A 57671-nucleotide genomic window follows, 5' to 3' on the forward strand; every position below is an offset into this window, starting at 1 on the left:
AATTGGGATGGCAGCTCTTTTACCTTTTCCTCACATTCCACCGTTGCCGGATTATCCCCGTCCAAAATCTTATCCAGCATTTCGTCCAATTCTTCTTGCTTTGCCAGTACGGGCACTTGATAGCAACGGCAATTCGGGTGCCACCCTTTCCAACGGAATGTTTTAGGGTACACACCTTTCAAATCATCGCAAATGTCAGATACGGGATGATTGTTGGATAGCTTGATTTCAATGCCTACCACAAAGTCGAGTTGCGCCCAACGCTCAAAATCGGCTGTACGATACGCAATGTTGGTTTCAGTCCGTGCAAGCCTTTGGGCGTTACGTGCGGATGAACGGTACACGCCACGCCCGGGATGAAAATGTTTCGGGTTATCATCCACCCATTTGTAGGAGTTGGCTTCTTTGTCCCAAACCCTGCGTTTCCACTTTCTACCATAGATAGGTTGCCCGTTCTCATCTTCCCCTACCTTGATACGGAAACGCCTGTAAAACTTATCGGGGTCTTGTAGATACTTCTTTATCTGAGCCGCCAAACGATTAGCCGGAACACCCTCACCAATCGCCAAATCTAAAGTATTTTCCAGCTCATCACGGAACATACCCGTATATCGCCAAACCTTTTGAGAGAGATTCAAACCACCGTCACCACTCTTACGGGCAAAGAAAGCATCCATAGCCTCTTTGTTGCGCTTGAAGAAACGTGCAAAGTGATTATCTTTTATTGATTGTTCACCGAACACACTTTTAACCAAAGCATCGTTATTCTCGTTAGATGCAAGCCATTCCTTTTCTACACCGCCCCGGATAACTTGGTAAACACGGCTGTACATATCCCTAAGAATGGGCGTAACTTCCTCACTATACCCATAGTCGGCAAAAGAGAAAGGCTTCCCATCCTCCAACTCCGTACCCTTTACCAAGTTAATTATTCGCTCAAATGCTTGTTGGTAGATGATACGGACATTGGCAGCGTAACCCTCCGTTCTATTGAAAAGCTCCGCTTGCATCTTCTTATAGTCTATGTACTTCTTCTTTGCCATGCCACTACTTTAGTTTGAAGTTGGTGCAATAGTCCTTATCTAAAAACTTGCTGTATTTATGGAAAGGGCATTTGCATAAGAACGGTTCGCCTTTCCAGTTCAATTCGTGGAAGTCGAAAGCGTGTTTGCAGTCCCTACAATGGTAGTTCTGCGTTGATGCTTGTTTTTTCTTTGCCATAGTCGCTATCATCTAAGAAACTGTATAACAAATCTTTTTTAGTATTGAAGCAATTACATTCATTATGCTTACAAATTGGGTCTTTATCACCAAAACTTCTATACTCACTTCTTTGCACCTCTACATATATAATTTTGGTATAATACTCCCCCGAAAGGGAACAAGTACCTACAGGTACATCACCTATTACCTCCACTTCAATATTGCTAATTTGGATTTTCTCCGGCTTATTATTGCGCATAATCCAAACCTTATCGCCAACATTGTATTTTGTCTTTATTTCCATTATTCAGCCCCTCCGAAAACGTCCATTTTGTTTAACTCCATTTGTTGCTCCATCCGTTCCGCTTCTTCTTGTTTTAGCCGCTCTATTTCTTGTTTCGCATCTTTTACAAGGTAGGACAATTCTACATAGGTTTCACGGCTCAATGCCCCATCATTGTATTGCTTAGATAAGTCGGCAAGCAATTCGCTCACATCTTCCCCGAAAGGCTCTTGGAACTCATGCCTTAACAGCAAGGCATCATATTCAGCCTTATGCCGATAGTCAAGCACATTACCTAAAATAGCTATCATAAGGTTAGCGTGGCGTTTCATATAATCATCGTGCTTTTCCTTGTGGCGTTCAGCCTTAATAACGGCAAGCAACATCACTTTGCGTATAGCCTTTGCCGAAAGGTTGCCTAATGATTTCATATTGTCAAAATCAATGTTGGGCGTGAAAGACTTTGAAAGAATGTGTTTATCCAATCTTTCAAACTCATTCTTTTTGCTTTCGCTCGCCTCATTCCATGTAAGGTAGCGTACATCACCGCCATTTTTGAGAATAAACAGTTTGGCTTCTTCTTCCGACTTTGGCAAGCTATTGAGGATTTCAGAAGTAGCCACCATTGCCGGGTTAGAAAAGCGGTCATTAGTATCTGCATCGGTGCTTTCCATTATTTCAGAGCGTTCAATCATGGGTTGCACCTCCTTATGTTCGGGCGTTTGCTCAAATATCAGCACGGGAATTTTCCCTATTGGATTATCCTTTATCTCAACCTCCCAACCCATTTTGCCACGTTTGGCACGATATACAGTCTCTTTAGTGTATATATCCACATGGTAAACGGTATTGTTGCCTGCCTCTGTCAGATAGTAACCCCATGCAAAAGCGGTAATCCGTTTGTATTGGTCACGAATGGTATAAATATCATCGTTGTTTTCCCGGCTCAACACATTCAGCAAAAGGGATGGTTTATTATCACTATCCCGGTACACATGGTAAAGAATGGCAGAAATGCCCTCCGCACCAGCCAAACGTTTAGCCTCTCTAACTTTGGCATTGAAATGTATTTCATTCAGCCAATCTTTGTAGTTCTGAAAAGCATAATCCGTACCCGTTGAAAGCTGTTGCCATTTTACGGGTCTGCCATAGAGAAACACCAAAGAAATTTCATTGATGAATTGAGGGTAAGGAATAGGGATTTTCCACCGTTTACTCCAACGTAGAAAGTTGCCTTTCTTATCGTAAACGGCTCTATCCTTACGCTCCATCACTTTGTGAGTGTCAATCTTATACTCACGTAAATTATTGGCGGCTTCTTCCGCATGGGCTTTCATCATGGAAAGAGCACGGGTCACATCCTTAGCCGTCAAAAGGTCGGCAAAGTTTTGTTGGTAGCCAATAGCCGCCTTTACCTCGTTAGAAATAATGTTTAATAATCCCATTTTGCTTTATTGTTTTTAAGCGGTTATACCTAATCTGCGTTCTATATCATCGGGTATATCATACTCGTTATAGTCAAACCATGCTCGCATCAGAAACATATCCCTCCAGTCCGGGGAACAACCAATATCCATCTTGATTTCTTCTTTGGGTTTCAATTTTAGTTTCCCGTCCGAATCAGCTTTCCATGTTTGCAGTTGTTCCAGTTCCCTTATGATTTCTTCCTTATCGGCAGTGCTTATCAAATCCTCATCTATCCCCACTTCCGTAGCGTTTATGTGGTCTGCCAGCTTGTAGCCGCATTGGGTCTGTAGGTTTTGGTAGTTTTCACCATTGAAAGGGGTAGAGTTGTTCACGAATCCCTGAATGTCGCAATTATCCACCACTCCACCGCCTACACCGTCCTCATCAACGATACATTTATGGTTGGGTATTCTATACTTCTTTTGCTTGTTGATTATCCACGTCTGAATGTCGGTAGTCTTAGACACGGGAAAACATTGTAGCTCTATGATATGCCAACCGTCCCAAACGGCAAGACGGGCATAGTCAGCTCCGAAGCGTGCAATATCGCCTGTAATATAGTTTGTACCTGTCTTGATTGAAATCTTATTCCCGAATATCTCACAGATTGCATCATGTGAACAAAGGGCGTTGGGGTTATCGTCATATTCCCAATTACCTTTCAAAAGACGTTCACGCTTTACTTTATCCTTTGTGGTTTTCAAGCCCTCTATATAATCGGGGTCTATGAATGGATTTTCTTGTACAAGGCAAGCAAGGTAGTACATATATTCGGGCAATTCCCCTTTCTTATCCGGCTTGTAGAATGTATCATACATCCAATTCTTTTTAGGGTTGCACGTAATGAATAACTTTCGCCTCAACCCCAGTTCATTGTTAAGGTGTCGCCCGATACGTGTTTTCAATGTATCATAAGCTCCAAAATTCACCTCGCCACCCTCTTCAATCCAGCCGCCTGTATATTCGATTGAGCCGTAACGCTCATACAGAGGGTCGCCCGGCTTATATTGCAAGTCCAGCAAGTCAATGCGTGAACCGTTGAAAAATTCGATATAATTGTATTGCCCGTTATACTTGTACAAGGTATCATCAACCCCATATTGATTGCAAACCTTGTAAAATGTGATAAGTGTAGATTGTGTGATACGCTTTAACTCGGCACGTCCGATAAACCACTTTGAACCGGGATAACAGAGGCACATAAACAGAAGCCACACCGCACCCGTCCATGATTTTGCACCCCCGGCAGCACCTCCGTACAAAAGTTCAACGTGTTCATTGTCGGTAAGTATCTTCAAAGCGTGTTCTTGCTTCTCATGCTTCAAACCATCCTTTACGGTGATGAAGTCGAAACAACCACGCTTGAAAAGCTCAATCTTCACTGCAAGTGCCATCGGCACGTCTGTAACCTTACTTCGTGCCATTGCCTGCCTTTATTTTTTCCAGCAAGGAATTGTATTGTAGCAACTCATCCGTAGTAAGAGCCGACAAATCCATGCTGTTGTTGGTTACTTGTGCGTTTACTTCGCTCTCTATCTGTTGGGTGGGTTTACCGAAAACCCTATCAAACAGACTATCTACCGTATAAGTCCTACCATAGCGAATATCTGCGTTAATGGCAGACACCACATTTAGCACCCACACGGGCGTTTTCTTGTTGGGCGTTCCGTCTTTGTTCTTAACCAACCCCTCCAAAGTTTCGGGCGTACTTTCCATCAAGAAACGGATAACCTTATAGTAGTCCTCTTTGCTCATTTCCGGAGCTACCTTTTTGCCCGTAATATCTTTGATGTATTTATACACGGACGGCTTCCTACCCGAATTTTGGGGTTGGTTATCAGATGAAAATCTATTCCCTATTTTATTTCCTTTCTCAAAAAGTGCCATCCGTTGATTTATCGTTGGTTTATGTGTTCTGCAAACACATTTATGAAGTAAAGAAAATCGGATAGCGTGATACCGTCCGATTCCCTTTACCCGGTTAATTATTCTATGATACTCTCTTGTGCCTTGTACTTATCCCAAAACCAAAGGATGGTATCACCGCCCTTTTCGTCTATCATTTCATCGTAGGCATCCAATTCCTCCAAAAGGGCGTTCGCCTTGTCAATTACCGAAGTGAGATGCTTTTGCTGATAATCATCAGCATTCCAAACCTCGATTTCACCATTTAATTGCTGCTTGATTACCTTAATCTCATCAGCGGTTAATTCTATCTTCTCCATGTTGCATTGAATTAATTTAAGCAAAAATACCTCTATAGTTTGTATTTCTTGCAGATTTCCTTTACTTTCTTGGTATATTTATCACTTTTACCATGTATCGCTTTAGTAACGGTTTCAGCCCAGAACTCCGACACATTGGTTTCCGCATACTTTCCATACCCGGATTTCTTATTGTCTTTCTTCCAAGACTTAAATAATTTATTCACTTCCTTTCCAGCCGCTTTTTGGTTTGCCCCTGTCATATTTGCATTCCATGTAGCGTGTGCCAACTCATGTGTTACGGTATGGGCTACCGCTTTGTTGGTTTTCGTACTCCACCCACTCGCATAGCCTCTCTTGTGTGAAGCTTCCACAGCTTTTTTCGTTTGCATGAAATGCTTTTTATTAAGGTAAACACCCTCCGACTTCCCATTAGCCGTAACGTGTACGCCATAAGTGCCAGCCGATAGTTCTGCCAACTTTACATTCTTTTGCCTTACACCAAGTACGGAATGATAGCGTGAAATAGCTTCTTTGGTTGCCTTATACAGAGCCGGGTCTTTCATGTTTACCAAAGGCTCAGGCTTACCAACAGAGCCTTTATATGTTGCATCACCCGGTTGCAGTCCTCCACGTGTTCCGCTTGAATTTCGTCCCATAATACTTTACTTCTTTTTTGCGTTAATAAAATCTGTGACGTACAACAGCCCATGTTTACGGCAGAACTTCTGAATTTCCGTACCCCCACCGTAAACGATAAGGTTTGGTTTTTCAAGCCCGCTTATTTCTTGGGCTACTTGCAAATCAGATTTAAGGCTTTCCATCCAACCGTCCAGCCCACGGGTAAAGAAAGCATTATATCCTTTGGGAATACCCATTTTGTTGTACTCAATAAACTTGTGAGAAACATTCAAGTCAGCATAAACCTTGATTCCGCATTCTTGGAAGTAACGGGAAAGCCAGCGTTTCTTGTAGATAAGCTGAATGCCCCACGCTACAGGTGTTTGGTCGTGGCAGCTACAATTCGGCTCTACCACTGCCTTGCATCCGCTTGTGAGCAAATTTATCGGGTCTTTGAAAAGAGCCTCAAAGCGATAATCATCCACATAGAAATGATACGTTGCCACATCTTTACGCAAACGGCTGTTAGCACCCCACGGGGACAAAGGCAATTCTACTTTCCCGGCTTGCATATCCAGTAAGAGGTTTGGAATCTCAAAGACGTTATCGCTTTCATAAAGAACGTCCTTAAACATGGAACGGTAGAAAGATTCCTTTTCGGCTTCTTCCTCGCTTTGTTCCTCATCGTCCGTTTCTTCCTCTGCGTTTTGGTCGGCTTCCGTTTCCTCTATCTCTTTAGCCGCTTTCTTCTTACCCTTTCCGGGCTTCTCATCATCGGATGGAAAATCAAGCCCAATAAAGCCGAAATCTACATCTTTCCAAAACTCATCCATTTGTAAGGCATTGCAATCCCAATCGCCATTGTTGATATTATCCCTCAGAATAATATCCTTTTCCTCATCCGGGGTCAGTTCCGAATAAAGAATAACGGGCACATCGGCAAGTTTCAGCTTTCTTGCAGCCTTCAAGCGTTGGTTTCCTGCCAATACCACCAGTTTACCGTCACGCTCCATAACCGCCAAAGGTCGGTGTTTCCAAAAGCCGTTTATCTTTATGGAATCCACCAGCCTTTCAAAGTCATTCTTCGTAATGGTACGTGGATTTTCAGGCAACAAAACCAGCTCCGAAACTTTCTTGTATGTAATCTCACTACATTTCATTCTCAACCTCCGTTTCGTCTTTGGTTTCGTCATTCTCCGAAGAATGGGAATCCGGCATTAATTGTTCCTCATCATCTTCTACACAGAAGCCCTTTCTAAAAAGTTCACAGAGCTTCACAAAGCGGTAACGCCTGCGGTACTTCACATATACCAGCTTTGCACCTACGGAATCTTTGCCAATGGCATAGAAAGAACCCCGGTAATCAACGGGCAATGACACCGCACCATAGATACTAACCGAATCATCGGACACGCTCGTAATGGTTGCGTGCCTATCGTATTTGCCATTGATATAAACGTGTATCTTTTCCCCTTGCTTCAAATGCTCTTTTGGGGCAAACCTCCAAAAGTTCCTACCTATATACTCGGTCATGAGCAACAAGGCTAAAAAAAACAGCGTTAATCCGATAAGAATATACATACCCATAGCTTATTTGTTTACTTGGTGAATCATATTGCAAATATACTAAATATGCGTTTACCAAACACATATTTGACCGTAAAAAGAATACTAAAAGCCATAAACCAACATTGCACCATCACGTCCATGCTCATTTGTCTGTTTTTGCCATCCAGTCAAAGCCTTAAACCGTTCTTGTGTCAGCTTGGTTACATTGCGTTTCGGGGCAACCATTTCATATTCCACGCCCAACTCTTTTAGATAATCCTCCCATATAGAGGCATCCCGTTTCACAGAGCCTACGCCTTGCAACTTCTTACGTTCCATTTCACGGCTCATACGCTCCGTTCCGAACCACGTTCTTTGCCGGGGGTCTTCCACCCTTACAATCACTTTGTCACCTATACCAGCCTTATACTCATCATACAAGGAACGTACACGCTCCATCGCTTTATGTATAGGCAAAGAGCATACTTGAAGTAGGGAACGCTGCTTGCTATCCCAAACAGCGAACCCGGTATTTACACCCGTATCAATCCCCACATAAATCATTATTCAGCCTCCATTTCTCCATTGGGAATCTGATACAGAATAACGCCCTTAATCTCGTTTGCTTCGGCTCTATCTCCGAAAATCTGAGCCATCATAAGGTTATTAGGCAGATACTTGTACCTCACCTCTTTAATGAGCGGCAAACCTATCGGGGCTTCACTTATCACGTGCAACGTCCATAGCCCATCCTCTTTAGATATGGTTACAAAGGCATTCTTATAGAGGAAAGAACCAACTTTATACACTCCGTAATCATCCACATCGGTAAAATCCGCTTTTGCAGTTTCTTCCAGCTTCTTTATGAAGTCGGGGCGCATACGCTTCTTTTTCTTCTTGAAGTATTCAGGGTAAACCACCATACCTTTGTTCTCTGCGTTGGCTTTCGCCAATTTTGCTTGCAATTCTTCTTTGCTCATAGGTCAAATAAATTTTTATAAAACTCAAAATTTTTGTTTTCTATCTTTATATCTTCCGGGTAATGAGTGGCGCATCCGTACCATTCATTGTAGCATTTAGGACAAAACCAGCAATTTAGCACGGCTACATAATAGCCAGTATTAGAAGTACCGTTACATCTATCGCAAATACCAATACCGCCAATTTTAGCCAACTCGTTTCGGCTCAACTCAATCACCTTAAACCTTTTGGGGTTATCTACTATTTTAGCCATATCAGTATATTGTTTCTTGGTAACTTGAAGTAGGAACTTTCCCGGATAGGATAGCGTTTCCACACGTGATAAGCCCGTTATCTTCATCATAAGAGGGGACAAACACAATAACATCGAATCCGTTGCCTTTCAAATCTTCCTCCACTATCAGATAGCCGACACATGGCACATCATGGCAAGCAGGAAAAGGAAGTATCTTAAAATTACCCATCTTATAGCCTTTGCCCTCTTTAACCACCAAAGAACGGGAATCCCAAACGCCCTTTGCAGTCCATACCTCCCGTAATGCCAACGTGTGAAATCCACTATCCACCATTGCCTTAATATATTTGGCGTGGTCGTTGTGGGCGTGTGTTACCACACACCCTACAACTTTTCTCAGATTGAAATCCAACGCTTTCTTGACTTCTTGGAAACGGATGCCTGCCTCTATAATCAAAGCCTCCTTACCGTTATCCAAAATGTAACAGTTTCCGCTACTACTTGAACCAAGAACAATCAGCTTCATACGCTATCAATATCCGGGGTCAATAGTTTCCATTTGTTGCTCGCTTGACACGCTTTCAAAGCTCACATCTTCCGCATCAATCAACTGTTTGTTTGCGTAATTGTCGGTCAATATTTCACGCTGTGAAGTTTCGTCACCCTCGTAGTCATTGGTGATGGCATTTTGCATTTCTACGGACAAATAGCCATATTTACTCAGTAAATTACGGATAACGGTTTTTTGTGCCATTCCGTGAAAGTTACCCATCCAACCAACCTTGTTGCTATCGAGAGAAACGGGCAAATTAGCCAAATTCAGCAACTTTTCAACCGTTACATCCTTATCGCTTGTGATGGCTTTACTGTATCGCTTTGCATGGTTTGCCATTTGCTCCACTGTCATGTACAAAGTCTTGCTAAAGCCGTTCATAAGTTCAAAGTAACAGAAATAGCCTATCACCTTATCGCTTTTCCTTTCACCGTCAAAGGCTATTTCCCCGGTCAGTTTGTTTACCTTGCGCAACTCACCATCATACACCACATCCGCATTGATGGTACGGTATTGTCCCGTGCGCATGGCAAGCTGAATATAACCCTTATAGCCCATTTGAAAAGTCGGCTCATACACTTTAATCCAGTTGCCCTTTTCATCCTTTTTGGAGTTTTTGAACGGGATAATGAAAGCATAGCCCAAAGCCTTGTTTATTGGCAAATGTAACGTGGCAGCTTTGAATGCTTCCATTACCACCTGTTTAGGATTACATAGTTGCAGATTGCTATCTCCGTTGTATAGGTCAATTACAGAGGCTACGAATGTTTCCGAATTTTTACCAAGCGCATTTTTGAATTGTTCTTGTACGCTTTCGGCATTCATTATGCTTTTAAGAATATCTACAGGCTTTCTTTGAGTAGCTACCTGCCCACCATTTGCAGCCTGTTGTATGGCTGTAGTCGCTTGCTGTGTCATAATCGCATTTATTTAATGGTTAGTTCTTTGTCCGTAGTTACCACCAGCCGGATAATCTGACTGAGTGATGGGATTATTTGATTCACGCTTTCCGCATTATCAACGAAAATCGGTGCAGATACCCCCTTTGCCGTGCAAATGGCATTGATTATATCTATTCCGGCATTGATTTGTCCGGCATTGTTCACGTCAAGGAAAGGTGTACCGTTCACGGTGCATACACACGTAAGTTTTTCGCCTCCGTTCAGTTGTTCGTTCACAAAGGAGAATGATACATATCTGAACATTCCGTTAATGCGTTTCAACAGCTCCGCATCCTTATCCTTTTGGAATTGGAGTGCCGTAAACTCCCATTTTTCAAGGTCTGCCAACTTTTGATTGTTGGCAATGCGCTTTTCTTCCAAAGAAGCGATTTCCTTTTCAGCCCTGCCGATTTGTTCACGGTTTGCCAAACGCTTGTATAAACCTTGCACGGCTTCATTCAAAGTTCTTTTCTCCGATTGCAGTTCCGACACGTCCACAATCTTTGCATCCACTTTGAGCTGATTTTCAAGTTCTACAATCTCGTTCTTGATGTCAATGTAAATTTGGTCGGATGCTATCATTGCTTCCACGTTTTGCGCCTCGGGGATAGAAGCCTTTGCTTGTTGAATATCGGCATTGATACGCTCTATCTTTTGTTCCAGCTCCTCGATTTCGGCATTGGTACGGTCTTTAAGCCCTTGCATTTCTTCAAGCCGTTGCTTTTTAGCCATGCCAGCCTCTTTATTCGCTTTCAGACGTGCCGCCTTATTAGCGTTGAAATTGGCTTGCATTTCACGCTGCTTGGCTTCTATATCCTCAATTTCCAAAGGACGTTTGCAAGTGGGGCAAATAAATTCACCCTCATTATAGGTAAGTTCCTCCTTGCTGATAAATGAAAATTCACCACGCAATGCGGACAATTTGGTATTAAGCTTTTCTATCTCAATATCCATATCCGCAACCGATTGCCTTTTTCTGTCTAAAGAGGCTTTTTCAGTACGCAACGAATATTCCAATTCGTTCAGCTTCAAAGATGCCTCATTGCGACCTTTGTTAGCTTCTGTAGCGATTTCATTCATTCTACTATTGAGTTGTAGGCGTTTTTCACCTATTTGCTTTTGGATAAAAGCCTTACGTTGATATTCCTGCTCATTCAGCTTTGATTTGTCGGCAATTTGTTCCTCTATCTGCTGAATACGGGCATTTTTATCCTCAATCTCACTATCAATGGCTACCCAATCCTCTTCCTCCGGCATAAGTTTACGAGCCGTTTCTATCTGAGAGGGAATAACTGACAATTCATCTTTGCAAGCCTTTTTCTTGGCGGCTACCTCTTTGGCGTATTGGGCGATGCTCCTGCCGGACAACTGAGCCAGCAACTCCAAATATTCGGGCTTGGTCTGCGCTACGTCTTGGTCGGTAAGCGTTCCTACCATATCCAAAAGGATTTCTTTTTGCGCTTCCGGCTTCATTGATGTAAAGTAGAAAGGGTTGGTTATCATTCGGAAAACATCTTCCGGGATGATGGCAGCTACTTCACTATCATACTCCTTTTTGGTAGCCAACTTAACACCGTTCAAATAGAACTCTGTTGCATGATTCTTTAGGCTTTCTTCCGTAGTTCCACGTGGCTTGACCCAGTTTTCCACATAGCAGCGTTGCAGTGTTACCGTCTTGCCATCCACTGATAGTACACCAGTAACGGAGTGTTCAAGGTGCAAAATAGGCTTGCCGTCCGAATCCAACGTTTTAATGTTGAAATTACTATCCGACCGTCCCGTACTGTCTTTTCCAAAAAGAAGCCAAAGGAATGAATCGAACACAGTTGTTTTGCCCGTACCATTTTCTCCAGCAACCAGCGTTTCCGCATCGGAGAAACCGATATTTAGGCTTCTGATTCCCTTAAAATTCACAAGGGATAATGATTTTAATTTGATTGTTCGCATATCACTTATTAATTATAGAGTTGATTTTCTCTGATTTATCTACTGCCATAAGTTCGGCACGTGAATACAATACTTTGGAATGTATAGAGCTACCGCCACGGATAGTAGAAACTCTGCCGTCTTTTTGCCAGCGTTTCACCCGGCACTCTTGAAACAATCTGTATGCTTCACGTTGTGAAATGAGGTCTTTTGCCGGGATAGTCTGTTTTACATAGTTGGCAGCACCCAAAGAAGCCATTTCCATACAGAGATTCTTTAACTCGTATAGTTCCATCTGAATTGCCATAAGTCAGTCCTTTTTGTAGCGGTTCTTAAAATATTCTCTAACACTTACTATCCCATACTCATTGTCGGTATAGAAAACCCATGCCAGCCAAAAACAAGCCATAGCGGTAAAGAAGTGAAATGAGGCATTACAGAACAATGCCCCAGCAAGGGCAATAATGCCAAGAAGTAGCGTAACGCCACATTGGATAAGGTTTGCTAAAGTTTCTCCTTTCATCGGTGTTGCATTTGTTATTTGAAAAGATTGTTAGTCATAGCATACCGCATAAATTCAGCCATTGAATGTACTCCAACCTTTCGGAAACTGTTTTTTCTATGGTTGTTCACGGTATTTAAAGAGATAAACAGCTTTTCGGCTATTTCTGAATCGTTTTTCCCATCATAGAGCATTCGCATAACTTCTATTTGCCTATCGGACAACTTAGAGTTGAATTTAGGAGCGCAAATAACTTTATCATGTTTGCATTCTCCACGTAATGGACAACCTACAAACTCAAAATTAAAGTTCCAATTCTCATCTACATCAATCATGTTGTCATACAGACCGAAGTTGCATTTAATGAATCTACGCACCGCTATGAAATCCCGATACCTCTTGTTGTTTGAATTTTTAGAGTATATATCCATAAGCGCATCGTATGCTTCGGGATAAAACTCCCTCAGTATAGCCAAGAAAGCTTGGATAAAGTCGGTATCAGTTTCTTTCAACTGCCTTTCGGCTTCTCCGATAGGGCGCATAGTAACTTCACCCTCCGGGGTTGTGTAGAACTCTATAGCTTTCATTCTGTAACAGGAAATAAAATATCGGCTGGAACGCCCAGTTTATCACTAATCATCTTTTGTTTGAGGGCATCCGGCTTTTGTACGCCATGAATCCACATTCGTACCGTCTTGGTACTACACATACACAGAGCCGCTATTTCCTCCACAAACTCAGTTTTTGGAGCTTTTACAGCACTCCTTTCAGGCAATCCTTTGTAAATCTGAATAAAAGACTGATAGTCTTTTGGGGTTACTTTTTTCATTTTCTCTAATTTATATGTTCTACAAACACGCTTTTTGGCTATATTTGTAATGTCATTTATTTAATTACGCAACAAATATAGGCTATATATCCGAATATAACAAAACTTTTTGGATATATTTTCTATTAAAAATATTCCATTTATATGCAACGATTTGATTTAAAGAGTTTTAGAATTGATAGAAAACTTACTCAAAAGGAGTTAGCAGAGCTATTAATGTGCAAACAGAACTATATTTCAAATATAGAAAACGGAATTAAACCAATCTCAAAAGAGAAATTGGATATATTGCAGTCTAAATTCGGTGATATTTCAAAGTATTATTCGGATATATCACCAAAGCAAAATACGATATTAAAAGAAGTCACTCCCGAAGATTTCATGTTTGCTGGTGCTGACGCTTTTTCAAGACAAGTCGTAAAGATGATGAATGACAAGCTAATTGCACCTTATGGAATGTTAGTAGAAAAAGATAAGGAAATAGAACGGTTGAATAGATTGATAGGCAGATTGCAAAACGAAATAGAGGAACTTAAAAAGGGAAGTGCCCAAATGGAGAATCCTGCCGGATGTGCCAATGCCGTATAGTGTTTGGTTTAAAGCAAAGAAAGTATTGATATGGAAAAGTATTACAGAATGGTTATAAACCTCTACAAAGAAGTTCTTTTAATTAACCGGGTAAACCCCGATAGGGTATTAGATGCGCAAAGGGAAATATCCAACGCTATTACTACGGCTATAATAACCAATGAGCCTACAGGTGAATTGGAGTTGCTAAAATCCGATATAGAGAACTTGAAGAGCCATATATCGCAATGAATACCGTTATAAGCAAGCAAATAATGGAAAGGTTCTATAGTGCGCTGGATGCCATTATAGCCATGAAGAAAATAAGAGGAGTAAATACATACTGTAGGCTCAACAACATAGATAGAAGAAATTTTATTGCGCAAAGAAAAGACTTGGAGCGTGGATGGTTTCAATTATCTTGGTTGTATCCTATGGTTAAGGAGTATGGAGTAAGTGCCAAATGGCTGCTTACTGGATTTGGAAGAATGTTTGAAGAACAAAAATAGCCCCATGCAAACATTATTAGTCTGCATGGGGCTATTTCTTACAAATATTCCATATCACAAATTAGCAAGCCATTTCTTGCCAGATTTTGTTCTTAGCCAAATCATAAATGCACCCGTCACAACTATTCCAACGGTAAAGATAGCTCCTAACATTTCCATATCTATTATTTTAAAATTGTATTTCCTACTTTAGCAAGCATTATAGTCCAAACACTCCCTGCTGTCAAAACATACCAGTTTATACCAGCTTCCACATTGGCATATATCGGAGTTATTCCACCAAGAACCAAACCCGCAAATGTGAGTTGCGCCAAGTTAAAAAAGAATCCAGCAAGTTTTTCACGCCTCACTTTATCTTTCTCCTTGACTTCTTTCTTAGCTTCTTGTTGTACGCTCCAATTACCCATATAAACTACTATTTTCTACAAAGGTACAAAATCCCCGCTTATTTGGAAACAAAAACCTATATATTTTTGATACGTCATTATAAATATAACACTGCAAGACTATTTTTATAACAAATAATACACTATATTTGCTGCTGAATTAAAATATCACTAAATAGCATTGGCTATTGTTGTAGGGATTAAGAAAACGACCAAATTTCAGAAACAGCCCTCAGACAATTTGCTAATGCCTGCGCTTTGCGTGGGCATTACTCTTGTATGGGCTGTTAGGTGCTTGGTCGTACCTCTTAATCCTCGGAGTAATCCCACGCTTTCGTGTGTATTACAGTAGCTTGCTAAGTACAACCGTTAAATACACACTTATGAAAACTTTGCTAATGCTTTGCCTGATAGCTTTGATAACAGGAAATTCCTTTGCTCAAAACACGTATAGTGAAATTGGGGCTAAAACTGAATACATAACAGAGGTTAAGGGTTCAAAAGATTATTTGTTTTTAAATGCCCAACAGTGGGCGAGTACTAACACCACAGAGTGGGATTCGTCTATTGACACAAGCGATAAAGAAAGCGGGACAACCATTCTAAAAGTATCTTCATACCTATCTAAAAAAAATGGAGTAAACAGCTACTCTAAAATCAGAGTTAACATGAATGTGAAAATTGATTGTCGGGAAAACAAATACCGCATTATATTCTCAAACTTCACATCAAGTGTACAGCCTGATAGAAATGTCGAAACTGAATATCTTCCCACAAGTTCTTTAGAAAGTATGATTGAAGAGTTAGAGATGATTACCAAATTATCTGAATATGATTTTAAAAAAGAAACTTCATGGGGTTATGATAACATCATAAGCGTACGAGAAAAATACATTAGCCAAAATAAAGAGTACAAAGAAAAGATACTGACATTTGACAGTAATTCAAAAAAGGGGAAAAAAGAAATTAAATACCGGGAGAAGTGGATAAAAGAAAATGAGATTATTATTTCTTATTTAGATTACATCCTAAAAGGATTTGGTGATAAAGTCACTGAAATAAATAGTTCCATCAACAAGGTAATGAATGTAAGTGATGATTTTTGATACATAGAGGCGGTGCAATCAGCATCGCCTTTTTTTGTTCTTCCCCCACACCCCTATTTCATATATTTACTCTTAATTAACTATATAATATTATATATTAGTATATATTATCCCTTATAACTTGCATAAAATTTTGCCTAAGCAAAAATAGGCTTGTAAATCACTGAACTATAACAGCTTACAAATTTTGCTTAGGCAAACGCAAAAAGGCTATATTTTTGCTTAGGCAAAATAACGCTTATAACACACTGTATTTCAATCATTTGCAAATTTTGCTTAGGCAAAACACTATTTTTAGGCTTAAAAACAACTATTTATTTGATTATCAGAATATTATAATTTTTGCTTAGGCAAAATCATTTTGCTTAGGCAATTTGCTTAGGCAAAATTTGCAACTATCTGATTATCAGAGATAATACAGATTTAGAGGATAGATAAACACCTATTAAAATTTTGCCTAAGCAAAAATAGGCTTGTAAATCACTGAACTATAACAGCTTACAAATTTTGCTTAGGCAAAACACGCTTATTTTTGGGTATATACTTCTTTTCTGTTACATCATCCAAAGATAGCTTGACATAATCCAATACCTTACGGTTGGCAGCATCTATGCTGTCCCACGATTTCGCAATATAAATATCCGTCACTCTCATATTTTCGTCCACGTGGTTAAGAGCTGTGTGAACGGTGTATTTATCTACTCCGGCTTCATTGCTTGCAATGGTTGCCCATGTATGGCGGGCTGCGTAAAACTCCAAATCATCTATTCCCAAATCATCACCAATCTTTTTCAAACCCTTGTTAATTGCAGCCGTAAAGCTATCCACGCTTGAATACAGCTTGTAGAAATTAAAGACCCTTTGCCCGGTATGGTCTTTATATTTTTTCATAAGGGCTTTTAGTTCCGGCTCTATCCTCACAGATATTTCCGCTTTGTCGGCTCTCCGATTCTTTGTTTTTGTCCGTTGGTATGTAATTCGTCCTTTCTTCAAATCCGTACAAGTGTACAAATCTACCGCATTCATTCCGATTAGGCAGAAACTCAAAAGAAAGACATCCTTTGCGAGATTGTACCTGTTTGTCCCCGGTTGCATAATCAAAGAATAAGGCAGCTCCGAAAATTTACGAAGTAAATCCGTAGAAATAGCCCTTTTTCTTGTAACTGGAACTTTTGGAATTTCCACCCTCTTAAAAGGAGAATAGGGAATGCGTATCAGCCCGGCATCCTCATCGTTAAACTCTTTCTTTGCTCGGTTGTGTATGGCTCTTAGCTGGGATATATATAGGCTCTGTGCCCTTTCTCCGTGATTGGCTTCGGGTTTGGAACGTGCCGGATTCTCTTTTATCCACTTTATCCAATCATTGATAAACTTAACCGTGATTTCTTTTATGCTCACGCTATCCCTGCCAACAAAGCGTACAAGGTTGTTAATAGCTACTTGGTAAGAAAGCGCATTGCCTGTATGCCCGGTTTCCTTTAAGTGCAATATGTATTGACGGGCATAAGCCACTATATCCAAATCGAAGTGTTCCCCATTGTCGTTAGTGATTGCATCTACCACCTGCTCAACGGTCATGGATTTAAGCCGTTCCCCCATGCGGTCACAAATGGAACGGTATTTCTTTATCATATCATCGGTGGCATCTATGTACTTTTGGTTTTTCAATTTGAAAGTCGTGCGTGTCAAATCATCCTTTGTCACGTAATAAGTGGTCGGGATGTACTTTTTCCTCTTTTGGTGTATAACCCTTATCTTTATATTATATGTGCCGTCAGCCCTTTTTTGGTGAGCGTACACCTCTGCTTTGAATGTAGCCATAATCTTTGTAGAACTATAGTAGAACTTTTATCCGCAAATATACCTATTTTTTGCTGTAAATGCTGTAAAAAAAGAAGTCCACCCCGTAATGGAATGGACTTGAAAAGTAGCTCCGAGGGGAATCGAACCCCTATCTAAAATTTAGGAAATTCTTGTTCTATCCGTTGAACTACAGAGCCTTATGTAATAATTATCGTTATAACTTCCTTTTCTTATTTACTATAAATCTAAATTTTACTACCTTTGCCATTGTTTGGAAGAACATACGTTTAGGAAACTTCTATTCTATCCGTTGAACTACAAGGCCGTTTCAAATTTGTTTGCAAAGATAACGGTTTCTGTCGATTTAACAAGAATAAAAATGCAGGTTCCTTTCGGATATTTCAAATAATCGGCGTCAATAGAACAATAAAGTACGTTTTATTTTGATAATTCGTTTGACTTTCCGACCTTTACGCTCACAAATTGAAAGTAAAAAACAGTTTTTAAATTAAATATAGTAATTAAAATTATGGCAGACGAAATGATGGTTAAAGAATTGGAGGAAGTCGTAGTACGTTTCTCCGGCGACTCCGGCGATGGCATGCAGCTGGCCGGCAACATCTTCTCGAACGTGTCGGCTACAGTGGGAAATGACATCTGTACATTCCCCGACTACCCGGCAGACATCCGCGCCCCACAAGGTTCGCTGACCGGTGTTTCCGGTTTCCAGGTACACATCGGTGCTGGACAAGTTTACACTCCCGGAGACCGTTGCCACGTATTGGTAGCAATGAACCCTTCCGCACTGAAGACACAAATCAAATTCTGTAAACCGCAAGGACTTATCATCACCGACTCCGACTCGTTCGAAGCCAAAGATTTGGAAAAGGCACAATTTAAAACCAACAATCCTTTTGAAGAACTAGGCATCAAGCAGGAAGTACTCGAAGTGCCCATCTCTTCCATGTGCAAAGAAAGCCTGAAAGACTCGGGACTGGACAATAAATCGGTACTCCGTTGCAAAAATATGTTTGCGCTCGGATTGGTTTGCTGGTTGTTCAATCGCAATCTTGCCGCAGCTGAGAAAATGCTGCGTGAAAAATTCGCCAAGAAACCCGAAATTGCAGAAGCTAATATCAAGATATTGAACGATGGTTTCAACTACGGAGCCAACACGCACGCTTCTGTCTCTACTTATAAAATTGAAAGCAAAGCTCCGAAAGCAAAAGGGCTTTATACAGATATTAATGGTAACAAGGCAACTGCCTACGGATTGATTGCCGCTGCCGAGAAAGCAAGACTGGAACTCTATCTGGGTTCCTACCCTATCACTCCGGCTACCGATATTCTGCACGAATTAGCCAAACATAAATCATTGGGAGTAAAAACCGTACAGTGCGAAGATGAAATCGCAGGTTGTGCATCCGCTGTCGGTGCCGCTTTTGCCGGTGCTTTGGCAGTGACTACAACTTCCGGTCCGGGTGTTTGCCTGAAGAGTGAGGCGATGAACCTTGCTGTCATCGGCGAGCTTCCATTAGTGATTGTCAATGTACAGCGTGGCGGTCCGTCTACCGGTCTTCCTACTAAATCGGAACAGACCGACTTATTGCAGGCCCTTTACGGACGCAACGGCGAAAGCCCGATGCCTGTAATCGCCGCAACATCACCGACCAACTGTTTTGATGCCGCCTATATGGCATGTAAGATTGCCCTGGAACACATGACTCCGGTTGTATTGCTGACTGATGCTTTCGTAGCTAACGGTTCTGCCGCATGGAAACTTCCTAATCTGGACGAATATCCAGCCATCAATCCTCCGTATGTAACTCCGGACATGGCAAGCAACTGGACTCCTTATCAACGCAATGAAGAAACAGGCGTACGCTATTGGGCTACTCCGGGAACAGAAGGTTTCATGCATCGTATCGGTGGTCTTGAAAAGAGCAACGAAACAGGCGCTATCTCTACCGAACCCGAAAACCACAACAAGATGGTTCACCTTCGCCAAGCCAAAGTGGACAAGATTGCAGACTATATTCCCGAACTCGAAGTGTTGGGTGACGAGGGCGCGGACTTGCTGATTGTCGGTTGGGGCGGTACCTACGGACATCTCCGTCTGGCTATGGACTATATGCGCGAACATGGAAAGAAAGTGGCTTTCGCTCACTTCCAATACATCAACCCGCTGCCGAAGAACACTGCCGATGTGTTGCGTAAATATAAGAAAATCGTGGTAGCTGAACAGAATCTGGGACAATTTGCAGGTTACTTGCGCATGAAAGTGCCCGGATTGAACATCAGCCAGTTCAACCAAGTGAAAGGACAGCCTTTCGTCACGAGAGAATTGATAGATGCATTCACTAAATTATTGGAGGAATAAAAGATGAGCGATAAAGTATATACCGTACAAGATTATAAAGCAGGTCAGCCTCGCTGGTGTCCGGGATGCGGTGACCACGCTTTCCTGAATTCACTGCACAAAGCCATGGCCGAACTGGGAACAGCTCCGCACGATATTGCCGTCATTTCGGGTATCGGTTGTTCTTCCCGTCTGCCCTATTATGTAAATACATACGGTTTCCACACCATCCACGGACGTGCAGCCGCTATTGCAACAGGAGCTAAAGTAGCTAATCCGAATTTGACTATCTGGCAGATTTCCGGTGACGGTGACGGTCTGGCAATCGGCGGTAACCATTTCATCCATGCTGTGCGCCGCAACATCGACCTGAATATGATTCTATTGAACAACCGTATCTACGGATTGACCAAAGGGCAGTATTCACCGACATCTATACGCGGATTCGTAAGCAAATCTTCGCCTTATGGCACCGTGGAAGATCCCTTCCGACCGGCAGAACTGACGTTCGGCGCCCGCGGACGTTTCTTTGCGCGTTGCGTAGCCGTTGATGGTGCCGCTTCGGTAGAAGTATTAAAAGCAGCAGCCAACCATAAAGGTGCTTCTGTTGTAGAAGTTCTGCAAAATTGCGTTATCTTCAACGACGGAACTCACGCCAGCGTTGCCACCAAAGAAGGACGCGCCAAGAATGCTATCTATCTGGAACATGGCAAACCGATGTTGTTTGGCGAAAACAAGGAATTCGGATTGATGCAGGAAGGCTTCGGGCTGAAAGTAGTGAAACTGGGTGAGAACGGTATCACAGAAAAGGATATCCTTATCCACGACGCACACTGCCAAGACAATACGCTTCAACTGAAACTGGCTTTGATGGAAGGTCCCGACTTCCCGATTGCACTCGGCGTAATCCGTGATGTAGACGCTCCGACTTACAATGATGCTGTCGTTGAACAAATCGAAGAAATCAAAGGCAAGAAGAAATATCACAATTTCCAGGAGCTGTTGATGACTAATGAGACTTGGGAAGTGAAGTAATTCACTGTCTACAATAAAATAAAAGATGGAGAAAGAGGCTCAGTTCCCTTTCTCCATCTTTTTTATACTTTGAAACTCATTACTATATCTTTGGATAAGTATAAGGACAGGTAATCTACTTCTTAGTATTCTCCCCAACCTCCCAGTGAAACCATCCGTTTCTCGGTTTGAAACTAATTACGAAATAGCTTTACTAATCATGTTCAATTGTGAAAGCAGGAAACATCAATTAATAATTTATTAGCGTACCGAAGTAAACAGAACCATATACTGAACTTACTCAAGTCTCCTACATCATTCCACTGAGTGTAATACTTATCTTGGTCAATTCTAGTACTAATAACTCATTATTATGCCATCTGTGCAGAAATCGCATACTACCATCCAACCGTAACTTTCAGAGGCAAACGATTGGAAGCCGGACCGGCAAGAATCTCAAACTCGCCTTTTTCCACTACAAAGCGGTGTTGATTCATATCGTAAAAAGAGAATGCATCCTCATCCAACACAACAGAAACCCGCTTCTTCTCCCCTTTCTTCAAGAAGACCTTTTCATATCCTTTCAGTTCTTTCTGAGGACGGGGGACAGAGGAGTGTACATCATGCACATACACCTGTGCCACTTCCGAAGCATCCATCTTACCTGTATTCTCGATATCAAAGCTAACGGTCACCTGATGCTCACCCGTTTTCTCCGCAGCCATATTGCTATAAGCGAAAGTAGTATAAGACAAACCGTAGCCAAACGGATAGAAAGGCGCTTTTCCCGAACGGTCGTATCCACGATAACCGACAAAGACACCTTCGGAGTAATCGACACGCTTAATTTCCGCTTTCAGGTTCTCATAATAGCTATCATGCACCGGATTATCTTCCCATTTCCGTTCGATAGAAATCGGTAGCTTGCCGCTTGGAGAAATCTTACCGGTCAGGATTTCAGCAATCGCCCGCCCGCCTTCCTGTCCCGGATACCAGGCCATAAGAATAGCTTTCGCTGCATCATACCAGTTGGTGAAGTCCACACCGCCACCGGCGTTCAGTACAACCACGACATTGGGATGCATAGCCGCAATCTTCTTGATAAACAGTTCCTGATAGCGGAGCAAAGCAAACGGACGGTCAAAGCCTTCGCCTTCCGTGTTACTGTTGAAGCCTGTGCAGAACACTACATTGTCCACTTTGGCCAGTCCTTGACGAAGTTTGGCCTCATTAAGGCTATAAGCGTTGAAACGGATGATGGCCGAAGAAATATTATCAAAGAATTCAATCCGGAAACGGTATTCCTTACCGCCCTCAACCGGCAGCTCAACTTCACGGCTGGAGTAGGAATGATTTCCCCAGTCGCCAGTAATATGCTTGTCGTTCACAAACAGGCGGTAACCGTCATCACCACCGATGTGGAGTTTCAACTGGCCGTCTGCCTGTGGGACATAACAGGCTGTCCAACGGACTGAAAAGGCATCCGTCGGAAAACCGTCCAACGGTGCGCCATAGCCCCAATCATAATCAACTGATGATTCCGTGCGTACAACTTCCGGCTGTCCCAAAAGCGTCTTGTTCTTGAAGTATTCAGCCTTGAAGCCTTTCACCTGACGATTAGCGTCAGTATAAAACTCATTTACAATATCTTCATAAATCACATCATCCGTCAATAATACCAGATTCTTTTTCTTCTGTTCCTTCAAGCCTTGAGCCACTGAGACGGTAGAAAAAGGAGTGACAAAACCACTGCCGCCACCGGTAGGTATCAAATCTGCATTAGGACCCATTACGGCTGTTTTTCCTTTCAGCGGGAGCAGGTTTGCTTCATTCTTCAACAATACTACACCTTCGCGTGCCAACTCTAAAGCTGTCTGGCGGGAGAATGGATTATCCAACGGAATATTACTGTCTTTCTGTTCCTTATCCAACATTCCATAAGCAATCAGTGTCTGCAAGATATGCTGCACTTTCAGGTTGATGGTTTCTTCGGTCACCGTGCCCGTTTTGATGGCGGGGATAAGGTTGTCGGCATTCATGAAACGCCCTTTGGGCATTTCGAGGTCAAGTCCCGCGTTAGCTGCGCCGATGGCGGAATATACCGAGGTCCAGTCCGACATCAGAATACCCTTGAAGCCCCAAAGATTGCGCAAGACATCAATATTCAGCCATTTGTGTTCGGTCGCATGGACACCGTTCAACAGATTGTAGCTGTTCATCACAGCACTCACGTTCGCTTCCTGTACAGCCTTGCGGAAAGCCGGAAAATAAATCTCGTGCAAAGTACGCTCGTCTATGTCAGAGCTGGCATGGTGGCGGCTCCATTCCTGGTTGTTACCGGCAAAGTGCTTGATGGTCGCAATGACTCCTTCCGATTGCACGCCCAAGATATATTGCTTGGCAGTCTCACCAGTCAGGTAAGGGTCTTCACCGAAATATTCAAAGTTACGGCCGCACAACGGAGCACGATAGATATTCACGCCCGGACCAAGCAGAATACTTACCCCACGAGCTTTGGCATCCTGTCCCAGGCCTTGACCCAATTTATAAAGCAAGTCACGATTCCAGGTAGAAGCGGAAAGGATGCCGGACGGATAAAGGGTGCTTTTAGGAGCATGGTTACGGATTCCCTGCGGGCCGTCAGCAAGACGTATTTCAGGGATTCCCAAACGGGGAATGGCACGCAGGGAAAAACTCGTATATCCGGAGATATACTCTATTTTCTCTTGCAAAGTCATTTTTGATACAATCTCCTTCGCACGTTGTTCTACTTGAGGAGTAATTGTCTGTGCATGGGTCAGGATGCTGCATGCGAGCATACATAGACCGATAATGCCTGTTTTCTTTTTCATGATGGTCATGTGTTTTAGTCTATCAATTCTATTTTAACGGTCTGTCCCAGTACGTGAATATTGTATTCTCCGGTTTCGAGGAATCGTCTGCCGTCCTCATTGACAAATCCGAAATCACGTTCCAGATCGATATCGAAACGGAAAGTCTTCGTTTCTCCGGCTTTGATAAATTGTTTCTCAAAATGTTTCAGTTCTTTCACCGGACGGGTAATCGAGCAATACGGGTCGGAGATAAACCAATGGACTGTCTCTGCTCCGTCGCGGGCGCCGATGTTGGTGACAGTCACTTCAGCCGAGAGCTTCTCGCCACGCTTCACTTTAGTGGCAGAAGGGGTAACAGTGCCATACTTGAATTCTGTGTAGCTCAGTCCGTGACCGAACGGATATAACGGTTCGCTTGTGATATCTTTATAAAACCCCTGATGTCCGCGACCGCTCTTGCGACGGTTGTAATAGATAGGAATCTGTCCTGTGGAGTAAGGAAAGGTCATGGCAAGTTTGCCGGAAGGATTAATACGTCCTGACAATATTCCCGCCATCGGAAGCGCACCATTCACACCCGGCTGCCAGATTTCCAATATGGCATCAGCGACCGGTTCCAGACGGTTCAGTTCCAACGGACGACCGTTGACCAATACCAGTACGACAGGCTTGCCGGCTTTCTTCAGTTCTTTTGCCAGTTCTTCCTGCATCTGCGGTAGTGCGATGGAAGAACGGGAAGCATTCTCACCGCTCCAAGTCATCATTTCGCCCAAGCAAAGAACAACAACATCAGACCAGCGTGCAGCGTCCAATGCTTCTGCAAATCCTTCGCGATTATCTCCTTGTGTATTGCAACCTAATGCGTAACGCAGTTCGGCTTTTCCTGCAAATTCAGCGGCCAGACCGTCATAAAGCATTGCCACATCCGTATCCTTTCCGTGACCACGCCAGGAGCCTAACAAGTCCCAGCCATTTTTTGCCATAGGACCTATCACGGCAATCTTCTTTTTATCCGTCAGCGGTAAAACGTTGTTTTCGTTTTTCAGCAATACCATGGATTCTGCCGCAAGCCGGGCGGCAATGTCCATGCTTTGGGGACGGAAGAAACGTTCTTTCTCAGTTGTAACGGGAGTATAAGGACGTTCGAACAAGCCAAGACGGAATTTCAGAAGCAAGACACGGCGGACAGCCTCATCCACTTGAGCCATTGATACCTTGCCTTCTTCTACCAACTCCTTCAAATGACGGTCATAAGCATGAGACATCATATCCATCTCAAGACCGGCGGTAAATGCATACCGGGCGGCTTCCTTTTTAGTTGCCGCCAATCCCTGGTTTTTCAACTGTTCGATAGCTCCCCAGTCGGAAACGATAAAACCGTCATGCCGCCAACGGTTCTTTAATATCTCGGTCATCGTATAAGGGTTTGCCGAACCCGGTACACCGCTGATATCATTAAAAGAACTCATCAGAGTTGCCGCACCGGCTTTCACACCCATTTCATAAGGAAGCAGATAAGTGTCCCAAAGAGTTTGCCGGGAGATTTCGGTATATACATAGTCACGTCCGGCTTCGGATGCCCCGTAGCCTACATAATGTTTCAGACAAGCTGCCACACGGTTTTCTGCCGACATATCATCACCTTGATACCCTCTGACGGAAGCTGCGCCGAACACTCCGTTCGCATAAGGGTCTTCACCATAACCTTCCGCCACACGTCCCCAACGAGGGTCACGCGCCACGTCAATCATCGGCGAGAACGTCCAATCCACTCCCGACATACGGGCTTCCTGCGCGGATACGGCACACGCCTGCTCCACCAAATCCGGGTTCCAGGAACAAGCCTGCGCCAACGAGATAGGATACACGGTACGGAATCCGTGAATGGCATCATAACCGAAAATAATAGGAATACCCAGACGGGATTCTTCCATCGCTTTCTTCTGCATATTATTACGCAGTTCGGGAGTTGCTTCGAAGTAAATCAGAGAACCGATTTCCGCCGGTACTTTCTTTACCTCTTCGCCTACATTATTCACATTGTTGTTCCGTCCCAAGGTATATTGGTTCAACTGCATCACTTTCTCTTCCAAAGTCATGCGGGACAAGAGGTCGTCTACACGTTTCTCAATCGGAGCCTTTGCATCTTTATACAGTGCCTCCCCTTTTTTATCCTTTGCCGAAAGGGTACATACCATACCCAGCAAACACAAGCCATAAACTAATACTCTTTTTCTCATTTGTATTTTCGTCGGTTAGTTAGCAATAGACAGGTCGGTTACCTTATACGGATGCTTTACAGCCGCATGGGCAGCTTGCTGGGCAACAGTTTTCCGTGCCTCATCCAGCCCTTCCGGGGCATAAGGATTCCCGACTACATTATGTTTGAAGATGCGTTCGAACCAAGTGCAGGCAGCGGTATATCGGCCTACCTTCACATCCAGATGATAGCCGTCCCGATTCAGATGGTCGCCGATGAAAGAGGTACGGGCGTTCTGTATGGCAGTGCCCGAAGGGATGACAATCTTTATCCTGTTCACCTTAGCCGCCTTCTTCACAGCATCGGTAATGGCCTGATACATGGTGAGTTGATTGCAGTTGTAGTTTTTAAAACCACTATGCTTGGAAGTAGACGCATATGCCCAGGTTTGGTGCAGCATCAGCTTTGTTTTCTTTGGAAGACGCGCTTTTACATATTCTATAAGTTCCGGCAGAGAGGCTTCATACGTCTCATACATTCCCGAAAAAGGACTTGCCTGTTGCAGGCTGACGTAATCCCAGTCTTCATCTACCAGCACCGCTTCCAAAGACATCTTGCCCTTTTCCCGTTTCTTTCCATCCGTACCGATTTTCCGGTAGGCATAGGCGAGAGCATTGTCACGGGCATTTTTCACATGACGTTCCAGCGAACAGCCGCCGATAAACATATTGCCGATGATGGTTGAAATGCCTTCGGCTTCCGCCAGTTCATGCAGATATTGCTCCACGGCATCCTGCGAGAAGCTGTTGCCGATGGCAAGTATCCTGACCGTTTTCTGCTGCGCATACGCTCCTCCGGCAAGAAGGAGCAGTATGAACATACCAATCACTACATTTCTATATTGCTTCATTATAATCAATATGATAAAAAACAGACTTTATTTCACCGGACTGATGCATAGTGCATTGATGTGTCCTTCCGCGGCCAAACCGGTATCAATCCCTTTCACCTCGACAATGACCTTGCCTTCCGAATCCGGTTCTATATTCTCAAACTTGGCAATGTATTCCTCGAAAATTGCGGCATTAAATGCGGCAACATCCTTGATGCCTGTCTTCACTTTTTTAACCTCACTCTCCGTTTTACCTACCAATTTGTAAGAAGAGATACGGGCGTCTTTGCTTCCATTGAAACGGATGGCTAAAATCATAAAATTATATTTCCGGGCTGCATCCAGTTGAGAGATTTCTATTCTTCCCGGGCCTACATCACCCTTATTTTTCTCTCCTCCCACCAACAAACCGTCTTTCCATGCAGTCAGCGGAAATTCCACGCCATCCACCGTCACCGGGCTGGCCGGTTCGGAACCGACTCCGGCATGAGTCGCGGTAAATCCGCCAAGCACTCTGACGCCAATATTCGTATAATTGTTTTCCGCATCTTTTATCCAGCTTGAAGTTGAACTTTCCTGATGCGAGGTTATATTATTCCACGGAGTGGCAGAGAGTGAAGTCGGGCCGAAATCAATATAGACGGGAGCTTTCAAGTCGGTGCCAGCTATTTCCGGTTCCTTGAAGTTAACCATATCAGTCACTTCATCGGGTTTCTGCACAGCGTAATGAGCCGCATTTTGTGCCATCTTCACCACCTGCGGGTCAATCGTTTCGGGAGCATACGGGTTGCCGACAACGTTTTGTCCTGTAATCATCTCAAACCAGGTGCAGGCAGCGGTATATCGGCCGTAAGTAACCTCCAGATGATAGCCGTCGCGATTGAACGCATCACCCAAGAAAGAGGTACGGGCATTCTGGATAGCAGTGCCCGAAGGAATCAGCAGGTTCAGTGCCGTATGATTCGTCACCGCTTGTCGGGCAGCAGACACAATGGCATTGTACATAGTCATCTGGTTGCTGTCATAATCCGGGAAACTTTCATGAGTGGAACTGGAAGCGTATGCCCAAGTCTGGTGCCACATCAATTTAGCCTGCGGACAACGCGCCTGTATACCGGCAATCAAATCGGCAAGCGCTGTGTACGTATCATATTTACCGGATTTTCCGCTCGCCTGCTGCAAGCTGATATAATCCCAACTTTCATCGGCCAATGCCTGAGACAGCTTATATTTGTTTTTCAGCACCTTCTCGCCATCTACCACTTTACGGTATTCATATGCCTCGGCATCCGACTGTAAATTAGCCAGATGCCTGTCCAAATCGCATCCGCCGATATACATATTGCCAATAATAAAATCATGTCCTGCGGCTGCGCCCAATTCATACAGGTATTGCTCCACCGCGTCTTGGGAGAAGCTGTTGCCGATGGCAAGAATCCGGATTGCCCCTTGCTCCACCGTAACGGGAATCGTGGCAACAAGCGGTTTGGTATCTGTAGGACATTCGATAGTGACGGACGTGTTTCCGGCAGATACACCTGTGATTGTGACATGCCTACCGTCTGCATCTACCGCTACGCCAGCTATGTTTGGATTTTCGGAAGTACAGGTATATTCAGGCTTCAGATTCTCGTCACCGCCTACCGATACATTCAATGTAACCGTTTCGCCTGTGGTGACGGTAACTTCATTGGAAGCTACCACCATCCATTTGCCGTCCACATAGACGATTTTCTCTTCAATCTGCGTCACTATCTTCTCCGACTCGGAGCAGGATACCAATACTCCTCCGACAGAGAGGAGTGACACTATAAATAATAATCCTGCCAACAGGAAGTTATTGTTCCATTTTATGGTTTTCATAGTCATCTACTATTAGTTATTGTTTCTCTTTTTCATGTAATAATCTCTCATCAAATACCACGCTTTCTTACGCATACCTTGGTCGGATATGAGGCCTTTGCGGTTCCAACCATCCTGATTAGTCGGGTGGAAACGGAACGGGGAACGGAAGTCGAACAGAATCCAGGGCGATACGCCACGCAGGTTCGGGATATTGTCGAACATACGGATATTGTCTCTATACAGACGTGCCTGGTATTCTTCACTCCAAGAGCTGACTACGTTCTCATCACCGGACTGACCATACAATGCTTCGCCGCCAAATTCCGAGATAATCAGCGGTTTGTCCGTCACTACTTCCCATATGGCGTCTTTCGGCTCCACAGGCCACGGATGATACCAGCCCATATATTTATTGACAGCTACGACGTCCAGTCGGGAAGTGAAAGAATCTTCCATTACAAAACGCTGCTTCTCACTGTTGAAGCGCACGAGGTCGAAAGCGGCAACATACAGACGGGTAGTGTCCAGTTGTTTTCCCGTTTCGAGCAGGGAAGTAAGAAATTCGTTCCGTTCTTTGGAAGGTTGTGTTTCATTGGCAACGCCCCAATAACCTACTGCGCAGCGGTTCTGGTCGCGCTTAATCATTTCAGAGAGCATCCTCTGCGCTTTCTTACGGGTATCATTGTCTGTAAAGTCAATGCCTTGCCAAATGGGAATCTCCTGCCAGAGAAGGAAGCCCATCTTTTCTGCCAGGCGTACTGTGTATTCATTTTGTGGATAATGAGCCAGGCGAATCATGTTCACGCCAAGCGCTTTCGCTTCATTCAGCAGCATGGCTGCATCGGCTTCCGAGAAAGCGCGCCCCATACGTTGCGGGATTTCTTCATGAAAAGAGATACAGCACATAAATGCCGGCTTCCCGTTCAGGTAAATATCAGTTCCTTTCACGGTGATGTTGCGGAAGCCGATTTGCTCTTCCACACGGTCGGTATTTGAAGACACAGTCACATCATAGAGTTTCGGTTCTTCCGGCGACCAGCGTTGCAGCTTCTTCGCGTTCAATACGGTTTCCGCCTTTCCTTCTGCATCGGTGGTAAGCTCCGCGTTGATTTTGAGTTCAGGGATGGCAACCGTCACTTTCTCACCTGCTTTTTTATCAGAAAGACGCACACGGGCGATGATGCGGTCGGGAGCGTTTTTATCCAGTTGGACGAAATAATCTTCTATAAATGTCCGGGGAGTTTTCACCAGCAGCACATCTCTTGTGATGCCGCCATAGTTCCACCAGTCGAATGCCATAGCGGGAATGGCGTCTTTGGTGCGGCGGTTGTTCACTTCTACCGCCAGGAAGTTGTCACCGTCTTTCAACAGGTGTGTCACTTCCACTTGAAAAGGGGTGAAACCGCCTTCGTGCTCTGCTATCTCTTTTCCGTTCAGGTAGACTTTGCTACGATAGCTGACAGCGCCGAAATAAAGGAACTGGCGTTTGTCTGCCAAGCGTTTGGCATCAAAGTGACGGGCATACCATACAGTGCCTTCGTAATATTTCAGTTCGGGCGACTGGGAGTTCCAATCTCCCGGAACGTTAAGACGCAACCCGCCTTCGAACGCGTATTCGTAGAAATCAATATTTCCTTCCGGTTGCCGGTTCTCATAGATTTTCATCCGTTGTCCCTGGTCGTACAGGTCGATGATGGCATTCCATTTACCATTCAGCGAATGGATGTCACGGCCATATACATTCGTTATCAGCTCTTGTGCCGCAACGCTTCCGGCAAAAGCAATCAGCAACAATAGACAGAGGTTTAATTTCTTACCTGTTTTCATTTATCTATTAGTTTATGGTGTATTAGTATATTATTCGTTTTTCGGTTTATCTTTCAGGAAATTCATTACCCAGTTCCAAGCTGCACTCCACTGTTCGGCATAGGCATAATGGGCGGTCGTCTCAGCTACAAACAGTTCTTTCGGAGCATTAATGACGTTGTAAGCGGAGTAAGTGGTGGTAGGCGGACAAACCATATCATTATAGCCAAAAGTATAGAATCCCGGCACTTTAACCTGACGGGCAAAGTTGACTACATCAAAATACTGAATGGTTTTCATCTTTTCCGGTGTCCGGTTCTTCTCATCCTTCAACATATGCGGCCAACCGCCCGCACGACCGTGGGCATAACCCGCCACATCGCACAAGGCCGGATAGAAAGCAACCAATCCTTTGACACGAGCATCCAGTCCGGCAATTACAATGGAAAGCGCACCGCCCTGGCTTCCACCGAAGGTCGCCAGATTGCCATTAAATTGGGGAAGTGTGTAAATGAAATCAATGGCTCTCACACAACCTGTATAGACCCGCTTGTAGTAGTACTTGTCCCGATTGTCCATATTGAACGAGTGGTAATTCTTCAAAGCTCCGTTATAAAGGCGGTGATAGACATCCCCCTCCATATTGACCGGAATGCCGTGAATACCGATTTCCAATATGATGAACCCCTTTCCGGCACGCTCGGCCTCTCCGTTATAGGAACGGATGCCTGCGCCCGGCACTTTCAGAATGGCCGGATATCTCCCGGAAGCCTTCGGGACACAAAGGATGCCGTACATACGGGACGCATAGTCATTGTTCGCGAAAGAGACATGATATACGTTCACTTTATCCGTACACCTTTCCGGCAGTAAAGTCATTATGGGTTCCAGTGCCCACTTTTCTGCGGTTTCTTTGGTGGTCTTCCAAAATTCCAGAAAGTCGGCAGGCAACGAAGTAACCGGTTGCAATTTCTCGGGAGAAAAGCCGACAGTAGCCACACCTTCATACTCACGCCCTTGGCAAGTGACGAAAGCGCGACAACGCAGGAACCCTTCTTTTTTCATGGTACCTGCGTTAATTTCAAGCTTTTCATTCTTCAAAGGCTGTTTGCCTGTCTGATGAGGTTTCATCATGTCTTCCGAAATCTCATAGCGCACTTCCAGATTATCCTGCGGGATATTGCATTTCAATACCGCCACCTTGAATTTCACTTTTTCTCCCGGTTTATACAGCCAATTGGTGTGGTCGGGAGTGACCCGCACTTGAACCAGTCTTTCCTGTGGCTGTCCCCATGCAACTATCTGCATGGAGACAAATGCTATCAGGAGAAGAAGAAAACGTACACTTTTTATCATAGTTCCCTATTTTATTTCATTTGTCATTACTATATTAATATTCCATTTATCAGCTGTTAATACCCATTGTCTCAACTATTAATACCTATCCGCCCAACTATTAATACCTGACAACTCAACTATTAACATCCAACAGCAGAGGCATTAATGCTTCTCTCCACGCATCGTAGCACCCTGTAAATCAGAAGTTAACACATCATTCGTCATTAACGTAAAAAGCAGATAGCCGCCTTTTTTTATGGTTTTACTTCGTATTGATAGAGTGCGAAAGAGTTCTTGTCATTCAGCTCGAAACTTACTCTGCCCTGTGTGCCGACTTTTGCGGCAAACTTCCCGCCACTTCCCATCACAGGGGTAAAAGTAACCTTCTTGCCCTCAGGAAGCCAAGTGTCAATAGTCCCCCTGGCTTGCTCGTTATCTTCGCGGTAAACCACAAGATAGCCTTGCGTGCCGGAGACGATCGATTGGAATCCGGTCCACGAGCGTCCCGAAGGTTCTTCACCAACGGGCAATATGACGCCTTGATGAAACCGGAGTTGCAAGGGTTGGTACTTCTTGAGCAGAGATGCCGTAGCATAAGCCTCCTCGGGCAAGTTCGAAGCTTCCATCCAAGCCAACGGCTGTGCCGCCAAGGTGATGGCAAAGAGGTAATCGAAACTGTAACGGGCGGGGGCAAAAGGGTCGGCAGCGTCATACTTGTCGGCATTGCGCCATTTATTAAGAAACTCTATCTGCATCTTCTCCGCCGGTACATAGCGAGACAGCATCCAGAGGTTGCGCAAGGTGCGATAAGGGTAATAGTTGCCCCAGTCGGTATAGCGGTTTTCCAGGAAGATGTTGCCATACTCGTTCATATAGTGATACCCGCCGCGACGACCGGCAGTGGCATCGAGGTTGAAAATCACTTCATGGTTGGTCTGCTCCAACACAGTATCAAACAGTCGGCGCAGATTCTGTTCGGCTGTCTTGGTAGGTATCTGCAGGCCGTCTATCTTGAAACAGCAGATGCCGTACTTCTTATAAAGTCCGATAATGGCCTGCGCATCTTTTTGCCAATCGGCAAAATCATTCTGTATGCTGGGATTGAACCACAATCCGATGCGAATACCCAACTTCTTGCCTTTCTCTACAATAGGTTTCAGTCCATGAGGGAATTTCGTGGGATTAGGCGTCCAGTAACCGGCATTCTTCCAAATATCCTTAAAACTACCTCCGGCAGTCTTCGAGTTAGGGCTTTTTCCGCTCTGCCAGCCATCGTCCAGCTGAAAGAGGGTGATGCCCATACGTGCGGCACGGTCCAATTCTGCCAGGCAGAAAGCCTCATCTATTCGGGCATCCTGGCTACGGTCGCCCCAGGTATTGAGCATAATCATCTCATCCTGTGCGGCGGTGTGGTGGCGCAGTTGTTTCTGATAGAGGCGCAGGGCAGTAAGCGCTTCTTGCTCGCCGCCGGTATAGATGCCGGTGACGCATCCATAAACGCGGGTCCAGCTATCCGGCTTTACATCATGAGACGCAATGCCCAGCCCCACTACCATAAAATCACTAAAGTCCGCCACGAAGTCAGAGCCCGGATAATGCAATTGGGTACTGCTGCTGGGAGCCTCTTTCAAAAAAAAGAAGCCTTGACGCGTAGTGACGTCATGAGCAAAAAGCAAATTACCACGATACGTATTGCGACGGTAAGGAAGCCAGGTACGCCCGGTCACCAGATTGTCGTTCCAATCGGTGTAGTCGAAAAACTCTATTGTGCGGGCACTCCAATGATTGCCGGACAGTTGCAGCCTGTCGAGCGTGGGAGTTCTCACCCCCGTAGCCATATCGGCCGTGTGCTCTATATTTTTGCGGTCGGCGTTAGAGCGGTTGTCCTCCTTATTCAGGTAAAGTTCCACTTGCCCTTTCAGATAGGTGTCGCAAGCAATGGCGGGACAGTCTGCGTAAATGCGATAGCGGCGCTCTATATTCAGCGAACCGATGGTGCAAGCCACGGTAGCCTGCAGATAACCGGCATGGATGCCGTTCGTCGGTATCTCGTTCACGGTCAGCGTGGCATCCGTAGGGATACCTTTCACAATCGAGAAATCGGGTTGTTTGCCCTGTGCCGGAATGGTTTTTCCGTGTTGCTTGTCAGTAAGGCTGATGGTAACAGGCGCACCGTTATTCCACAGCATGACACGTTCCATACAGTTATTGCCCATACGTAGCGTGTCACCTTTCAGAACAGCGTAATACTGTTGTCCTCCCCAAAGCGGCAAGGTACATATTGCCGATAGAAATATCGTGATAATATTTTTTTTGCTCATAGTTTGTCTACGGTTTGATGTAAGCTCCCGGAACTTCCAACAATTCGTTGGGTTCGTTGAAGCGTTGGTTATCGGGCACATCACGTTTGCCCAGGCCCGCTTGCATAAGTTGCTTCAGTTCGGGAAGGTGATGATGATAGATGTCGCGTGGCTCTACACGATGCTTGTGGCAGAGTCCGGCTGCCATTCCTACTACTTCACCCATCATGCCGGTAGTACGCATCACACGTACCGTACCCAAAGCTACATGGGTGCAGCTCATATTACGGCCTGCCATAAAGAGATTGTCCACATTGCGAGAATAGAGACAGCGATAAGGAACGGCATAAGGATGAATCCAACGATGCACCGTAGCCGACTTGAATTCATTGCCGGGAAAGCGGACACTGTTCACGCTGTCGGGGAAGTGAAGGTCGATGCTCCAGGTAGTGGTGAACGAAGCATCCTCGTGCGCCACATTCTTGTCTATATCGTCCTGTGACAGTACGTAGTCGCCCAAGAGACGGCGTGATTCACGTTTGCCTGAAACATACCCCACCCAGTCGAGGGAACGATTAGCATACTTCTTATCGCCTGTGTAGTGATTCTTCAGATAACTCCAGTTGGAATATATCACCAAAAGTCCATAGTCGCGTACACGTTCAGCTTCGCTGACTTGATTGCGGTTCATACCTGTTTCCCATTTCCACTCGCCCATAGTTACAGGCTCACAGTTTTCAGCGTCAAAGCGCACGCCATATTCAAAATGAGGGAAGGAAGTTTTCTTCTTCATATCCTTGCTATACCATTGTATAGAGGTCCCCATCACCAATGAGTCGGGTTGTTCGGGAGCAAGGCTCTCGCCATATTCATCGCGGCCTTCACGCCCCATAGCCCAATCGGCGCCGGCCAAATAGCCTATGGTAGCGTCGCCTGTACAGTCGCTAAAGAGAGGAGCGGTAAGTTCGGTTTGTTCGCCCGTCTCGATGTGCTGGATAGTGACTGACGCAATACGGTCTGCTTGCATCTTCACGGCTACCGCACGCTGAGAGGCATAAAGGGTAATGTTCTTTTCGGCATCTATGAAGTCTTCTTTCTTCTGGTCTTCGTAGTAGTCACCCGGTTGTGCATTGCCGGAACGTTCATGACCGAACTCGCGTATCATACGCCCCAATCCCTGATTAGGCCCCATTTCGATGATACCGCCGAGGTGTACACGAATCTCCGACGAGTTATTGCCACCCAATACAGGACGGTCGTTCACTAATGCCACCTTACAGCCTAACCGGGCGGCCGATGCGGCAGCACACATACCGGCTATTCCCCCTCCTACTACCACAAAGTCGTATTGACGAGCGGGCACCGTCTGTTGTTGTCGCAAGCGGTCACGTAGTGCGGCTGTCTCTGCCGTATCCCAGGTAGCGGGTTGCGTATTCGCATCGGTTGTAAGGTAAATGGCATCGCAACGACCATCGAAACCAGTGAGGTCTTTCAGCGCAAGAGTGGTAGTCCCTGCTTTCAATACTGCCTTTCCGGCAAATTGCCATTGCCAGGAATTACCGGTATGTCCTAATGTAGCTTTCAGCAATCTGCCACCTAAAGCTAGGCGGAATTTTCCGGGCCCCTCGGCATCGGTCCAAGGTGAAGTCCAGTTGTAAGTACGGGCATATACGTAGTAAGTGCCCGCTTGGGGAATGTTGATTTCTGCCGTAGCATCCGCCACAGGGATACCCATGCCATGTGCCATGAGATAGGGCGACCCCATCTGATCCATGAACTGCTGGTCGAGCACCCAGCCGCCTCGCCGGCTGAAGCTTTCTGCTTCGATGAGCAGTTCTCCGGCTACAGCCACAAGGCTACAGGCTACGGCTATGCATGTCAGTAAGATTTTTTTCATCACAGCACAGCGTTTTTTTTGATTATTGAATAGTTATATCTCCCACTTTCACCCAACCTTTGGCGGTTTGATACTCATCGCGGGCAGAGAGCAAGATACCGATAGCGTTCTCTTTGGTAGTATCTACCAGTCCCACCGCCCAAGTGTAAGTACCTGCGGCTACATCGGTGAGTTTGATGCTACTCGTATAAGTTTTTGGTTTTCCGCTCATCCAGGTAGCAATGTCCGCTTTCTCTTCTATATAGATGCGGGCAGGCTCTTCGGTGTTCTTATCAAGCAAGGCGATAGCCAGTTTGTATTTGTCACCGTACTGTGGCAGATTGGTAGGGCAGTACCCCCAGCCTAAGTTCGACCAACGGTGAGTCAATGATACGTTGCTACCGCTACGGGCTGTAGTAGGAATAGACAGACGGTCGGGGTAGAGACGGTAACCACCTTCGGATATAAATTCCTTTACCAGGTGGAAAGCGGTGTTAAACCAAGAGTGCGTTTCACCGGTATTCACGTTGGAATCAAAGCGAAGGTCCATCATATTGACATAACCACCCTTAGCTTCATCATATTCCCCCTGGCGCACTTCGGCAAAATTCTTATAACCGTCGCCGGCAATAGAACCACCGTGGGATGATTCCACCCAACCACCTTCCATAGTGATAGGTACGATACCACGATAAGCGGCAGCGATGCCACGCTCCCAATCCTTATAATATTGTTTCATACCAAAAGCATCGTGACGCAGGCAGAAACCTTTGGCTACAGCACGTCTCACCAAATCGGCGGATATACCGGTATCAACATCACCAGATTCTTTGGTAGAAAGCAGACATCGGTGATAGTTTATCATGATAGGCACTTTGGTGAAAAGGCGAGACATTACATCGGTAATCCATTCGAATACAGCTTGTCTGGGGCTCTCATCACCTGTAGAGTATTTCAGTGTGTGAGTTTCCCCCCATTTGCCCAAGCCAAAGCCGCTTACAAATTGAGTGACGTCGGGGTCATTGTATTTGGCAGCGAAAGCGGTGAGGAATGCTTCATACTCTTTCTGAAAGATGGGGTCGTCAGGATAAGGCGTCCATACGTCTACACTACCGGTAGTAGTGGTGAATCCTTCGGCACCGGCTTCTCTCACATACTCGGGACAGGCATTTTCATGCTTGTCGCGACTGTCACACACAAAGGTGAAGGCGAGCTTCAAGTTGCGTTCTTTAGCTCCTTCCACCAACATGCGGAAGCGCTTTGCCGGTTCGGTCTGTAAAGTTTCATCCCATACATATTTACCTCTTTCAGGATTGAAATGACTCCAAAGACCACGTATATAGAGGGTATTACCATAGTCGGATACTTTCACGATACCTTCGGACGACTCGAAATTGTCGTAGAGATTCCAGAAATCCATCATCATGCCACTTCCGATACCGGCATAAATCACCCATCCGCTCATGGGATTACGCAGCAGTTTATAGCGTTCGGGCTTAATGCTGACGGTAGTGTTGCCTTCAATGTTCCAACTATAGTCGGTGGTAAGGTCATCATCGTCTGAACAAGCAGTGCCTATAAGAGCCGTAGCAGCCAGCAGGCACATCGACAAGGTCTTGATGCTGTTTTTTATTATTTTGTTCATAGAATATATGTCGTTAATTGTTATTGTTTAAAAGGTAGAATAAGAAGTGAAGTGATTGAAGCTTCACCCCTTATTCTGTTCAATTTTGGATTTATTTAATATCAAAGAGTACAGTGTTATTCTCTATATCCACTACTACATAGTTACAGCCTTCGGGGATGAGGAAATAAGCGTAGCGGTTATGACTCTGCCCAACTACAGCACCCTCTATCTTACCGGCCTCTACTTCTTTATAACCGTTACGTTTACCCCTTTCAGCATCAGCTGTAGAACCAACAAACCATCCGTTATTGGCATATCGCAGCGTACAGAAGTTTACCCAACCAGCATTCTTCTTTCCATAATCATCTGCTTTTTCAGTCCTAGGCAATACGTCACCTTTATAAACAAAGACTTTCGGATTGGCAAGGCTCTGAATAAGGTCATACTTCACTTGACAGTACTTAAGAGGCTTTCCGGTTTCTTCGTCAGTACCTGCATCGTAAGCAAAACCATTGAAGCCACCATACATGTGCAGTACATTGACATCCTGCTTCCATGGGTTTATCCCCAGTGTTGTATTATTAAACGATACGGTAAGCGGTTTCAAATCAGTAGCAGCCGAATAGATAGCAATGGTCTTTTCCTCCTTATTCAATACAATACGATAAGTCCCGTCAGCCGGAATAGTCCAATACTGCCTGTCTACTTTGCTGATAAGTGCTTGCCCGAACGTTGCCAACTGACCATCTTCGATGTCGTGGTTATCTGCCACTTCCGGCACAATAGCCATCGATTGTTCGCCCTCGAAAGTGAGCGGTATGTAAAGGCTACCGGCTTTCAATTCACCGCGCCAAGCATAAAGTTGATCATTTTCGAGAGTTTGAGCTATCTCAATTTGCTCCTCACCTACAGCAGTACCCGCCAGGAACATTTGCTCAGCCTCAACTACCGCACCGGCTTCTACTATCTTCACAGTCCGTTTGCTCATATTCACAGTGATGCGATACGTAGCCGCTGACGGAATCACCCACGAATTGGCTTCGGCACGGTCGGATATAACACCTGTCATTTCACCGGTGGTTATAGGAGCATCGGCAGTTTCCGGCCCAATGGCATTCAATTCATCGGCATAATCAACAGGGAAGTTTATCTTACCGGCCGCCAAAGCGCCTTCGTAACTATAAATCTTGTTTATCTCGTCTTTCAACGTCAATTTTATATTGTCTTCGCCCACAGCGGAACCTCCCACATAGAGATTATCGGCTTTGTACTGTTTAGGACCATACGTTTTTATCTTTAACGTAGCCGTAGCAATATCAGGTACCATCAGACGGGGACCTTCAAAATTGGCTGTTACAGTAAACAGTACTTCGCCAATAGTACTGGTGGTAAGTCCGAAATGGTCGACCAGTATTTTCTGCATCTCCTCGTTGGTGTACGAGCGAAAGAATTCTCCATCGTCGTCAAACTCCTTGATATTCGTAGCCTCACTACCGATGAGCTGCATCTCATATTTGTAAGTCGTGATATAATCCTCACCAAAATCGTGAGCGGCACTCCACTTCAGAGTGACAGCCGTTTCGTTGGGTTTGCTCTCATCGAGCTTGATATATTCACCCGAAGGAGCCAGTTCAATCTCCGACTGATTGCGTGAGGCAGTATTGTCTATATCCTCTTCGCACGAGGTGGCAAGCATGCTCATCATTCCCACGGCCACCACACCAAGGCTTCTATATAAATGTATTGTTTTCATGTTCGTAATAGTTTATAGGATTAATAACCCGGATTGTTGGGCAATAAGTTGGGACACAATTCCACATCATGTGTAGGCAGCGGCCACAAGTATTCGCGTTCGGGAAAAATGCGCTTGGCGCCCTGCGAACAATAACCGGCATTGAAGAGAGCTGAAAAGTCAGCCAGACCATCTTCGTCGATTTGCGGGGTCATTCCCCAGAACCAAAGGTTCTTGTTCACTACATTGTTCAGCAGTTCCGTAGGATTGATTAGCATGATATAGTTGTAACCGTTCAATGCTTTCCCTGCCAATTTCCAACGCATCAAGTCTTGCAGACGTTGGTTCTCCATGGCAAACTCCATACGGCGTTCTATACGTAGCACACGACGCAACTCCGTCTGGTCGGTAGTAGTAACGGCAGGATAGCTGTCGGTTGCCGTTACATCTACGCCATAGGCACGGGCACGTACCATATTGATGGCTTTCAGCACACTGTCGTCAATCCGGTTCAGTTCTATCATGGCTTCGGCATAAATCAACAGTACATCGGCATAGCGTATTACGATGTAGTCTTGCTCTACCTTTTGGTCTACTGTCCAGGAAGCATCAATACCTTTCTTCCACAACAAGCCCGTATATGAGCTATATTGATTTACGATACGGGTATCTTGATTGCTCTGTGTCTTGCCCGTAGTATAGTTCATCACAGTTTTAGCTGCCGGACTGGGGTCGTACTCGAAGCCACAGTGCTCGGTGTTGAACTCAACAATAGTCATCGCACAGCGCGGGTCGCGGTTCTTAAACGGATTGCGGGGGTCGAACAACTGAGACTCGTCGATAGGCAGTCCGTCGGTACAGAGGTATGAAGCGAAGAGGTCCCATGAAGGATTATATGAACCATATCCTCCGGCATTACGGGGAAGAGCGTTCTTCACAATCCAAGAGTCGAGTATCACACTGTTTTCAATAGAGCGAGGTATCACAAACACCTTCTCATCATTCAGTTTGGTGCTCTGCTTGAAAAGCTTGGCATAATCGGGCTCCAAAGAATAAAGCTTGAGATCCATACAAGCCTTGGCAGCTTGAGCAGCTATTTCATAGTCGCCCATATAGAGGGCAAAACGTGCCTTCATAGCCAGCGCCGCACCTTTGGTGGCATGGATATTCTCACCTTGTCCATAGCTTTCGGGCAAACCGGCTATCGCTTTATCAAAATCAGCATACACCAAAGGTATCACTTCTGCTTTAGGCTTGCGACCACGCCGCAAAGCTTCGGAGATGGTAATAGTCTCCTCTTGATAGGGTACATCACCATAAAAGAAAATCAATTCGGCATATTTACAGGCACGGCAGAAGTAAGCCTCACCGGCATAGCGGTCGTACACTTCCTGAGTCACAGAGCCCTTTGCCTTGTGAATATTCTCAAGCATTGTGTTGGCGCGGGCAATGAGTTTGAATGATTGTTGCCACAAGGCATATACTTCGTACTGCTGACCGTTCATGGTTCCATCAAGTATGGTTCCGCCACTTCCCGGATTACGGTTCGTCTGACGATAGGTAGTGTTATCCGACCACTGTTCGGACGAACTAAGAGGTTCTTGCCAATACCCCAAAATGTAAAAGTCATTGGAAGCCAGTCGTAATTCTGTTTCGGTTGTGTACCATGATTCGGTATTACCTTGTGATCTGGGTACCAGGTCCATACTCTCACAAGCAGCAAGCCCCAGGCACATTCCGGCTAATAATAATATCTTTGTTTTCATATTCTACTCCTATTTATTTAAAAGTTAACTTGCAGACCCATTACTAAAGAAGTGGTAATCGGATAAGCTTTGTAGTTCATTTCAGGATCCCAACCATCGGGGAAATTACTCAAACAGAAAAGGTCACTACCGCTCACATAGAAACGGACACGATTTATGCCTGCCTTTTGCGTCCAAGTTTCAGGCAGGGTATAACCCAATGTGAGGTTTTTCAAACGGAAATATGAACCGTTGAACATCCAAAAGCTAGATGTGGCGTAGTTATTGCTCTTTGATACGTTCGAAAGGCGGGGATATTTGGCCGACAGATTCTCTTCAGCGGTATTGAAGGGACTCCAATAGTTACCTTCGAGAATTGACGGCACGTTACCAAAGTTATCACGCAAAGGTTGCACCATGGCAGTAGAAAGGTACGAATTCTGTTTGCCGATACCTTGGAAAGCAATGCTGAAGTCAATCCCCTTGTAGGAAGCATTGAATGTACCGCCATACTGGAAACGAGGAAGTGAGTTACCCAAGGGGACACGGTCGTACTCGGGGCTGATGATACCATCGGGTACACCATCAGGACCACTGATATCACGATATTTCAAGTCACCCACCGTTACGGTAGTACTTGTACGGGCCGAATTATTCACTTCTTCCTGAGTCTGGTAGATACCGTCGCATACATAACCATAGTATTCATTGAAAAGCACACCGGCACGCTTAATCTTACCACCGCTGATTTGCTCGCCATCATTCATATAGTCAATTTTTGAGAGGAAGTCAGAGAAATTCACATTCACGCCATACTTGAAGTCTCCTATCCGGTCGTTCCATGCCAGTTCAATATCATAACCATGTGTAGACATCTTACCCGCATTTGTACTGGGATTGTTGTATCCCATGAAGTAAGGGATTTCGATATTCAGCAACATATCCTTAGTCTGCTTCCAATAATAGTCAAAGTGGAACTGTAGGCGGTTGTTGAAAAAGTTGGCATCCAAACCGATGTCGGTGCTGGTAGTGGTTTCCCAAGTAATATCTTCTACAGCCAACACAGCAGGGCGGGCTGTCTTATCAGAAACAACACTTCCGTCGGCCATATAGAATAGTGAATTACCAAAACTCATCAAAGCAATGTAGGGGAAATAATTGTCACCGATACGTTCGTTACCCAACATACCCCACGAACCACGCAACTTCAGGAATGAAAGCCAGTCCCAATTGAGGTTCTTCATGAATTTTTCTTCGCTCATTACCCAACCTGCCGAGAATGAAGGGAAGGTACCCCAACGATACCCTTTGGCAAAACGCGAACTACCATCGTGGCGTACATTGGCCTGAAACAGGTAACGATCGGCATATGAATAGATAACACGGCCGAAAACTGAATTGGAAGTATATTCATTGCCTTTACCGCTATTGGTCTGGAAATCTTCCGAACCGATATTGAGGTAAGGATAACCGGTAAGTTCGTATTTATCACGAGCAGCAGTCAGTTCTTCGTCCTTCATGTAGTAGTTCTCAAAACCTGCCATCACTGTAAGATCATGCTTGCCAAAGGTTCCCATATAATTAGCAATAAGCTGGCTGGTTACGTGATAATTATCCTTACGGGTTTCCTCAAGCGAATTGGTAGTCCATGTGCTGCCGGAGTCGAAATAACCGCCAAAAGTTTCAGGGTCGTCGGCGAGGGTATATCCGCATGAGTTTTTAAACGCTTTCTTCTTTTGATAATTGATAAAAGGAGATACGATACCCGAGATGCTTAATCCCTTGATGGGCTTGAAAGTCAGCGAACCTTTACCAGCCACCTGGGTACTGTGAGCCACTGAGTTACCACCGGCTACAAGCAGTCCGTAGGGATTTGCGCCACTCTTACCTGAAGCCAGACGACCATCATCCCAAGTAGCGGGGTAGATAGCAGGCATCTTACGCATGGTATCGAAAGGATCGAAATTCTTAGTACTATTCTTAGCATGACGGATATTCACGTCTATTTGGGCACTGAGTTTGTCGTTGATATTAAAGTCGTTGTTCGAACGAAACATATAACGTTGGAATCCACGACCATCGTAAAGTCCGTCCACCTCGTCATACGAAAGAGTAGCTACCGACTTTACCGCTTTGTTACCGCCCGATACGGAGAGAGTGTGAGTCATACGGGGAGCACTCGACTTCAAAATCAAGTCAGTCCAGTCGGTAATGGGATAGTTGTTGGGATCGGTAGCATTATACTTTACCCAATTCTTTGTCTGGTCGGCCGTATATTCCTGAAAAAAGCCGCCGGTAGGATTATCGTTGTACTTCAACTCGTTACTCATCTCCAAGTAGCGGGTGACTCCTACCATGCTAGGTTGTTTGGTAGGGATTTCCCAACCGAATTCGGCATTGTACTTCAAGTTGATTTTACCGCTATCGTTACCACGCTTGGTAGTAACCAAGATAACACCGGCAGCAGCTTTCGAGCCGTAAATACTGGCAGCCGCAGCATCTTTCAGTACTGAGATACTCTCGACATCGTTAGAGTTCACATAGTCGAGCGAACTTTGTACACCGTCTACAATTATCAACGGACTCGATTCACCCATAGTAGTAATACCACGCACACGGATGGATGCGGCACCTGAACCGGGAGCCGAGTTTTCACGCGTCACCATCACTCCCGAAAGTGATCCTTGCAAAGCATTGGAAAGCATGGCTGTGCGTTTGTTCACCAGTTCTTCTCCTTTCACGGCTGCCACCGCACCGGTAAGGTCTTTCTTCTTCACCGTACCGTAACCGATAACCACTACTTCATTAAGTGCTTTACTGGCTTCTTCCATAACAACAGCATACATATTCTTGCTGTCTATCCGCACGGTTTTGTCATTATAACCGACATAGCTGATGAGCAGTTCGCTACCCTCAGGAACATCCATCTGAAACTTACCGTCAAGGTCGGTAATGGTAGCAGCTTCACTACCTTTCACACGAATTGTAGCACCAATCATCGGAAGATCGGTAGCATCGACTACCTGTCCCGAGATACGCTTCGCTTTTTTCACCTGAGTGGCAGCCCTTTTAGAAGGATTGGCAGTGATAGTCACCTGGCGGTTCTGGATATGATATTTCAAATCAGCAAGCCGGCATACTTCCGCCAAAATAGCATCAATCGATTTTCCTTGCAATTCGATGTTTACTTTGTTGTTGAGACGGTCTTTCACAGGTTGGTCATAGACAAAAACATATTGGCTATGTTTCTCAATGTAGTCGAACACTTGTTTTACTGTCGAATCTTCGGCTTTAAGGATATACATCCCATTTACCTTTTCGAACGAAACAGTCGACGCGCTGGAATAAGCGGGCACAGACAGTAACCCAGCCAGGCAGAAAGCTTTTGCCAAGCTCACCACCGTAGTTGTGATTGTTTTCCGATTCATAATATAAGATTAATAATTAATATTTATTGCATAACGATTTATGAGTAATCTGCCGGTTACTTGTTGATTTTAAGTTTACCGACTTTGCACCATCCCTCAAACAGAAGATTCTTATCGACCGCCATCTTCAAACCCGGCCGGCATGCTTTGGTTGTATCAACCAGACCGATAAGCCAAGTATAGCTTCCCTTTTGAAGACCATCCAAATTGATAGTGGTAGTGTAATGACCATCATGGCCTTGCACCCAAGTTGAGAGGTCGGCCTCATCTACAAGCTGTTTTTTCACAATGTTATGATGAGTATCCATCAAAGCGATGCAGACTTTATATTTTCCTTTCCATTGGGGAATATTGGTAGGACAGTATCCCCAACCCAAATTGCGCCAATTATGTTGCACGCTTACCTGTTCGCCTGAACGGGCTTTATTTGCGAAACTTACCTTAGTAGGATAGAGCCGATATCCTCCCTCACGTTCGAAACGCTTCACCAAATCGAAAGAGGTATTAAACCATGAAGCGACTTCATCACCAATGCGAAAATCCATCATATTGACATGGGCGTTGCGGCTTTCTTCGTACTCGCCCAAGCGTACATCCTCCGAATGACCTTCACGATACTTGCCGCTGGGGTCAATCCAATAACGGTGATGTGCTCCGGTAATCCATCCTCCCTCCATAATGATGGGCAAACGAAAGCGGTAAGCGCGGGCAAAATCTTTTTCCCACTGCTCGTAGTAACCGGTCATCCCAAAAGCATCGTGACGAATGGTGTATCCTTTGGCAATGGCTCTTTCGAGCAACCTCTTACTATCAGGGTGTGGTTCCGCCCAACTGATGGTATCTCCTACCAGACGATGGTAGTTTATCACTAATGGCACACGCTTGAAGGCTTTTGCATAAGCATCGGTGATCCATTCGAATACTTCTTCTTTTTTTGAGTAATCATTATATTTCACACCGTGTGCTTCCCCCCATTTGCCAAGTCCATAGGCATCAATAAAATCCACTTTATCGGGATCGTCAAAAGCAACGGCAAAGGCTTGAAGGAATTTTTCGTATTTCTGTTGGAATACGGCATCGTCGGGATAAGGCGACCATATTTGGGAATTATTAGGATCCTGAAAACCCTTCGCACCGGCTTCCTTTACATAGAGAGGTGTATTCTGTCCCTGGTCGCGACTGTCTACATTGATACGGAAAGCCAAACGCATACCACGTTCGCGCACCGAAGCAAGCAATTTATAGATACGTGAGTCCGGATCGTTCCATACATACTTTCCCTCCTTATTCTCAAGCATATTCCAATTGATGCGAATATAACATGTACCGGCGTAATCGCTCACACGAACAGTGGAATCCCCACCATTTACAGGCATAGCATCATAGCGTTGGGTCTGCCAAAAGTTTTCATCCCATGCACGTCCCAGGTACATCACCCAGCCCGTAAGGGGATTTTTGAGTACAGAGGTAGTATCAGGCTCAAAACATACTGTCTGTTCAGGCGCTTTTAGTCCTTTAGTTACAGATACTTGTGTATGTGCCGAAGACCATCCACAGAATATCAGAGCCGCTATAAAAAGCATAAATGTGCGTGTGTATCTTTTCATATTTTTCACTGGTATTAATGGAGTACAACATTTCCTTTTGAAAAGGGACGTGAATCTCCTATACCTTACTATGAAGGCATTACAAATTGGTTAATAATAAGTTTCTATGTAATTATTTTATTCAGGAATAATCAATAACAAATATAATTACTCCTTCACTAAGTAGATCGTATCACCATGAATTTTCATTCGGGTTTGCGTCATGGTTTCAATGGCTTTCAAGGCTTCACTGACATGATCACCCAGCATTAATTTGCCATAAAGTTTATTAGCTGACATCTTATCATCAAACAGAATAGTCACTCCGTAATAATGACTGAGCCGTTGGGCTACAGACTCTACACTTTCACCGGCAAGGTTTATCATCCCTTGCATCCAGCAAGTATATTCATCGGTATTTACTAACCGTTTCTCAGCAAAACCACCCTCCTGCAAATTTACCAGTTCATTCGGTTTCATGCGCACCCTATCATTGTTGGACGTTTTGAGTTCTACCGAACCTTGTACCAACACAACCTGCGAATCCGAAACATCGTAATTGTTCACATTAAATTTGGTTCCAAGCACCTTCACTCTAAAATTATCAGAATTAACTAAAAAAGGATGCTCCGCATCGTGTGCCACATCGAAGTAGGCCTCACCTTTCACGTATACCTCACGGTACTCGCCATTAAAACGTTTGGGATAGCGGACAACAGTACGCGAATTGGCTATGATTCTGGTACCATCTGCCAACATCAACGTCATCTTTTCGCCAACAGGCACTTCGACCTCTTCATCGTAAACATCAGCCATCATTTCCATAACTTCCGCACGATGCAAACCGTCCGTTGTATTCTCCCCGATTATATATTTAATACCTATTAAAAGAAGCAGCGTCGCAGCCACCGAGCCGACACACATCATAATGCGCCTCTGCCTGGATTTACGCTCTTGTTGGTGCATTTTCAAAAAAGCTCTTTTCTTAATGGCGGAGATATCTATCTCAGCCGGAGTGCTATGTTGTACGAACGACTTCAACTTGATATCATCCGGCAAATCACCATATTTATAATCATTTATATCTTTATCCATCTTCAATTCTTTTTATCCTTTCAATTTCTTTTTCCTGCAAACAATCTTTTCACCTAAAACTTCTTTCTATTTATAAAGACGCAGAGGTTGAATTTATCTATAGGGCTAATTCCCACTTTTTTTCTTTCAGTGCTGTTTTTTTCTGAATCACCCGCCTACAAGTCTCTTTCGCAAAGCATTCATAGCATACCCTATATGGTAGTTCACTGTAGGAAGTGAAATTTGCAACATATGCGCAATTTCCGCATAAGGCATTTGTTCCAGTTTTGCCAGGAAGAATACATGCTTGCACTTGGGCGGCAAACTATTGATTGCTTCATTCAAACACTGTATCTCTTCGCGCGAAAGCATATCATCCATCGGAGTCTGCATATCGGGGAAAGAGAAATTCTGAAGTTCTTCAAAAGAGATCTCCTGATTACCCTTCACCTCTTTACGCAAATAAGAGATTGATTTACGATAAACAATCGTATTCAACCAACTCGACATACTGGCAATTTCCAAAAGCGTCTTACGTAGTTTCCACACTTCAAAGAAAACATCGCCTACCACTTCTTCAGCCATTTCCTTATTACCAAGAATACCAAAGGCATGATAGTATAACCTCTTCGAATATCGGTTCATAAAACTGTTAAAAGCCAGTTCATCCCCTTTGGAAATCAACAAAAGTTCTCTTTCCAGGTCTTCCATTTAATTAGATTACTATTTTATATATTGACAGGCGCAGAATTCTTATGTATTATATAGGTCAAGTCCCATAATATTAACTTTCTTTATCAATTGGCATATTCTCCCGCAACAATGAAAAGAAGTATATCATCACTCGGTAAACGAAGTTTGATATAGTTCTTCCACACTTAACAGCTACCATCTGGTTCTTACAGAACGAGCTTTTTAGTTTTGCTACAGTTCTTCTCCATAAAGACACAAATTATCTTGCCATTTTATAGATTTCATTGCCCGCCATCAAGAAAGCACCGACTCCATAAACTTCCGTCATATCACGGGTCACTTTCTTCGGGTCGGCACCGATTTGCTGTACGTAACCCAGTTTTCCATCCGGTTCTACAGCCGATAACAATGCCTTCCATCCCTTTATCATCACAGGAAGATAAGTCACCTTATCCAATAACCCCTCATTGATGCCGTAAGCAATGGAATAAACAATAAAAGTTGTACAGCTAGTCTCCGGTGACGGATAAGAAGCAGGGTCTAACAGACTTGCGTGCCAGAATCCATCAGGATGCTGCAATCCGGCAACACGTGTAGCCAGTCTCACAAACAGTTCCTCATAGAATTTGCGGTTCTTGTCTTTTCGAGGTAACTCTTTCAATATTTCAACCAGCCCACCAAGCACCCAACCATTACCACGACCCCAAAAGACTTTCTTTCCATTAGCTTCACGCTTATCAAAATAGCGCCAGTCACGGTAGAATAGATTTTCTTCCTTATCGAACAAGTAATCATAAGTCGACTTATACTCACGGTTCATAAACTTGATGTATTTCTTGTCTCCGGTCAGCATATACAGTTTGGCATATACAGGAGGAGCCATGAAGAGGGCGTCACACCAAGTCCAGCGTTCCAAAGTTTTCAAGTCACCTTCCACTAATTTGAAACTGCCTCCAGAAGGATGATTGATAATCCATTCCGTACGAGCCAATGTTGGTACAATCATCGCTTCATCCTTATATTTGCGATATAAATCCAAAAAGGATTGTGACACGGCAATATCATCAGCATGATAAAACCGTTTGTCCGGCTGCCAGCAATTCCGGCGACCTATACGGATAAGCCACTTATAGTAAGTATCATCACCGTCTTCTTTTTCAGCCAATTCCGCCCAATCCACCATGCCGACATAAAGAGCGCCTTGCGGCCAGTTCAAGTCGTCATGTTCAGGGGCGGGGTGTGGATTGGCAATCTGCCAATCCGCCACCTTTCGCATGATAGACTTAACTTCGGACTTTTGGAAAGGGATTTCTACCGCTCTCACGAAAACACTGCATAAAAGGTATGCGCCTAACAAGAATATCTTTCTCATATTATCAATTCTTTACTTTCAGTCTATCAATTCCAATTTCACCTTTTTATCCTTCACTTGTACATAATAAGTACCTTTTTCCAAAAAGCGTTTACCGTCTCCATCAATAAAGCCCAAGTCACGTAATAAATCCACTTCAAATCTGAAAGTTCTGGTTTCACCGGCCCTAATCGTTTGCTTCTCAAAATATTTCAATTCTTTTACCGGACGGGTAATCGTTGAATAAGGGTCTGTAATGAACCAATGGACAGTTTCCGCACCATCCCTGTCGCCTGTGTTGGTCACCGCAACTTCTACTGACAGTTTATCTCCCCTTTTTAGTTGAGTAGCAGATGCCTTGAGGTCGCCATACTCAAAAGTAGTGTAGCTCAATCCATGTCCGAACTCATAGAGCGGTTCTATCGTCAGGTCTTGATACTTGCCCTGATGAGGACGGGCACTCTGCCGCCGATTATAATAGATGGGAATCTGTCCGGTTGCATACGGAAAAGTAATGGGCAACTTGCCGGAAGGATTGATTCTTCCTGTCAAAATGCCCGCAAGCGGTTTGCCTCCGGCAATGCCCGGTTGCCAGATTTCAACAATGGCGTCACAAACCGGCTCCAGACGGCAAAGTTCCAACGGACGTCCGTTGGAGAGAATCAGCACAATCGGTTTGCCGGTCTTCTTCAGTTCCATCGCTAATTTCTCCTGTATCTTCGGCAAGGCAATGGAAGCGCGCGAAGCATTCTCCCCGCTCCAGTTCCGCTTTTCACCTAGACAAAGCAGGATGACATCCGCCTTCCCGGCCGTAGCGACAGCTTCGGCAAAGCCCGATTCATCCTTACCGTCAAAGTCGCATCCTTTGGCATACAGCAGTTGTGACGGGTCTTTCAGTTCCAGTTTCAGCCCGTCATAAATTCCTACCACATCACCGTCCTTGCCGTGAGCCGTCCAGGAGCCTAACAAGTTCCAGCGATTTTTACCTAACGGGCCTATGACCGCCACCTTTGTATCCGCCGCCAATGGCAAACGTTTCTCCTTGTTCTTTAACAGCACAAAAGACTCTTCCGCCAATTTCTCTGCTATTTTTATATCTTCCGGCTGCAAGAAGCGCTCCTTTTCTGTCGTCTCTCTTATGTAAGGATTCTCAAACAAGCCCAGGCGGAACTTCAAACGAAGGATGCGGCGAACGGCATCGTCCACAATCTCCATCGGCACCTTGCCCTCCCCTACTAGTTCTTTCAGGTATTTGTCATATCCGCGGGACATCATGTCCATATCCACGCCTGCCATGATTGCTTTTTCGCTGGCTTCCTTCAGGTCTTCCGCTGCTCCCTGGGAAATCAACTGTACTATGGAACCCCAATCCGAAACTACAAATCCGTCATGCCTCCAACGACCTTTCAATACCTCTCTCATCGTATAATGATTGGCAGAGGCGGGTACACCGCTTATATCATGAAAGCCACTCATCAGGGTAGCAGCACCCGCCTTCACTCCCATTTCATAGGGAAGCATATAGGTATCCCAAAGAGTCTGCGGAGAGATTTCCGTATATACGTAGTCACGTCCCGCTTCCGAAGCTCCATAACCGATATAATGTTTCAGGCAAGCGGCAATATGCTCCCCGTCCGCCAAATTATTACCTTGATATCCTTTCACTGAAGCGACAGCAAAAACTCCGTTCGTATACGGGTCTTCCCCATATCCTTCGGAAACGCGCCCCCAGCGAGGATCGCGTGCCACATCAATCATCGGCGAGAACGTCCAGTCCAGTCCTGCCAAACGCGCTTCCTTGGCAGCCATGGCGCAAGCTTTCTCAACCAAAGCCGGATTCCACGAACAAGCCTGCGCAATGGAAATCGGGTAAACAGTACGGAATCCGTGAATCACATCGTGCCCGAACAGTACAGGTATCCCCAACCGCGACTCTTCCATCGCTTTCTTCTGTATGTTGTTACGCAGGCGGGGACTAGTGCTATAATAAAGAAGCGCACCGATTTCCGCAGGGATATTCTTCACCTCCTCACCAATATTGTTCGCGTTCGTATTCCGTCCCGCAACATACTGGCTCAGTTGAAGCACTTTCTCTTCCATTGTCATCCGCAAGAGTAAATCCTCCACACGCTTCTCCGTCGGAGCTTTCGCGTCTTTATATACGGCAGGCTTCTCATTCCTCGCCTCAAGCATGCAAAACGCCGTCCAAAGGCACACCCCACACGCTATCAACCTTTTTTTCATCATGGTTTCTTTCATTTAATTAAATATAGCTTTATCTGACAGGCGCATGGTGCGCTTGCCGTTACTTTTCAGTTCAAAAACGGTCAGGGAATTTGCCCCCTTTTGCAATGTTTCTGCTGGAAGTTGTATAGATTGCTGCGCATTCTGTTCCCAGTAAGAGCCCGCATAATGTCCGTTCACCCATACTTCTCCCATTCCCCAACCGGAGACATCCAGATAAGTATCAGCGGGGATTTCTACTGTAAAAGTCCCTTTATAGAAACAAGGGCGACCACCGTCCGTTTGTGGTGCGAAAGTCAGTTCACCGACTGCACAATCGCGTACTGCCAAAGGAATCATTCTCCAATTCCCTATTTCCGTATCCGACAAGGTGATACTGCCAAAAAGCCCTTTGGAATTATCCAATATCTCCGGCCCATAGGTGATACGGCCGATATTTTCCGCATATAGTTGCAAGGTGTGCTTGCCTGCAAGCACCCGTAAGGGGATTGCTTTCTTCTCTTCCGTCATCCATCCCTGTAACTTTCCATCTACATATACGGCGGCATAGTCTCTTACATTTTCCACCATCAATACCGGGTTCTCCTCCTCTGCCGTGATTGTGGCCTCATAAAGGGCGTATCCGAACTCAATTCCCAACTCATTCATCGGCAGCAATTCCTCTGCCTCCTGCACTTCTCCGTAAATTTGCTCCAAAGAAGCCGTCTCCGACATCTGTATTTCCTGTGCCGATACAGATGTCAGAAACAAAAGACTTAGAATAAAACTAAAACTTCTCATTCTTTCCCTATTTTCTTAAGAACGATTCTATAAACGACGCTTCTACATCTACTTGCGGGTTGAAGCGGTCACTCTTCACATAGCGGTCGATACTAACCAGCAGTTGTTGAGTGGCAGGCCGTTTCTCCATTTCTTTCTTTGTATCCAGTGCCAACACCATCAGCTTCCCATTTCCTATTCTGGCTTCAAAACCGATTCCCAGTTTGTGGTTAGTTTCATAACTGTCTATCACCTGAATGAACGGACGCAACTGACGTGGCGCCTCATCCATTTCGATTACTTTGGCATGCGTTAAGATGTCCCACCATTGCCAGTCAAGGTGTTTTTCCGTAATGAAATCGTCGAACATCGCCTTGTCTGTATGAATCAGACAACCCAGTGTCATCGGTTTCCATTTGAACATGATAGGATTCCAGAAATGATTATGGAAATTGGAACTACGCCCTATAACCTTAGCCGGCATGGGGCATAGGACAACTTTCCTTCCTTCTTTAAGGAATTGTTTAGCCCTGTCGTCAAATACCGTCGTATAGAGAACATCCGCCGTAGACTGCATCAGTTCTTTCAGTTCCCGACGAGGATATACCCAAATATCCCAGCTATTATTGATTGTATTATTCACCGATAAATGAACAGTCAGCTTTTGAGGAGCGGTGATACCGTTAAGTGCATAACTAAATTCTCCTGCGGAAAAAACACCATGATTACCGATATTTTGTGTTTTTAGCTTTCCACTTTTCAGCACCTTGCCGTCCGCATCTGTCACCCACCACTTAAACTTAGCGTTTTTCAGGGCAGAGGGACTATAATTATAGATTTCCGCTTTTCCTGTGAATACGTCATCGTTATAGTACGAACGTTTCGAAAAACGCAGCAGAGCCACAGTCGGAGCACAGAATTCCCGGAACTTCTCCGGTGTAATTAGTCCTTTAGAATTCCAGAAAGGATCGAGGATACCGACAGGCGCATATCCTTGCCCCGTAAAGTCATTAATAGACAAAAGCTGGAAACCGGATTTCAGATAAGTACGCAGTTGAGCTTCAATCACGTCTTTATATTCGAGTACGGTTTGCGCACCGGAAACCTGATAGAAATCATCTGCCTGATCCAACATGCCATGTGCTTCCAAAGAATCACGATACACTTCAAAATTGCGTGCTTGTACAGGGCCGGTAAAGTTAGGAATCTCCTTAAAATTAGGATAGATGCAGCGTTGTCCCGATTCATGGGAAATGACAGGTACGTCAATACCCAATTCTTTGTTTTTATCCCAGTCGGTAGATGGTCGTCCTTCATAAATAGCCATGTGACCTTTAGTAGTCTGGTGAGTGATATAGAATTGGTCGGACTTGACACGGGTACGGGCCGTCGAACCGCTATACAGTCTGCGGCTGTCAGTGGTACGTCCATAATGAGTAAGTTCTTCGATAAAATCAAAATTACCGGTAATCTCATTACCATTGCAATAGAGAACAAAGGAAGGATGATTGCCATACTCTTTCAGAATGGCTTTCTGCTCGCGACGGAAGAAATTATAACGGGCTTCGTCCGGTTCAGCATCTTTTCCCCACATCGGCATTTCCACTTCAAGATATACTCCCAATTTATCAGCCACCCGAAATGCAGCCGCAGGCGGACACCAAGAATGAAAACGCATGTGATTCATTCCATAGTCTTTCAGGATAGTCAGCACACGTTCCCAAGACGCATCATCCACCGGCGCATAGCCTGTTTTAGGGAAGACAGCGTTCTCTACTGTTCCACGTAAGTGTATCCGGTTACCATTGAGATAGATTTTATCCTTATCCGCCGTTATTTCACGCATTCCGAAAGTAGTAGAACGGCTATGTTGATAGTTTGCATTGTCAGCACGGATAGTCAGGTCACATTGCAATGTATAAAGATTGGGAGTAAATTCATCCCACAACCGGACATTCTTTCCTAATGCGATAACATCTTCTACATAAAAGACAGAATCATTTCCACTGACGGTTATCTCTTTATTCAAATCATACGAATTGCCTGATATTGTAAAAGCCGCTTTTCCGGTAACAAGTTTATGAGTATGATTCAGTATTTTCATTTTCACTTTTACCGAACGGTCTGACACATCCGGATATAACTGCATATCATCAATGTACACAGGGTCTACAGCCATTAACTTCATTTCACCCAATATGCCATTCCAGTTGATTTGCGTAAATTCGGAATGAGCATGATCCCATTTGTGGGTATCATACTGATAACGATTGTCAATACATACGGTAATAACGTGTGTCTTACCCGGTTTCACAAAATCTGTCAGTTCATGATTGTGAGGAACACTGACATAATCAATCTTACTAACCTCTTTCGTATCCACATAAATGGAACTTAGCCAATGTGTCCGTTCAAAATACATGAAGATACGTTTCCCTTTCCATTCCTTCGGAATAGCAATCTCACGTTGATACCAAGCCGGCCCCATGTATTCATATACACGGGTCAGACGGTCAATATGCCGATACGGAGATTTGTAACCTATCTTGTAATCATCCGTAATGGCCGGCAGGACAATCGATTCTTGCAAACGATGTATATAACGCACATCCAACGAACCACGCCGGAAATCCATCACATCCGTCTGAAATCCCCACTTACCGGATAAATCTATTTCCTGCGTCTGCGCTTTCAAAGGTGATAATTGGGTTATCAGCGCAAATGCAACAAAAACTAACTTTATAAACTTGTTCTTCATATAAATATCTATTAGTGATCTTACTTCAAATGTTTATCGGCAAACTTCACAAACTGCGTCCAGTCATACAGATTAATATCATGTTTTCCCGAACGGATATGATAACCTATAGTGCCTGACAATACAGGCTGATTGACAGCCGGCATTTCTTTTACCGGCAATCCCGGCAGCCCGAACAACTCATAAACAGGAGAGGCATATACACCGGAAAGAAATTCCCCTTTCGGGTCAGCCCAGCGGTCTTCTTCCGCACTGGCAATATAGACCGGACGGGGAGCCATCAGAGCAATCAATTCATGCTGGTCGACAGAGCGAAGCCCTGTTTCATGGGCCGATCTCTGCCCCATTCAAATAAACACGGCAACGATAGCTGACAGCTCCGAAATAAAGGAACTGACGTTTATGTGTCAAACGCTTTGCATCAAAATGACGTGCATACCATACTGTGCCTTCATAGTATTTAAGCTCCGGCGTTTGTGAATTTCAGTCACCGGGAACATTCAGCCGCAATCCTCCTTGAAAAGAATATTCATAGAAATCAGTGTTGCCTTTAGGACTTTGATTTCTATATACCTTCATTCCCCGACCTTGGTCATACAAGTCAATGATAGCATTCCATTTGCCGTTTAAAGAACGAATATCCCGACCATATACATTAGTTATCAGGTTTTGAGCTACTGCATTCCCTACAAAAAGGATAAACAGCAACATACACACGATTGTCTTTTTTCTGATTTGCATTAAATTATCTATTTACAATATTAATATTCTTCTAACTATCAACGATTTACGCTCACGCTACTGAGTATATATATCCAGCATGGTGAGTATATATATCCAGCGTGGTGTATCTATATACCCACCACGCTGGATATATATGGCCTGTAAACAGGATAATTATCTTATTTCATAGCGATATAGCATAAAGTCATTCTTCTCAGGTAGAGAGACTTTTATTGTTCCTTTTCTGCCGACAGTCGTTACCATCAGTTTCCCATTCCCCAGTATCGGCGTACACATAACTTCTGCACCTTCGGGCAACCATGTTTCCACCCATGTCTCCTCCCGTGCATTATCTTCCCTGTAAATAAGGAGATAACCGTTTTTTGAATGACAAAGAGACTGAAATCCAGTCCACGAGCGCCCCGAAGGCTCTTCTCCAATCGGTAAAATAGTTCCTTGATGGAAATCATACTGCACTTTCTTATACTTCTCCATTAAGTCTTTAATGCCAAATGCTTCTTCCGGCAAGTTGGAAGCCTCAAACCATGCCAATGGTTGCCCCGCCATGGTGGTCGCAAACAAATATTCAAAAGAATATCGGTGCGGGGCAAACGGATCATCTCCATATTTCTCCGTATTTCTCCATTTATTCAGAAACTCGATTTGTAATTTCTCTACCGGAACATATTTGGACAGCATCCACAGGTTGCGAAGCGTCCAGTACGGATAGTAATTCTGCCAATCCGTATAACGGTTCTCTAAAAAGATGTTTCCATATTCGTTGAACATATGATAACCTCCCCGCCGACTGGCTGTCGCAGCCAAATTGAACATGACTTTATTATCCGTTTCCGCCAATACTTTATCAAACAAGTTCCGGAGATTAATCTCCGCTTTCTTGGTAGGAATAGTCAATCCGTCAATCTTAAAAATACGGATACCATATTCACGATACAATCCTATCAGTGTTTCGGCATCTTTCTCCCAGTCGACAAAATCATTCTGCACACTCGGATTAAACCACAAACCAATTTCAATGCCCAGTTTCTTTCCTTTCTTTACTATCGGAGCCAATCCGCGGGGATATTTGACAGGATCCGGTTTCCAATAGTCCTTATTGTCCCAGATATTCTTAAAAGAACCTTTAGCTACCGCTGAGTTCGGACTCTTGCCCACCTGCCATCCATCATCTATTTGAAAATGAGTGATTCCCAGTTTTGCGGCACGTTCCAACTCTTGCAGGCAAAATGCTTCATTGACTTTTGTGTCCTGACTACGGTCGCCCCAAGTGTTCATCATAACCATTTCATCACGATTCCGGAAATGACGGCGAATATTCTTTTGGTAACTGCGGAGCGCTGTCAGTGCCTGCAATTCACCCTCGCCATATACCCCTGTGACGCAACTATATGTTCTTGTCCATGTATCTTCCTGAATATCCTTTTCAGTAATTCCCAGTCCTGTAATCATGAATTTCCCGAATTCTGCGATGAAATCAGCACCTTTATAGGCTAACTGGACACTGGAACAAGGGGATTCTTTCAGAAAGAAAAAGCCGGTGCCTGCTTCCCCGTTTCGAACAAAGAGCAAATTCCCCCGATAACTGTTTTTACGATAGGCTATAACATCCCTCTCTGCCAACAAATTGTTGTTCCAATCTGTCACATCCCAAAATTCAACAGCCTTGGCATGCCAATGCTGCCCTTTAAGATATAATTGATCCAAAATAGCCGTAACGGATTTGGATTTCATGTCTTCAACGAACTCGATGTTTTTCCGGTCAGCCGCATTTTCTTCCCGTCCGCCAAAAACGCTGTTAACAC

The 57671-nt window shown here is 44.6% G+C and carries 47 protein-coding genes, 1 tRNA gene and 2 pseudogenes (2 of these 50 cut by a window edge); 6 read left to right on the forward strand and 44 right to left on the reverse strand.

Going from position 1 to position 57671, the window contains the following annotated elements; translation table 11 throughout:
• The 19 genes from NSB03_RS02465 to NSB03_RS02555 form a co-directional block, all read right to left on the reverse strand.
• On the reverse strand, nt 1-1043 hold the beginning of the coding sequence (locus tag NSB03_RS02465) for an ADP-ribosyltransferase (RefSeq protein WP_065539757.1). It extends 1567 nt beyond the left edge of the window; the window shows 1043 of its 2610 coding nt (coding positions 1-1043); its start codon is at nt 1041-1043; the stop codon falls past the left edge of the window.
• Nucleotides 1044-1177: 134 nt separating this feature from the next.
• Nucleotides 1178-1507, reverse strand: a complete 330-nt coding sequence (locus NSB03_RS02470; RefSeq protein WP_024986368.1) for a hypothetical protein — start codon at nt 1505-1507, stop codon at nt 1178-1180.
• On the reverse strand, nt 1507-2931 hold the full coding sequence (locus NSB03_RS02475) for a phage portal protein (protein WP_005655441.1): 1425 nt from the start codon (nt 2929-2931) through the stop codon (nt 1507-1509). The genes NSB03_RS02470 and NSB03_RS02475 overlap by 1 nt, the downstream gene beginning before the upstream one ends.
• A gap of 15 nt (nt 2932-2946) precedes the next feature.
• A complete protein-coding gene (locus tag NSB03_RS02480; protein ID WP_008642503.1) occupies nt 2947-4377 on the reverse strand; it encodes a phage terminase large subunit in 1431 nt (476 codons plus the stop codon).
• Nucleotides 4364-4840, reverse strand: coding sequence for a hypothetical protein (locus NSB03_RS02485; RefSeq protein WP_008642501.1), 477 nt, complete (start codon nt 4838-4840; stop codon nt 4364-4366). Before NSB03_RS02485 ends, NSB03_RS02480 begins: the two co-directional genes overlap by 14 nt.
• Nucleotides 4841-4938: 98 nt before the next feature.
• A complete protein-coding gene (locus tag NSB03_RS02490) occupies nt 4939-5178 on the reverse strand; it encodes a hypothetical protein (RefSeq protein ID WP_005655447.1) in 240 nt (79 codons plus the stop codon).
• 32 nt (nt 5179-5210) lie between these two features.
• Nucleotides 5211-5816 carry a hypothetical protein gene (locus NSB03_RS02495; protein ID WP_005655448.1) on the reverse strand — a complete coding sequence of 202 codons (606 nt, stop codon included), beginning with the start codon at nt 5814-5816 and terminating at the stop codon, nt 5211-5213.
• A gap of 6 nt (nt 5817-5822) precedes the next feature.
• Entirely contained in the window at nt 5823-6938 is a 1116-nt protein-coding gene (locus NSB03_RS02500) for a DUF4417 domain-containing protein (RefSeq protein WP_148332179.1), read from the reverse strand.
• Nucleotides 6928-7365 (reverse strand): hypothetical protein, encoded by a 438-nt coding sequence (locus tag NSB03_RS02505; protein WP_024986369.1) that lies wholly within the window; start codon nt 7363-7365, stop codon nt 6928-6930. Before NSB03_RS02505 ends, NSB03_RS02500 begins: the two co-directional genes overlap by 11 nt.
• An 84-nt stretch (nt 7366-7449) precedes the next feature.
• On the reverse strand, nt 7450-7890 hold the full coding sequence (locus NSB03_RS02510) for a hypothetical protein (protein ID WP_024986370.1): 441 nt from the start codon (nt 7888-7890) through the stop codon (nt 7450-7452).
• The gene (locus NSB03_RS02515) at nt 7890-8306 is read right to left on the reverse strand and encodes a hypothetical protein (RefSeq protein ID WP_024986371.1); all 417 of its coding nucleotides are present in this window, start codon (nt 8304-8306) and stop codon (nt 7890-7892) included. The genes NSB03_RS02510 and NSB03_RS02515 overlap by 1 nt, the downstream gene beginning before the upstream one ends.
• Nucleotides 8303-8560, reverse strand: coding sequence for a hypothetical protein (locus NSB03_RS02520; protein ID WP_005655453.1), 258 nt, complete (start codon nt 8558-8560; stop codon nt 8303-8305). The genes NSB03_RS02515 and NSB03_RS02520 overlap by 4 nt, the downstream gene beginning before the upstream one ends.
• Before the next feature lies 1 nt (nt 8561).
• Nucleotides 8562-9068, reverse strand: coding sequence for an MBL fold metallo-hydrolase (locus tag NSB03_RS02525; RefSeq protein ID WP_257466190.1), 507 nt, complete (start codon nt 9066-9068; stop codon nt 8562-8564).
• Nucleotides 9069-9074: 6 nt separating this feature from the next.
• On the reverse strand, nt 9075-10013 hold the full coding sequence (locus NSB03_RS02530; protein ID WP_024986372.1) for a recombinase RecT: 939 nt from the start codon (nt 10011-10013) through the stop codon (nt 9075-9077).
• Between the two features lie 8 nt (nt 10014-10021).
• On the reverse strand, nt 10022-11983 hold the full coding sequence (locus NSB03_RS02535) for an AAA family ATPase (protein ID WP_032530963.1): 1962 nt from the start codon (nt 11981-11983) through the stop codon (nt 10022-10024).
• A gap of 1 nt (nt 11984) precedes the next feature.
• Nucleotides 11985-12269 carry a hypothetical protein gene (locus NSB03_RS02540; protein ID WP_005655479.1) on the reverse strand — a complete coding sequence of 95 codons (285 nt, stop codon included), beginning with the start codon at nt 12267-12269 and terminating at the stop codon, nt 11985-11987.
• 3 nt (nt 12270-12272) lie between these two features.
• Complete coding sequence (locus NSB03_RS02545) at nt 12273-12485, reverse strand: hypothetical protein (RefSeq protein ID WP_008642482.1); 213 nt, start codon at nt 12483-12485, stop codon at nt 12273-12275.
• 14 nt (nt 12486-12499) lie between these two features.
• Nucleotides 12500-13051 (reverse strand): helix-turn-helix domain-containing protein, encoded by a 552-nt coding sequence (locus NSB03_RS02550; protein WP_005655483.1) that lies wholly within the window; start codon nt 13049-13051, stop codon nt 12500-12502.
• Nucleotides 13048-13293 carry a hypothetical protein gene (locus NSB03_RS02555; RefSeq protein WP_024986373.1) on the reverse strand — a complete coding sequence of 82 codons (246 nt, stop codon included), beginning with the start codon at nt 13291-13293 and terminating at the stop codon, nt 13048-13050. Before NSB03_RS02555 ends, NSB03_RS02550 begins: the two co-directional genes overlap by 4 nt.
• Before the next feature lie 144 nt (nt 13294-13437).
• Here NSB03_RS02555 and NSB03_RS02560 point away from each other — a divergent pair, with 144 nt between their 5' ends.
• Genes NSB03_RS02560 through NSB03_RS02570 form a run of 3 tightly spaced genes read left to right on the forward strand, consistent with a single transcriptional unit; the run spans nt 13438 to nt 14369 of the window.
• Nucleotides 13438-13881 carry a helix-turn-helix domain-containing protein gene (locus NSB03_RS02560; RefSeq protein WP_005655487.1) on the forward strand — a complete coding sequence of 148 codons (444 nt, stop codon included), beginning with the start codon at nt 13438-13440 and terminating at the stop codon, nt 13879-13881.
• Between the two features lie 30 nt (nt 13882-13911).
• Nucleotides 13912-14112: a hypothetical protein gene (locus NSB03_RS02565; RefSeq protein WP_005650570.1), complete on the forward strand. Its 201-nt coding sequence runs from the start codon at nt 13912-13914 to the stop codon at nt 14110-14112.
• On the forward strand, nt 14109-14369 hold the full coding sequence (locus tag NSB03_RS02570; protein ID WP_005655489.1) for a hypothetical protein: 261 nt from the start codon (nt 14109-14111) through the stop codon (nt 14367-14369). Before NSB03_RS02565 ends, NSB03_RS02570 begins: the two co-directional genes overlap by 4 nt.
• A 164-nt stretch (nt 14370-14533) precedes the next feature.
• On the opposite strand, the gene NSB03_RS02575 is transcribed toward NSB03_RS02570, so the two are convergent.
• A complete protein-coding gene (locus tag NSB03_RS02575) occupies nt 14534-14776 on the reverse strand; it encodes a DUF6722 family protein (protein ID WP_005655492.1) in 243 nt (80 codons plus the stop codon).
• 362 nt (nt 14777-15138) lie between these two features.
• On the opposite strand from NSB03_RS02575, the gene NSB03_RS02580 reads away from it, so the two are divergent.
• The gene (locus NSB03_RS02580; RefSeq protein WP_005655493.1) at nt 15139-15861 is read left to right on the forward strand and encodes a DUF4468 domain-containing protein; all 723 of its coding nucleotides are present in this window, start codon (nt 15139-15141) and stop codon (nt 15859-15861) included.
• 498 nt (nt 15862-16359) lie between these two features.
• On the opposite strand, the gene NSB03_RS02585 is transcribed toward NSB03_RS02580, so the two are convergent.
• Together NSB03_RS02585 and NSB03_RS02590 are read right to left on the reverse strand one after the other, a co-directional pair.
• Entirely contained in the window at nt 16360-17682 is a 1323-nt protein-coding gene (locus NSB03_RS02585; protein WP_005655495.1) for a phage integrase SAM-like domain-containing protein, read from the reverse strand.
• 107 nt (nt 17683-17789) lie between these two features.
• Nucleotides 17790-17861 (reverse strand) — tRNA-Arg (locus NSB03_RS02590).
• A 332-nt stretch (nt 17862-18193) separates the two neighbouring features.
• Here NSB03_RS02590 and NSB03_RS02595 point away from each other — a divergent pair.
• Complete coding sequence (locus NSB03_RS02595) at nt 18194-20044, forward strand: 2-oxoacid:acceptor oxidoreductase subunit alpha (protein ID WP_024986375.1); 1851 nt, start codon at nt 18194-18196, stop codon at nt 20042-20044.
• Between the two features lie 3 nt (nt 20045-20047).
• Nucleotides 20048-21058 carry a 2-oxoacid:ferredoxin oxidoreductase subunit beta gene (locus tag NSB03_RS02600; RefSeq protein ID WP_024986376.1) on the forward strand — a complete coding sequence of 337 codons (1011 nt, stop codon included), beginning with the start codon at nt 20048-20050 and terminating at the stop codon, nt 21056-21058.
• A gap of 377 nt (nt 21059-21435) precedes the next feature.
• On the opposite strand, the gene NSB03_RS02605 is transcribed toward NSB03_RS02600, so the two are convergent.
• The 22 genes and pseudogenes from NSB03_RS02605 to NSB03_RS02710 all read right to left on the reverse strand — a co-directional run.
• Nucleotides 21436-23889: a beta-glucosidase gene (locus NSB03_RS02605; protein WP_257466191.1), complete on the reverse strand. Its 2454-nt coding sequence runs from the start codon at nt 23887-23889 to the stop codon at nt 21436-21438.
• Nucleotides 23890-23903: 14 nt separating this feature from the next.
• On the reverse strand, nt 23904-26111 hold the full coding sequence (locus NSB03_RS02610) for a glycoside hydrolase family 3 N-terminal domain-containing protein (RefSeq protein ID WP_024986377.1): 2208 nt from the start codon (nt 26109-26111) through the stop codon (nt 23904-23906).
• 15 nt (nt 26112-26126) lie between these two features.
• Nucleotides 26127-26981, reverse strand: a complete 855-nt coding sequence (locus tag NSB03_RS02615; RefSeq protein WP_242357756.1) for a DUF4886 domain-containing protein — start codon at nt 26979-26981, stop codon at nt 26127-26129.
• A 27-nt stretch (nt 26982-27008) separates the two neighbouring features.
• Complete coding sequence (locus tag NSB03_RS02620; RefSeq protein WP_024986378.1) at nt 27009-28832, reverse strand: DUF4886 domain-containing protein; 1824 nt, start codon at nt 28830-28832, stop codon at nt 27009-27011.
• 6 nt (nt 28833-28838) lie between these two features.
• Nucleotides 28839-30635 (reverse strand): glycoside hydrolase family 2 protein, encoded by a 1797-nt coding sequence (locus NSB03_RS02625; RefSeq protein WP_024986379.1) that lies wholly within the window; start codon nt 30633-30635, stop codon nt 28839-28841.
• Nucleotides 30636-30665: 30 nt separating this feature from the next.
• Nucleotides 30666-31970 (reverse strand): acetylxylan esterase, encoded by a 1305-nt coding sequence (locus NSB03_RS02630; RefSeq protein ID WP_024986380.1) that lies wholly within the window; start codon nt 31968-31970, stop codon nt 30666-30668.
• A gap of 236 nt (nt 31971-32206) precedes the next feature.
• Nucleotides 32207-34273 (reverse strand): alpha-galactosidase, encoded by a 2067-nt coding sequence (locus tag NSB03_RS02635; RefSeq protein ID WP_257466193.1) that lies wholly within the window; start codon nt 34271-34273, stop codon nt 32207-32209.
• 7 nt (nt 34274-34280) lie between these two features.
• Nucleotides 34281-36149: an FAD-dependent oxidoreductase gene (locus NSB03_RS02640; protein WP_135037894.1), complete on the reverse strand. Its 1869-nt coding sequence runs from the start codon at nt 36147-36149 to the stop codon at nt 34281-34283.
• 22 nt (nt 36150-36171) lie between these two features.
• Complete coding sequence (locus NSB03_RS02645; RefSeq protein ID WP_024986381.1) at nt 36172-37773, reverse strand: DUF4832 domain-containing protein; 1602 nt, start codon at nt 37771-37773, stop codon at nt 36172-36174.
• A gap of 91 nt (nt 37774-37864) precedes the next feature.
• The gene (locus tag NSB03_RS02650; protein WP_135037891.1) at nt 37865-39508 is read right to left on the reverse strand and encodes a SusE domain-containing protein; all 1644 of its coding nucleotides are present in this window, start codon (nt 39506-39508) and stop codon (nt 37865-37867) included.
• A 20-nt stretch (nt 39509-39528) separates the two neighbouring features.
• Entirely contained in the window at nt 39529-41253 is a 1725-nt protein-coding gene (locus NSB03_RS02655; protein WP_024986382.1) for a RagB/SusD family nutrient uptake outer membrane protein, read from the reverse strand.
• A gap of 17 nt (nt 41254-41270) precedes the next feature.
• A complete protein-coding gene (locus NSB03_RS02660) occupies nt 41271-44660 on the reverse strand; it encodes a SusC/RagA family TonB-linked outer membrane protein (RefSeq protein WP_136013572.1) in 3390 nt (1129 codons plus the stop codon).
• 56 nt (nt 44661-44716) lie between these two features.
• Nucleotides 44717-46267 (reverse strand): DUF4832 domain-containing protein, encoded by a 1551-nt coding sequence (locus NSB03_RS02665; protein ID WP_024986383.1) that lies wholly within the window; start codon nt 46265-46267, stop codon nt 44717-44719.
• A gap of 147 nt (nt 46268-46414) precedes the next feature.
• Nucleotides 46415-47341, reverse strand: coding sequence for a FecR family protein (locus tag NSB03_RS02670; protein ID WP_024986384.1), 927 nt, complete (start codon nt 47339-47341; stop codon nt 46415-46417).
• Between the two features lie 147 nt (nt 47342-47488).
• A complete protein-coding gene (locus NSB03_RS02675) occupies nt 47489-48031 on the reverse strand; it encodes an RNA polymerase sigma factor (RefSeq protein WP_024986385.1) in 543 nt (180 codons plus the stop codon).
• Between the two features lie 241 nt (nt 48032-48272).
• Nucleotides 48273-49385 carry a glycoside hydrolase family 88/105 protein gene (locus NSB03_RS02680; protein WP_024986386.1) on the reverse strand — a complete coding sequence of 371 codons (1113 nt, stop codon included), beginning with the start codon at nt 49383-49385 and terminating at the stop codon, nt 48273-48275.
• A gap of 18 nt (nt 49386-49403) precedes the next feature.
• Entirely contained in the window at nt 49404-51608 is a 2205-nt protein-coding gene (locus NSB03_RS02685; RefSeq protein WP_024986387.1) for a glycoside hydrolase family 3 N-terminal domain-containing protein, read from the reverse strand.
• Between the two features lie 15 nt (nt 51609-51623).
• Nucleotides 51624-52388: a glycoside hydrolase family 35 protein gene (locus NSB03_RS02690; protein ID WP_024986388.1), complete on the reverse strand. Its 765-nt coding sequence runs from the start codon at nt 52386-52388 to the stop codon at nt 51624-51626.
• Between the two features lie 7 nt (nt 52389-52395).
• Nucleotides 52396-55125 (reverse strand): DUF8487 domain-containing protein, encoded by a 2730-nt coding sequence (locus NSB03_RS02695; protein WP_024986389.1) that lies wholly within the window; start codon nt 55123-55125, stop codon nt 52396-52398.
• Between the two features lie 20 nt (nt 55126-55145).
• Nucleotides 55146-55433 (reverse strand): annotated as a pseudogene (locus tag NSB03_RS02700) (acetylxylan esterase); the annotation flags it as partial.
• 25 nt (nt 55434-55458) lie between these two features.
• Nucleotides 55459-55866: pseudogene (locus NSB03_RS02705) on the reverse strand (glycoside hydrolase family 2); the annotation flags it as partial.
• A gap of 156 nt (nt 55867-56022) precedes the next feature.
• On the reverse strand, nt 56023-57671 hold the 3' portion of the coding sequence (locus NSB03_RS02710) for an alpha-galactosidase (protein WP_024986392.1). It continues 409 nt past the right edge of the window; 1649 of the gene's 2058 nt are visible here — the last part of the coding sequence; its start codon lies off the right edge, out of view — the gene reads right to left on this strand; the stop codon is at nt 56023-56025.

This window comes from Bacteroides acidifaciens (assembly GCF_024623065.1).
GTDB classification, from domain to species: domain Bacteria; phylum Bacteroidota; class Bacteroidia; order Bacteroidales; family Bacteroidaceae; genus Bacteroides; species Bacteroides acidifaciens.

Bases quoted from the DNA above. Each gene is read 5' to 3' on its own strand.
- NSB03_RS02470 (WP_024986368.1), bottom strand. From the start codon at position 1,507: ATGGAAATAAAGACAAAATACAATGTTGGCGATAAGGTTTGGATTATG.
- NSB03_RS02475 (WP_005655441.1), bottom strand. From the start codon at position 2,931: ATGGGATTATTAAACATTATTTCTAACGAGGTAAAGGCGGCTATTGGC.
- NSB03_RS02480 (WP_008642503.1), bottom strand. From the start codon at position 4,377: ATGGCACGAAGTAAGGTTACAGACGTGCCGATGGCACTTGCAGTGAAG.
- NSB03_RS02485 (WP_008642501.1), bottom strand. From the start codon at position 4,840: ATGGCACTTTTTGAGAAAGGAAATAAAATAGGGAATAGATTTTCATCT.
- NSB03_RS02490 (WP_005655447.1), bottom strand. From the start codon at position 5,178: ATGGAGAAGATAGAATTAACCGCTGATGAGATTAAGGTAATCAAGCAG.
- NSB03_RS02495 (WP_005655448.1), bottom strand. From the start codon at position 5,816: ATGGGACGAAATTCAAGCGGAACACGTGGAGGACTGCAACCGGGTGAT.
- NSB03_RS02500 (WP_148332179.1), bottom strand. From the start codon at position 6,938: ATGAAATGTAGTGAGATTACATACAAGAAAGTTTCGGAGCTGGTTTTG.
- NSB03_RS02505 (WP_024986369.1), bottom strand. From the start codon at position 7,365: ATGGGTATGTATATTCTTATCGGATTAACGCTGTTTTTTTTAGCCTTG.
- NSB03_RS02510 (WP_024986370.1), bottom strand. From the start codon at position 7,890: ATGATTTATGTGGGGATTGATACGGGTGTAAATACCGGGTTCGCTGTT.
- NSB03_RS02515 (WP_024986371.1), bottom strand. From the start codon at position 8,306: ATGAGCAAAGAAGAATTGCAAGCAAAATTGGCGAAAGCCAACGCAGAG.
- NSB03_RS02520 (WP_005655453.1), bottom strand. From the start codon at position 8,560: ATGGCTAAAATAGTAGATAACCCCAAAAGGTTTAAGGTGATTGAGTTG.
- NSB03_RS02525 (WP_257466190.1), bottom strand. From the start codon at position 9,068: ATGAAGCTGATTGTTCTTGGTTCAAGTAGTAGCGGAAACTGTTACATT.
- NSB03_RS02530 (WP_024986372.1), bottom strand. From the start codon at position 10,013: ATGACACAGCAAGCGACTACAGCCATACAACAGGCTGCAAATGGTGGG.
- NSB03_RS02535 (WP_032530963.1), bottom strand. From the start codon at position 11,983: ATGCGAACAATCAAATTAAAATCATTATCCCTTGTGAATTTTAAGGGA.
- NSB03_RS02540 (WP_005655479.1), bottom strand. From the start codon at position 12,269: ATGGCAATTCAGATGGAACTATACGAGTTAAAGAATCTCTGTATGGAA.
- NSB03_RS02545 (WP_008642482.1), bottom strand. From the start codon at position 12,485: ATGAAAGGAGAAACTTTAGCAAACCTTATCCAATGTGGCGTTACGCTA.
- NSB03_RS02550 (WP_005655483.1), bottom strand. From the start codon at position 13,051: ATGAAAGCTATAGAGTTCTACACAACCCCGGAGGGTGAAGTTACTATG.
- NSB03_RS02555 (WP_024986373.1), bottom strand. From the start codon at position 13,293: ATGAAAAAAGTAACCCCAAAAGACTATCAGTCTTTTATTCAGATTTAC.
- NSB03_RS02560 (WP_005655487.1), top strand. From the start codon at position 13,438: ATGCAACGATTTGATTTAAAGAGTTTTAGAATTGATAGAAAACTTACT.
- NSB03_RS02565 (WP_005650570.1), top strand. From the start codon at position 13,912: ATGGAAAAGTATTACAGAATGGTTATAAACCTCTACAAAGAAGTTCTT.
- NSB03_RS02570 (WP_005655489.1), top strand. From the start codon at position 14,109: ATGAATACCGTTATAAGCAAGCAAATAATGGAAAGGTTCTATAGTGCG.
- NSB03_RS02575 (WP_005655492.1), bottom strand. From the start codon at position 14,776: ATGGGTAATTGGAGCGTACAACAAGAAGCTAAGAAAGAAGTCAAGGAG.
- NSB03_RS02580 (WP_005655493.1), top strand. From the start codon at position 15,139: ATGAAAACTTTGCTAATGCTTTGCCTGATAGCTTTGATAACAGGAAAT.
- NSB03_RS02585 (WP_005655495.1), bottom strand. From the start codon at position 17,682: ATGGCTACATTCAAAGCAGAGGTGTACGCTCACCAAAAAAGGGCTGAC.
- NSB03_RS02595 (WP_024986375.1), top strand. From the start codon at position 18,194: ATGGCAGACGAAATGATGGTTAAAGAATTGGAGGAAGTCGTAGTACGT.
- NSB03_RS02600 (WP_024986376.1), top strand. From the start codon at position 20,048: ATGAGCGATAAAGTATATACCGTACAAGATTATAAAGCAGGTCAGCCT.
- NSB03_RS02605 (WP_257466191.1), bottom strand. From the start codon at position 23,889: ATGAAAAAGAAAACAGGCATTATCGGTCTATGTATGCTCGCATGCAGC.
- NSB03_RS02610 (WP_024986377.1), bottom strand. From the start codon at position 26,111: ATGAGAAAAAGAGTATTAGTTTATGGCTTGTGTTTGCTGGGTATGGTA.
- NSB03_RS02615 (WP_242357756.1), bottom strand. From the start codon at position 26,981: ATGAAGCAATATAGAAATGTAGTGATTGGTATGTTCATACTGCTCCTT.
- NSB03_RS02620 (WP_024986378.1), bottom strand. From the start codon at position 28,832: ATGACTATGAAAACCATAAAATGGAACAATAACTTCCTGTTGGCAGGA.
- NSB03_RS02625 (WP_024986379.1), bottom strand. From the start codon at position 30,635: ATGAAAACAGGTAAGAAATTAAACCTCTGTCTATTGTTGCTGATTGCT.
- NSB03_RS02630 (WP_024986380.1), bottom strand. From the start codon at position 31,970: ATGATAAAAAGTGTACGTTTTCTTCTTCTCCTGATAGCATTTGTCTCC.
- NSB03_RS02635 (WP_257466193.1), bottom strand. From the start codon at position 34,273: ATGAGCAAAAAAAATATTATCACGATATTTCTATCGGCAATATGTACC.
- NSB03_RS02640 (WP_135037894.1), bottom strand. From the start codon at position 36,149: ATGAAAAAAATCTTACTGACATGCATAGCCGTAGCCTGTAGCCTTGTG.
- NSB03_RS02645 (WP_024986381.1), bottom strand. From the start codon at position 37,773: ATGAACAAAATAATAAAAAACAGCATCAAGACCTTGTCGATGTGCCTG.
- NSB03_RS02650 (WP_135037891.1), bottom strand. From the start codon at position 39,508: ATGAAAACAATACATTTATATAGAAGCCTTGGTGTGGTGGCCGTGGGA.
- NSB03_RS02655 (WP_024986382.1), bottom strand. From the start codon at position 41,253: ATGAAAACAAAGATATTATTATTAGCCGGAATGTGCCTGGGGCTTGCT.
- NSB03_RS02660 (WP_136013572.1), bottom strand. From the start codon at position 44,660: ATGAATCGGAAAACAATCACAACTACGGTGGTGAGCTTGGCAAAAGCT.
- NSB03_RS02665 (WP_024986383.1), bottom strand. From the start codon at position 46,267: ATGAAAAGATACACACGCACATTTATGCTTTTTATAGCGGCTCTGATA.
- NSB03_RS02670 (WP_024986384.1), bottom strand. From the start codon at position 47,341: ATGGATAAAGATATAAATGATTATAAATATGGTGATTTGCCGGATGAT.
- NSB03_RS02675 (WP_024986385.1), bottom strand. From the start codon at position 48,031: ATGGAAGACCTGGAAAGAGAACTTTTGTTGATTTCCAAAGGGGATGAA.
- NSB03_RS02680 (WP_024986386.1), bottom strand. From the start codon at position 49,385: ATGAGAAAGATATTCTTGTTAGGCGCATACCTTTTATGCAGTGTTTTC.
- NSB03_RS02685 (WP_024986387.1), bottom strand. From the start codon at position 51,608: ATGAAAAAAAGGTTGATAGCGTGTGGGGTGTGCCTTTGGACGGCGTTT.
- NSB03_RS02690 (WP_024986388.1), bottom strand. From the start codon at position 52,388: ATGAGAAGTTTTAGTTTTATTCTAAGTCTTTTGTTTCTGACATCTGTA.
- NSB03_RS02695 (WP_024986389.1), bottom strand. From the start codon at position 55,125: ATGAAGAACAAGTTTATAAAGTTAGTTTTTGTTGCATTTGCGCTGATA.